This is a genomic window from Archangium violaceum Cb vi76 (assembly GCF_000733295.1).
GTDB classification, from domain to species: Bacteria; Myxococcota; Myxococcia; order Myxococcales; family Myxococcaceae; genus Archangium; species Archangium violaceum.
Genome location: NZ_JPMI01000129.1, coordinates 56472 through 114142, shown reverse-complemented (window position 1 = coordinate 114142; position 57671 = coordinate 56472). Strand labels below are relative to the sequence as shown.

The following is a 57671-nucleotide window of genomic DNA, read 5'->3' as shown; positions in this document are numbered from 1 at the left end:
CGGACGCACAGCACGGAGACACCGAGGTCCTCAATATCCCCTCGCCCTCCGGGAGAGGGACGGGGTGAGGGTGCCACGGGTCCCGGGTTGCACCCCTTACGAGCGGGACGAGGGCCGGGAAGAGCGGGCCTCGGGGGCGCGGATGACCTTGGCCTGGGTGGTGAGCTCGCGGGAGCGCTGAAACGGGAGGAGGAGGGCGGCGAGCTGGGCGAGGACGAGGCCCAGGGACATGAGGGCGGTGTTCCCGGGGCTCCATCGCTGAACGAGGACGGCGCAGATGGCCATGAGAATGGCGACCACGACCGCGAGCCACAGCACCTTGGTACCGACCTTCATGGCGCCCACCTCCGGGGAATGACAGAGGAGGCCATTGCGACGGGTGTGCCACCGGTGCTCGCCTCGGGAGACTGGGGTCACACAAGCCACACCGAGGCGATCCGCCACAGGAGCGGGTGCGGCAATCCGGGAGACTGGGGCGTTCCGCCACAGCTCCCGCTCCCAGGGGGAGAGGGGAAATCCGTCACGCGGTGCGGAAGGGCCCGGTGACCTCGAAGGTGATGCCGTTGCTGGAGGAGCCGGTGGTGCCGCGCTGGGAGCTGAAGTACAGCCGCTTGCCATCCGGGCTGAATGCGGGGCCACAAATCTCCGAGCTGTTGTGGCCCACGAGCTGGAGGAACGGGGCCACCACCCGGCCCGGGGTGATGATGCAGATCTGCAGGTCTCCCCCGTCCTCGGCGACGTAGATATCCCCGGCGGAGGACACGGTGACGTTGTCCACGCCGGTGAGGGGCGAGTTCGGGTAGAGGTTGTCGTCGTAGATGATCTCCAGGCGCGAGGTCGCGGGGGTATAGGCCCAGACGCGGTTGTCGCCCTTGGTGGTGAAGTAGACGACGCCGCGGTCGTACCAGCAGCCCTCGCCGCCGTTGAAGACGGAGGTCTGCGAGGCATTGCTCTGTTGGGAGGCGGGCTTGGTCGAGGACACGGCCACCCACGTCACGGTGGCACCGGTCAGGGGGTCTCCGGACACGCGGGCGGCCTCGAGCGTCCCCGAGCCGAGCGAGGGATAGGCGGAGGGGGTGAAGCGGTAGAAGCGGCCGCTGGTGCTGTCCTCGGTGAGGTAGAGGCGGAAGTCATCGGAGTCCACGGCGACGGCCTCATGGGCGAAGGTGCCGAGGGCGGAGCGCACCACCCCCTGCGAGGACCTCGTCACATCGCACTCCCAGACGCGGCCGCCGGAGTACTCCTCGCAGGAGAGCCAGGAGCCCCAGGGGGTGGGACCGCCGGCGCAGTTGGAGGTGGTGTTGGAGAGGATGCGGTACGCGCCGACGATGGCGCCACCGGCATCGAACTTGAGGGCCGAGGCGCCGCCGGTGCCCGAGCCCTTCTCGGAGTTGGAGGTGTAGATCCACCCGCCGCCGGAGACGGGGAAGCAGGCGCCGCCGTCGGGAGCGCCGTGCCAGGTGTAACCGGTGCTGGCCACCCTGGAGCCGGAGCGGGCGACGATGCGCGAGGAGAAGCCCGCGGGCAGCCGGACGCCGTTGACGTCGGCCGAGCCGGACATGGCGCCATAGGGGCTGGGACCGGGCTGGGCGGGGGCGGCATAGGCGTTGCGCCAGAAGGCCGGGCCCAGGGCGAGCGCGGAGCCACTGAGCGCGGACAAACGCAGGAAGTTGCGGCGATTGAGCTGCATGAAGCTCCTCGGGATGGGCGTGGAAGAGCAACCTCTCACGGCTTCATGGGGAGCCCGGGTCAACTCGGCGTCAGGAGTGTCTCACGGCCCTGTCACGGCCGTGCCGAGCCCTGGGTGCACGGGGGCCTGTATGCGGAACACCTGCTGGTGGAGGAGCACCACACGGTGACAGGGGTGCGCGGACGCGCGGGTGGGCTGGGACGCCCTGCGCCAAGGCGCCGCCCGCTGAGGCGGACGGCGCCGGGAGCTCAACTGCTCTTGCGCTGATTCTCGAGCAGGTAGTTGCCGTAGTCCTCGCGCAGCTTCGTCTTGAGGAACTTGCCGGTGGAGGTGCGCGGAATCTGCGGAATGAAGACGTAGTCATCCGGCAGCCACCACTTCACGAAGCGCTTCTCCAGGTGGGCGGCGAGCTCGTCCTTGGAGGCGGACTGGCCCGGCTTGAACACCACGGCGGCGAGGGGGCGCTCGTCCCACTTGGGGTCCTTGGCGGCGAACACGGCGGCCTCGAGCACGGCCGGGTGGGCCATGAGGGCGTTCTCCAGGTCCACGGAGCTGATCCACTCGCCGCCGGACTTGATGACGTCCTTGGAGCGATCGGTGATGCGCACGTAGCCGTCCGTATCGAGCGTGACGACATCCCCCGTCTTGAACCAGCCATCCGGGGTGAAGCGGTCCGGGCCCTCGCCGCCGTAGTACGAGGAGGCGACCCAGGGTCCGCGCACCTCCAACTCCCCCATGGTGGAGCCGTCCCAGGGGAGCACCTTGCCGTCGTCGCTCACGTGGCGCACCTCGACGAGCGGGAGGGCGAAGCCCTGAGTGGCGCGGATGGCGAGCCGGTCCTCCTGCGGCAGATGCTCGTGGTGGCGGCGCGGGCGCGCGATGGTGCCCACGGGGTTGAGCTCGGTCATGCCCCAGGCGTGGGTGACGACGAGCCCGTGGCGGTGGAGGAAGCCGGCGATCATCGCGGGAGGCGCGGCCGAGCCGCCGATGGCCATGGTGCGCACGGAGCGCAAATCCCAGCGCTTCGGCTCCTGGTCGAGCAGGGCGAGGATGCCGAGCCAGATGGTGGGCACGCCGGCGGCGAGGGTGACGTGCTCGCCAGCCATGAGGTCCAACAGCGAGGTGGGATCGAGGTGGGGCCCGGGGAAGACGAGCCGGGCGCCGGTGAAGACGGCGGCATGGGGCATGCCCCAGGCGGCGGCGTGGAACATGGGCACCACGGGGAGGATGGCGTCCGGCTCGCCGATGCCGAAGGTATCGGTCATGCACAGGGCGAGCGCATGCAGCACACAGGAGCGGTGGGAGTAGAGGACGCCCTTGGGGTTGCCGGTGGTGCCGGAGGTGTAGCAGAGCATCGCCGAGGTGCGCTCGTCGAGCTCGGGCCAGGAGAAGGAGTCCTCCTCGGGGGCGAGCAGCTTCTCGTAGTCGAGGCGGCCGTCGGGGGTGGGGCCGTCATCGGGGATGACGATGACGTGTTGAACGGAGGGGACGGCGGCGATGAACTTCTCGAGGAGCGGCAGCAGCGAGCGGTCCACGACGATGACGCGGTCCTCGGCGTGGCGGGCGATATAGCCGAGATCGTTGGGGTGGAGCCGGAGGTTGAGGGTGTGGATGACGGCGCCCATGGAGGGCACGGCGAAGTAGAGCTCCAGGTGGCGGTGGTGGTTCCAGCTGAGCGAGGCCACGCGGTCGCCCGGCTTCACGCCGAGCCGGGTGAGGGCATGGGCGAGCTTGCAGGTGCGCCGGTAGAAGTCGGCGTAGGTATAGCGGTGGAGCGTCTTGTCCGGCTGGCGGCTGACAATCTCCGAGCGGCCGAAGTAGGTGCGGGCACGCTCGAGGAAGTGGGTGAGCGTGAGCGGGAAGTCCATCATGCGTCCGGTGAGCATCGGTGCATCCCCCATGGGTAGAGGGCACCGATGCTACCTCCAAACGCGCGGCTCACCCCTCCTTGAGACGCAGCACCACCTTGCCGGTGGCCTGGCGGGACTCCAGCTCGCGCAGGGCGTCGGCGGCCTGCTCCAGGGGGAACACCTTGCTCACCACCGGCTCCACGAAGCCCTTGTCCGCGAGCCCCGCCAGCGCCTTGCCGGCCTCCGCCGCGTACTGGGGCTTCTGCATCACGAAGGCACCCCACGCCACGCCCACCACGTCGATGTTGTTGAGCAGCAGCCGGTTCACCTTCACCTCGGGAATCCGTCCGCTCGCGAAGCCCACCACCAGCAGCCGGCCCTCGGGCGCGAGGCACTTGATGCTCTGGTCGAACATGTCCCCGCCCACCGAGTCGAACACCATGCCCACGCCCTTGCCCTTCGTCGCGTCCATCACCCGCGACACCCAGTCGCCCGAGGACAGGAAGGCCCGGTCCGCGCCCGCGCTGCGTGCCACCTCGGCCTTCTCCTCGGTGCTCACCACCGCGAACACCCGGGCCCCCGAGCCGCGCGCCACCTGGATGGCCGCCGTCCCCAACCCGCCGGCCCCGCCGTGGATCATCACCGTCTCGCCGGTGCGCAGCCGGCCCCGCCGGTGCAGCGCGAAGTAGGCCGTGTGGTAGTTCATCACCGTGCCCGCGGCGGCCTCGAAGCTCCAGCCCTCGGGGATGCGGAACGTCATGCCCGGCGCCACCGCCACCACGTCCGCCCAGCCCCCGAGCATGGTGAAGGCCATCACCTTGTCTCCGGCCTTCACGCCCGCGCCCGCCGGTGCGCTGCGCACCACGCCGGCCACGTCCACGCCCGGCACGAAGGGCAGCGGCGGCTTCATCTGGTACTTGCCCTGGGTCAGCAGCAAGTCCGGAAAGCTCACCCCGGCCGCCACCACGTCGATGAGCACCTGGTCACCCGCCTCGGGCTCCGGCACGTCCACCAGCTTCAAACCCTCGGGACCGTCCAACCGCTCGAGCTGCAGCGCGCGCATGATGTTGCTCCCCCGGCCATACGTGTAAGGCCGCTCGAAATGTAGGGGGAGCAGACTACTCCGTCCAACCCACGCGCGTCGCTGCCAATACCCGTATCACTCCCAGGAGGCCGGGGAAGCGGCTCGATACGAGATTTCCAAGCAATTCCAGACCAGGAATTCAGAGGGCCACGCGCTTCTTGCCGCGCACGAGCACATCCCACCACTTGAAGGTCATGGCGAGGAGGGAGTCCAGCTCGCGTGTGTCATTCGAGGGCGCGAGGGACTTGTAGCCTGGGAGGCAATAGGCGGCGATGGGCGAGGCGGAGAGGATGTGGAGGATGCCCTGCGAGAAGCCATCGCCCGCGTAGGCGACGCAGACGGGGAGGCGCATGCTCGCCAGGTCCTGGAGGGCGAAGGGAATCTTCTCGTCCACGGTGCCCACGCTGCCCTGGTACTTGCACTCGATGGCGAGCGCGGTGCGCGTGGTGGGCTCGAGCACGAAGATGTCCACGCGCCGTCCGCGGCCGGTGAGTGTCTTGCCGAGCTGCACCTCGCGGTACACCTTCACGCCGCGCGAAGCGAAGTTCTTCACGATGTATCTGGCCACCAGGTCCGCGTATTCGTGTCCAGTCATCCGGGCCCCTCCCGTCTGGCCTCTCACCCGCTCCGGGCGAGGCGCATCCCGTGCGCGTCCGCTGCCTCCTCGGGCACCGCCCCCTCGGCGCGCAGCCGCATGTGGGAGATGTCGAGCGCCTCGTCACAGATGTCGGTGCCCAGGAAGTCACGCCCGAGCCGTGCCGCCGCCACGCCCACGGAGCCCGAGCCCATGAAGGGATCCACCACCACGTCACCGGGCGAGCTGCTCTGGCGGATGAGCACCTCGCTGAGCGCGGGAGGCTTCTCCGCCGGGTAGCCGCGGTGGATGCGGGGCACGGGCAGCACGTCCGCCACGCCCAGGTCGCTCAACCGCCGCCGGCCCTTCTCGAAGAAGAGGATGAGCTCGTAGCGGGAGCGGTAGTGGTAACCCATGCCAATGTGCTGCTTGTCCCAGACGATGGGCTTCCAGAACCGGAATCCCGCGGCCTCGGCGAGCGGCCTGGCGACGAACATCGTCTCGGGATCGCAGAAGAGATAGAAGTGCGAGTCCCGCTTGAGCACGCGCCAGACCTCGGTGAACAGCTCGGGGAAGCGCTCGTTGGGGAAGATCCGGAACCAGTGGTTGCTGGACGCCTTGCTGCGCTTGAGACGCGTGGTGGTGCCGATGGCGCGGTGCTTCTCGAGGGACTCGTAGGGGGGGTCGGTGATGACGAGGTCCACCGAGGACTCCGGCAGGGTGCGGAGCCACTCGACGGCATCTCTGTGCGACAAGCGGTAGCGGGGCATGGGGATGTGCACCGGGGACGACCGGCGCGGGGCCAGCGTACCCGGGGAGTATGACATCCCCCGGCGCCCACCCTCCCCCAGGGGTCGGACGGGAGTATCCAGGAACGAGCAGATCAAACACCCTGGCCCGGAACACCCCCCCACGCCCCCACCGGCCTGATGCCCCGCGTGGACGAGGCCAGGCGCCATCGGCGGCGCTCCTCGGCCGGGTGGATGGCCCAGGCCGCGTTCACCAGGCCGATGTGGCTGAAGGCCTGGGGGAAGTTGCCCAGCAGCTCACCCCAGCAGCTCACCCATGAGGTTCGTGCCGATCGCCTCCCTGTCCACGCCCAGCGAGTCTCAGCACGTAGGCCTCGAGGTACACGCTGGGCGTGTCGAGGTCCGCCGAGGGCTCACGGGTGAAGCCCCGGCGCTGGTACATGCGCGCCACGCCGGCCGCGCCCCGGCGCACGTGCAGGCAGATGGCGGGCACGCCCCACTCGCGCGCCACCCGCTCGGCCGCCTCCATCAGCGGAATGGACAGGCCCTGCCCGTGGAGCTCCACCGAGGTGGCCAGGTGCCGCAGGTCCGCCGCGCCCGGCAGCCACGCCTCCGAGCCGGGCGCCCCCGGCGGCCACAACGCCACCGTCCCCACCACACGCCCATCCAGCTCCGCCACCAGCACCTTCGCCACCGCGCGTTTGCTCGCCGTGTCCCGGAGGCTCTGCTTGCGCGCCTCCGTGTACACCACCTCGGGTAGTTTCTTGGCGTACTGGGTCACGAACGCCTCCACCAGCAACTCGCCAATGGCCGCGTCGTCCTCGGTCCGCGCCTCGCGGATGACCACCCGCTTCAACAATTCCGTGTTCATGCGAGCGCCCCTCTACCACGGCCCCCTCCGCTCGGACTCCAGGGCCGCCTCGCGACGGTCCCGTGACATTTCCCTCGTGGATTTCCACATCTTGGGTGCCACGTGACCCAGGAGTCTCCCGCCACCCTGCCCCCTGGCCACGATTCGAGCGGCTTTGCACCCAGACACATACCCAGCCCTACCAACGAAGCGCGCTGGAATCCCATGCTTTCGACCCTGGCGATGTCGGCCAATGTGTTGCATTCGTCTCTGGCCTGGCATCTGCATATCAAACCAAGACAACGGTGCGATTCAGGCACACTCCGCCAGACGGGTAATCGCTGGTGGATGTGAGGAGGGAACCCCCATGGCGAGCGCGGCCCGGAAGCTTCAACTCAATCCTGTGGATCCGGAGAACCTGCTCGACCCCGTTCCCTTCTACAAGGAATTGAGGGAGCAGGATCCGGTGCACTGGTCGGACGTGGTGCACGGGTGGTTCCTCACGCGGCACGACGACGTGATGAACGGGCTGAGGGACTCGCGGCTGAGCGCGGACCGGGCCAAGGTGCTGGAGCACCAGTTCCAGCTCATGGGCCTGAGCCCCGAGTCCATCCGCGAGGTCACCGACACCTTCAAGCGGCAGATGGCCTGCAAGGACGGAGCGGCCCACCTGAAGCCGCGCCGGCAGACGGCGGCGGCCTTCGCCCCGCATGTGCTCGACAGCTGGCGGCCGCTCATCCACCGCACCCTGGTGAAGCACCTGGACAAGCTGCGCCACCGGCGCGAGGCGGACCTGGTTCCCGAGCTCTTCTACCAGATGCCCCCGCTCGTCATCGCGGAGCTGCTCGGCATTTCGGCCGAGGACCGCGAGCGCCTCCAGCAGTGGGGCGAGGCGGTGACGCAGCTGACCAGCACGGGGGCGGCCCGGAACATCGCGGAGGCCGCCCGCCAGGCCAACGAGGGGCAGGCGAAGATCAACCAGTTCCTCACCGCTCTCGTCGAGGAGCGCCACCGCGAGCCGGGAGACGACCTCGTCAGCTACATGCTGCGCTCGCAGGAGCAGGGCGGGATGACGACGGAGGAGGTGGTGGCCAACACCGGCCTGCTGCTCGCGGCCGGACACCTCACCACCACGGATCAGCTCGGCAACGGCCTGTACGAGCTGCTCACGAACCCGGACCAGCTCGCGCTGCTGCGCAAGGATCCCACGCTGCTCAAGCCGGCCATCGAGGAGATGATGCGGTTCGCCCCGCCGGTGCCCTTCGTGCACCGCATCGCCGTGGACAACATCGAGCTGCGCGGCCGGACCATCCGCAAGGGAGACGTGGTGTTCCTGGGGCTGGCGGCGGCCAACCATGATCCGGCGGCCTACAAGGACGCGGACCGCTTCGACATCACGAGAGATCCCCACCAGCAGAAGTCCATGAGCTTCGGCTTCGGGCCGCACCACTGCCTGGGGGCCGGCCTGGCCCGGCGCGAGCTGGAGATCGCCTTCGAGGAGCTGCTGCACCGCATGCCGGAGCTGCGGCTGGACGAGACGCGGATGCCGCGCATCAAGGCGGGCGGGCTGCTCTTCCGCGGCTTCGAGTCGCTGCCCGTGCGGTGGTGATACACCGCGAGACAGGTCAGCGGCGTGTTCTACACCGGGAAGGAGTGAGGAGGAGCAGTCGCTCCCCCATCACCGAATCAGTGACCGTTGCCCGACATGACCGCTCGGGCATGGAGCGTCTTGAGTACCTCGTTGCGGTCCTTGGACAGCACCAACTCCTCGAGGTCATTCGGGCCCACGGGGACGACCAGCACGTCATCCTTGCGGAAGGTCGCCGAGCGCGTGAGGAAGCCCTCCGTGAAGCCCCCCACGGCGACGAAGAAGCCGAGGCGGCAGCGGCCTCCCCGGTTCACGATCTTGTCGCGAAAGACGACGAGCTCACTCGGACCCACGGGCTTCGACCAGTTCTTGCACTCGACGATGACGTACTGGGACTGCTCGCCCACCCAGAAAGTCTCGGAGGACTCGTTACGGATGAAGATGTCGATCTCTTCGTCCCTGCTCTTGCGCCGGGTCTCGACATGCGTGAAGCCGTGCACGGTCTTGAAGAGGAGGACCATCAAGTCCTCCAGCAGCTTGCCCTTCCTGTGGTGGTCCGCCTCGGTCCGCACGGCATTCCACAAGTCGCGAATCTCCTTCTCGCGATCCTCGGCGCTGAGCGCGGCGAGCCGACGCTCCCGGATCGCCTCCGCGGCATTGCGGACCTTGATGCGCAGCAGCGCGGGTAGGGTGGGTACCTTCTCCAGGTAGTCATAGGCCCCATCGCGGAAGGCCCGGTCGATCATCGCTGGATCCGCGTAGCCCGTGGCCACGATGACCTTGGCCCCCGTGGGGACGATCTCCGACACGAGGTCGATGCCCGAGTCTCCACCCGCCTCGCCACTCAGCCGTTGGTCGAGTACCACCACGTCCCAGGTCGAGCCATGCAGCTTCGACAGGGCATTCGCCCGGTCGGCGGCCCACTCGACCTTGTACCCCTCGGGGGTGAGGACGTCGCGATACATCTCGAAGGACGCCTGCTCGTCATCGACCACCAGTACGTTTCCCAGGGGAATCACCGGCCACTCCTTTCCGCCAGCGGCACGCGCATCCGGAATCGGGCGCCACCACCGGGCCTCTCCACGCAGGCGATCTTCCCGCGCAGCTCGAACTCGATAACCTCCTTGACCAGGGCGAGCCCCTCTCCCGTCCCTCCAGGGCGCAAAGACACGCCTCTCTGGAAGATGCGCTCGCGGTGCTCCTCTGGCACACCCGGGCCATCATCGTCCACCGTCACCAGGATGTTTTGTCCGTCCTCCTCCAGCTTCAGTTCGATCTCGACATGCCGGGCGCTCGCCTGCTCGGCGTTGCGCAGCAGGTTGACGAGCGCGAGCACGAAGCGCTCCCGGTAGCCGAGCACCGGGGGAAGCTCGGTAGGACCGATGACCTGGATCTCCAAAGAGGTCGTGAGTGCCACCTGTGCATCCAGCACCGCACGCACGAAGTTGAAGGACTCCGGCGGCCGGGTCGCGAGCTCGGAAGTCTTGAGGAGATCCGTCACGAACTTGAAGACGCGAGAGATGCCCGGGTCGATTCGTGGCCGGAAGCGAGTCACCTCCGCCTCCGCGGTGCTGCCCACGAGGCTCTCGTAGAGCGAGTTCAAGGCGAACTGCGCTGGAATGAGCGCATTGCGGATTTCATGAGCCACCAGCCGCGCCTGGCGAGCAGCCGCCTGTGCGGAGCTGTGCAGGCTGGCCTCTGGCAGGGTCTTGCCTGTCGTACTGTCGAGCGCGGCCAGTGCCTCGTCCTGGCTGAGCGTCGTCGCCAGTACCGAGAACGGTGTCCCCGTAGACGAGTCCAGGGCCTGGAGAGCGTTGAGGCCAGAATCCGTCAACTCGTAGCCCACAATGAAGTCATCCTCTGGGAGACGGAGCAGTCCCATGGCGTTCAGACGGCGCATCGTGGCCCACGCATGAGGAAATTCGCTGTCACTCCAGACATCGATGGGCACGTGCATCACCGGCTGCGTGAGCAGGGCGGCCACTGTCTCCGTGCTGAGACGCCATTCGTCCAATGGTCCCGTTGATTGCGCGACCTCGATACTCAGGAGCCATTGAACCGCATCGCGTCCGGACAAGGAGACGAAGACATTGCCTATGGGGGTCAGAACAAGCCGGTCCATGACCCGCCGTACCGCGCGGATCTCGAGGGCGTAATCCGGAAGAGACATCCATGTGTCCGCGCCCGAGAAACTTTCCGTACGCGCCCAGGCGAGGTCGGCGAGCCGCTCGAGTTCGAACATGCGCGCCTTCGAAGGAACCGGTGGGGACAAACCAAGCCTCAACCCCATGGCGAACCCAACGTACTGCTCCACGTCCTCGCGCGTTCCTCCACGCAAGAAGCTCGTCTGCAGGGATACCGCGAGCACATCCGCGAAGCGCACTCCCCGGTCATGCGCCGTCCACATCCGGAACATCTGCGCGAGTTCCCGGTTGGGAAGCGACGCCGCGCGCTCCCGCTCCCACTTCTCGAACAGCTGGATGAACATGGAACGAACCCACGCCGGGTCCAGTGAGACGGGCTCCGGTTGCAACGGGCTCTCCGTGACATGCCGCAGTCGCAGAAGGTAACTCTTCAGATCCTCGACGAAGCTCATGGCGTATGGGCCATCTAGCAGAATGGCGCTGCCGATGCTCGGCTCCACCCGCCGCCCTCGAAGACCCTCACCCCGTCCCTCTCCCAGAGGGAGAGGGAGCATCCACGGATTCAACCCGGGACACGTGGCACCCTCACCCCGTCCCTCTCCCGGAGGGCGAGGGGAAATTGACGGCGTGGAGAGGAACTCACGGGCCCGCGCCGTGCAGTTCCGGTTCGGGCGAGACCGGGGGTTTCTGGATGGGAAACTCCCGCGTCTCGCAACACTGGAGCTGGTAGCGCTGGCCCCGGAGCGCGAACTCGAGCGGCCCGGGCGCGGGCCACCGGCTGTTGAGCACCAGCTTGTCCTGGGTGATCTCCACCTCCACCATGTGCTTGCGGTAGCGCAGCAGGAACTTCAGCCGCGTCAGCCCCTCGGGCAGGTTCGGATTGAAGTGCAGCAGGTCCCCGCGCACCTCGATGCCCGTGTAGGCCCGCTGCATCAGGTCCACCGTGCCGGCCATGGCGCCCAGGTGGATGCCCTCCGGCGTCGTCCCTCCCTGCACGTCCGAGATGTCGCTCCTCAGCGCCTCGGTGAACAGCTTCCACGAGCGCGGACGATCGCTTCTCGCCAGCACCCACGAGTGCACCACCCCGCTCAGCGTCGAGCCATGGGAGGCCCGCTGCAGGTAGTAGTCCACCGTCCTCGGAATCATCCCGTGGTCGAACGGGTACCCCAGCCGCTCGAAGAGCTGCTCCAGCTCCTCCGCCGAGAACAGGTAGAACAGCATCAGCACGTCCGCCTGCTTCGACAGCTTGTAGCGGTTGGGCGAGTCGCCCTCGGCCTCGAGAATCCGATCCAGCCGCTGGATGTCGCTGTAGCGCGCCCGGTACGACTCCCAGTCGAACTCCTCGAGCTGCTCGTAGCCCTCGAACTGGCTCAGCACGCCGTCCTCGTGGAACACCAGCCGCATCTTCCGGCTCACGTCCTCCCAGTGCGCCAGCTCCTCGGGGCCCAACTGCAGCGTCTCGAGCAGCTCATCCCGGCGCTCACCGGGCAGCAGCGCGAGCACCTCCAATCCCTTGCACAGCACCCACACCGCCATGAGGTTCGTGTAGGAATTGTTGTCCAGCCCCGGCTCGGGCCGATCCGGGTAGCCGGTGTGGTACTCGTCCGGCCCCATCACGCCGAGAATCTCATAGCGCTGCAGCTCGGGGTTCCACCGGGCCATGCTCGCCCAGAAGCGCGCGAACTCCAGCAGCATCTCCGCGCCGTAGAAGTACAGGAACTCGGTGTCCGCAGTGGCCTGGTAGTACTGCCAGACGTTGTAGGCGATGGCCGCGTTGATGTGCCGCTGCAGCCACGTCACGTCCGGCACCCACCGCCCCGAGCGGGGATTGAGGTGCACCCGCTGGCTCTCCTCGCGCCCGTCGCTGCCGCTCTGCCAGGGATACATCGCCCCGCGGAAGCCCGCCTCGCGCGCCGCCTCGCGCGCCCGCCGCAGCCTCCGGTGGCGATAGCGCAGCAGCGCCCGCGTCAGCGCCGGCAGCCGCAGGTTGAGGAAGGGGAAGATGAACAGCTCGTCCCAGAAGATGTGGCCCCGGTACGACTCGCCGTGCCACCCGCGCGCCGGCACCCCCACGTCCTGATCGATGGTGTGCGGAGACACCGTCTGCAGCAGGTGGAAGATGTGCAATCGCAACGTGGTGTGGATGTGGTCCGGCTCGTCCAGCGTCAGGTCCAGGTCGCTGCGGCGCCACAGGTGCGACCACTCCCGCACGTGCGTCTCCACCAGCTCGTCGAAGCGCGCGGGCGCCTGCTCCACCGCGTTCAGGGCCGCCGTCGCCGCCTCCGACACCGCGAGATCCCTCGACGAGTACAGCGCCACCACCTTCTCCACCGCCAGCCGCTGGCCCTCGCGCAGCTCCAGCGTGAAGTCGTGCGCGAGGTAGCCCTCCTCCACGGCGAGCCCCCGCCGGGCCTTCGCCGGCTGCCCGTCCACGTACAGCCGCGTCCGCGCCGCCTCGGCCACCTCCAGGCGGGACTGCACCGTCTCCACCTCGAGCAGCAGCGTCTCCGCGCCCACCTCCTCCGTCACCAGCGTCCGCAGGTGCTTGCAGTTGAGCTGCCGGTAGCGCGGCACGCCGCCATTCACCACCCGCCCGTCCAGCGCCGAGCGCAGGTGCACCCGGCCGCTCCAGTTCTCCGGCACCAGCACCAGCTCCTGCCCCGCCAGGTGCTTGTCGCGCATGTGCACGAAGCGCCGCTGCTCCACCCGCGTGCGCCGTCCCCGTTTGTCCTCGAAGCGAAGCGTGCGCAGCAGGAGCCCCCGCGCCAGGTCCAGCACCTGCCGGTACTCCAGCAGCCGCACCGCCTGCGCGTTGAACCAGTCGCCGCCCTCCAACCGGAAGGTGAGCGGCAACCAGTTGGGCATGTTCACCAGGTCCTCGTTCTCCACCATCCGTCCGGCCAGGTCCGTCTTCAGCCGGTTGTACCCGCCCGCCAGGTACGTCCCCGGGTAGTGCGTCTCGTCCGCCTCGGCCTCCGGCGCCGCCCCGCGCGTGGCGAAGTAGCCATTGCCCAGCGTGCACAGCGCCTCGCGCAGCCCTTCCCTGCCTGGCTCGAGGCCCTCGTAGGTGAACAGCCAGTGCGGCCCGTTCATCGCGTCACTCCTCCCGCCCGGGTGATGAGCCGCTCCAGGAACTGACGTACCTCCTCCACGTCCTCCAGCGCGTAGTCCGCCGCCGTGGGCCGCTCCATCTCGCCCCGCACCACCACCCCGAGTCCCCGCCCCTCCAGCACCTGGAAGGCGTCCTCGTCCGTGAGGTCATCACCCATGAACACCGGCAGCACGTCCCGGCTCTCCAGGCCCAGGGCGCGCAGCAGCCACTGCACCGCCCGGCCCTTGTGCCAGTCGATGTCCGGCTGCACCTCGAACACCATCTTCCCGCCGCCCTTGCGCAGCCGCGGATGGCGCGCGAGCACCGCGTCCACCACCCGCTCCACCTCCGCGTACCGGGCCTCCTCCACGTGCCGCCAGTGCACCGCCACGCTGAAGCGCTTGCGCTCCAGCTTCGCGCCCGGAATGTCCGCCAATCCCGACGTCAGCTCCCGCTCCGCCGCGTCCAGCTCCGGCCACAGCGCCCGGCCCTCCTCCAACTGGAAGGCCTGCCCGCCCGGCCCCTTGATGTCGAAGCCGTGGCTGCCCGCGTAGTACACGCCCGTCAGCCCCACGAAGTCCTCGAGTACCGGCAAGTCGCGCCCGCTCACGATGGCCACCGGGTAGTGCCGGGCAAGCGCCACCAGCGTGGACACCATGTCCTCCGACAGCCGCGCGTCCTCCGGGTTGGGCACGATGGGAGTGAGCGTGCCGTCATAGTCGAGGAAGAAGGCCACCCGCCGCCCCTCCAGCCGCCGCGACACCTCGTCCCACCGCCTCAGCGCCGAGGGCACTTCCCGTATGGGCCGCATCACTCAGGGATCTCCTTCTCCACCTTCACGGTGGCCAGATGCGCCACCTCCACGTTGGCACCGGCCCGCACCAGCGACCCCTCCGGCCCCGCGCGGCGCACGCCGATGACGAACCCGAAGTGACCTCGCCTTCCCGCCTGCACACCGGCCTGCGCGTCCTCCAATACCACCGCACGCTCTGGAGACACGCGCAAACGTCGTGCTGCTTCCAGGAACGTGTCCGGCGCTGGCTTGCCGGGCAACCCGAGCCTGCCCGCCTCCACGCCGTCCACCCGGGCGTCGAAGAGGTGCTCCAACCCCGCCGCCCGCACCACCGCCTCGCAATTGCGGCTGGCCGATACCACCGCCGTGCGGAAGCCCGCGGCGCGCAGCCGCTCCAGCAGCCCCACCGCTCCGGCGAACACCTCCACCCCCCGCCGCGCCAGCGCCTCGAGGAAGTAGCCATTCTTGCGCTTGCCCAGCCCCTGCACCGTCTCCGCCTCGGAGCCCTCCTCCGGCGAGCCCTCGGGCAGCGTGAGGCCCCGGCTCTCCAGGAAACAGCGGATGCCGTCCAGGCGCGGCCGGCCATCCACGTAGCGCTGGTAGTCCTCCGCCGTGAAGGGCCGGAAGGGACCGCCACTCCGCCGCGCATGCGTCTCCAGGTATGCATCGAACAGGCGCGTCCACGCCTCGGCATGAACCTGGGCCGTGCGCGTCACCACGCCATCGAGGTCGAACAAGGCCGCGTCCAGGTCACGGCGCGACAGCACGACGGCGGGGGGAACGGACGGCTCGGAGGTGGACATGGGATGACTCCCGTGGAGGAAGACGGGTGGGCCTCAGACCGGACCGCACGGCTCGGGGAAGCCAGCGCTGCGCACAGTGGCCCCGGGGCCAGGCCCGCCTCCTTTCTACCTCAGCGCCAGGCCTGATTCGTGTCCGCGGGTGGCTGCGGGCCCGTCATGCGCGCGTGACGAACGGCCCTGGCCCCCAGACCCGTACCACTCCGTTCACATCTGGTCACCCCGCATCCCGTCCGGATGAGACCTCAGCGCCCCCGTCCCGCGGCGGGTTCCACATGGCATCGAACGCCTGGGAAACACCCGGCTCGGCTTTGATCCACCGGCCGCTGTCATCGGGTAGTTCCGGCTCGATGGGGCGCTCGGGCTGACCATCCAGCAGGCGCCGCAGAATGCGTCCCTCGGTGCTGATGGCGTACTTCACGCCCGAGTCCAATGCCGGATACTTGCGTCCACAGTACTCCGGATCCTCGGAGATATAGACGAAGATGATGTCTCCCCGCCGAATCACCCGATATCGGTGTGCCTCCCTTCTTCGAGGACATGGGAGTTCCCTGGCCTCTGGAGGAAGGAAGTCATTGGAAGCCACCATCAAGGCGCGGAGCATTTCCCCGTCCATCTCATACGGCTCATCCGAAGCACCCACCTGGACGGGAGCACGTTCGAAGAATTCGGGGAATGCGATGGACCTGTCTTCCTCCCGCGGTGCTGATTGGGAAAACAGGCTTCTCCAGTACCCGCACCCGACGAGGAGGGAGACGGCGAGCAGGAGAAGGAGCTTGCGCGTTTTCATTCGGCGTCCCTGGAAGCGCTCCGGCGAGGAGGGGCCCTACTCCCTTGTAATGGTGAATTCCGTCGCATTGAGCCATGCGACCGTACCGGCCTTCCTGCTCGCCCAGTCGCCACCCATGTTGACCCATTTCCGCAACTCGTTGGTCGCCGGGATGTACTGGTAGAAGCCATCACACGTCGGGCGCTGGCTGTCCTTCGAGCTCGAGAAGAACGCGACAACGGACAGAGGCACCTTTCGACTTCCCACCTCTACGATCAGAGCATGCGCATTCGCCATGGCCATGGCGAATCCGATGTCCGGCTTGGAGAGCTCTCCGGCGAACGGATGATTGTGCAGCAGGAAGATGTACTTGATGCTACTCGGTGGGTATCGCGGGTCGTCCACATTCGGAGGAAGCAGGCAGCTCGCTGCGCCTTGAAGTGCGCTGCCTGGGAGTGGGACGTCCGTCAACATGCTCAGCTCATACTTACGCTCCGGGGTGTAATAGAGCCAGGCGCAGTATTCCGTGGAGACCCGCAGAGCCAGTTGCGGGTCCCGCTCCTGAAGGTGGACGACGCTTGCGTTCGGCTTCGACAGGATGAGTGGGCAGGCCGCCTTCAACGCATCCGAGAAGGACTCGAACGATCCGAAGTTCTCGAGGGGACCCGGGATGCTCTCCGCTTTCTCACCAGGCCGGGGCCGCCAGACGTGTGGATCGGCGAACCCCGGTGAAGAACAGGCCACGCACGCCAGCACTCTGGCCACGAGGAGAGGGGACAGGGGGAACAGCGGATTCATCTGATTCCTGTGTATAGGCGAGCCGCTCAGTCCCAGCAATTGCGCGTCTGGCCGTTGATGAGGGCCCAGAAGCGGTTGGAGTTGTGGGGATTGCCGTAGCGAGGGGGCGTGGAGAAGGGCGTGGTGGGTGGCGGACTACCAGCTCCCGGAAAAGCAGTAGCGCGAGCCGGGGCATGGAGGACCCAATACGTCCTTTTCATGACCTGCACATCCCAGGCCCCTACAAGTATGGCGCGTGTGCGCTCGGACTGTGGGGCGAATCCGTGTCCACTGGGAGCAACGCCCAAAATGTAAAAATCCAGGGAAGGTTGACGGATTTCCGGACAGCCTTCTACGCTGCGCACGGCGCGACGAAGGGGGTGTGTCGTCTTAACAGTTCGCGATCCCTGGCTTTTTCAGGGCGTCGCGGGCCCCTATCATGCGGTTCTGTTGGCGTTGAATCAGGGAAGGCTTCCATGCGACCCGCATCTCAAGTTGACGTGACTTCTAGCGAGCCGCCCTCGACCAGCGCACGCGCGGGTGCGGACACCCCACCCAATGGGTTGGCTCCCGCCGAGACGCCGCCGCCGGGGCTGGGACCCGCCGAGACGCCGCCGCCGGGCCTGGAGACGACGGAGAAGCAACTGGCGGTGGTGGGCCCCAAGCCCGAGTCACCGCCCTCGCGCTTCGCTCCGGGGTTCGCCGCCAAGCTGAACCTGGCGGTGGACGTGGCGCTGGTGGTGGCCGCGCTGCTCATCTCCACGACGATGATGGGGCACGATCTGCACCTGGAGCGCACGGATGTATGGGTGCTGCTCGGGGTGGGCGTGGTGTCGTGGCTGGTGGTGGGCACGGCGCTGTGCCTCTATGACGTGCGCTTCGCGGATCGCGAGCGGCTGGATGATCTGGCGCTCATCTCCATCCAGGTGATGGTGGTGACGGTGGTGCTCTTCGTCACGCGACTGGTGATGGGCACCGAGTCGTGGATCGTCGCGCTGAGCCTGTTCCCGCCGCTGTTGTGGCCGTCGGTGGCGCTGTTGCGCCTGAAGCTGTTCCGGAACCTGTCGGTGCAGGAGCAGCCGCTGGACGAGGTGCTCATCCTGGGCGTGGGGGCCATGGGCCGGCTCACGGGCGAGGATCTGAACAACAAGCACCGGCGCAAGGTGATCGGCTTCCTGGGCTTCAGCAACGAGTCGTCCACGACGGCGCCGCCGGCGCCGGTGCTGGGGACGGCGAAGGATCTGGAGCACATCCTGTGCACGGTGCCGGTGGACGAGGTGTACATCGCCGGCAACATGCTGAAGCACTCGGCGGAGATGCAGGCGGCGGTGAAGCTGTGCGAGAACTTCGGCATTCCGTTCGCGCTGCCGGCGTACCACTTCCGGTTCGATCGGGCGCGGCCGGTGGATGACCACGCGATCTCCGACGGCTACCTGCACTTCATGACGCATGCGTTCCAGCCGCACCAGATGGCGCTCAAGCGGCTGTTCGACATCGTCAGCTCGGCGGCGGCGCTGGCGGTGCTCTCGCCGCTGCTGATGGGTGTGGCGCTGGGGGTGAAGTTCACCAGCCGGGGGCCCATCTTCTTCAAGCAGAAGCGCGTGGGGCTGCACGGCAAGACGTTCCACATGCTCAAGTTCCGCTCCATGGTGGTCAACGCCGAGGAGCTGAAGGCGAAGCTGGAGGCGCTCAACGAGCAGACGGGTCCGGTCTTCAAGATGAAGAACGATCCGCGCATCACGCGGATTGGCCGGTTCATCCGCAAGTACTCCATCGACGAGCTGCCGCAGCTCATCAACGTGCTGCGCGGCGAGATGAGCGTGGTGGGGCCGCGGCCGCCGATTCCCAGCGAGGTGGAGAAGTACGCGGCGTGGCAGCGGCGCCGGCTGTCGGTGCGCCCGGGCCTGACGTGCATCTGGCAGGTCTCCGGCCGCAATCAGATTTCGTTCGAGGAGTGGATGTACCTGGACATGCAGTACATCGACCACTGGAGCCTGAAGAACGACATCAACCTGATCCTCAAGACGGTGCCGGTGGTGCTCACCGGCAGCGGCGCGAGCTAGTCAGGGGCGGTGGTGAAGCGCTGGGTCCCGGATACAGGGGACTCAGCGCACGGGCAGCTCGCGCAGGGAGAACTCCTCGAAACCGAGCCGGTTCAGGGTGTCCGCGAAGCGCTCGGTGATGACGATGACGTTGGTGAAGTTGCGCAGCCGGAATGCGTCCAGATGCTCCGGCAGCGAGGCCCCGTCGAGCAGAGGCTGCTTGGGCAGGGCGAAGCGATAGCAGCCACATGTGCCGCAAGGGTCGACCTTGCCGGGTGGCAGGCAGTCCGGGTGGAAAAGGCCGTGCATCTCCACCTCCGGCTCCAGTAACTCCGGCGCGTTCCTCTGCCTGAAGCGCAGACCGGTGCGGACCCCCTTCAGTCCCCGTAGACCCTCTGCCTGGAGTAGCTCCAACGCCTCGCGGCGGATGAGCACCGTGTCGCCGTCCAGCGTGTAGAGCTGCGCGAAGCGGCCGTGCGCCGAGCCGGTGAGTGGACCGAAACGCGCCCCAGGCGCCAGACGAGCCCAGGCCGGAGCCAGAGGCTTCACCCATTGCCTCAAGCGTTCGAACTTCTCGACGTCCGTTTCCTGCCAGGCCTCTTCGAGCTGCTTCGCCACTGGCAATCCTGAGAGGTCGACGCTTGGGTAGAACTCCAAGCCAACGCAGTCCCCGCCACAGGTGGGGCAATGCAGCCCGGGCAGGCCCCATCTCCGCTCGGCCCTGAACTCACCCGTGTAGCGCAAGCTCTCGTATGGAACGCAGTCCAGCCAGTAGAACCTCATCTTCTCCTCAGAACGGAATGGGGGGAGGCAGCTGCGTCTTGCCATAATACGGCTGGAGGGGAGCCATCAGACCGAAGCGCACGCACAGCTCCCAGGCGTGCTTCCAGATTTCTTCCTTCGTCGCGGTATATTCATTCGCCCGCTTGAACCGCCGCCACGCCGCATTCCAGGGACCACCGCCTGGCCCCCGGTGAATTCGCTGGTGCTGCTCTGTCTCGATCCACATCGTCCATTGATGGATGTTGATACCTTTGCTCTTGAACCAGTCCTTGAACTCCTGCGGGAAGATGTGGTGCTTCTCATGGGGCCGGTTCAGCTTCCTGTTGGCCTCCTCGATGAGCTGCTTCTGGCTCGGCAGCAGCTTGCGGAGGTGGTGGTTCCGCCAGGGGATGATGAAGACGGCCCCCTGCTCCCGTTGCAGAGGCAGCGGCCGGCCCCAGTACCTCATGGGTGAACCGCTGTAACCGGGCGGGTACATACCCAGCCCCTGCATGTCGAGCACCTTCACCACGCCGCCGGGCGCAACCTCCGCGCCTTCGCTCACGGCCACGTCCTCGCAGCGGAAGAAGCCGCACACCTCCTCGTCACAGAGGACGGTCAGGCACGTATCGGCCGCTTCCCGCTCCACCTCCTGCTCGCGAAGCACCGGCTCCGAGGCCGCGCACCCAGCCAGCAACACACCAAGCAACAACCCCCACAGGCTCTTTTCCCTCATACGAGGCCCCACGTACCACGAGCCCTCACCCACCGAGCGGGCAGCCAGCCTCCCCTGCCGTACACGGCCGAGGGCCCTCCCGGGGGGTGAGAGGCCCGCCCGTCCGCCCTACAGACATGTAGCCGTGTATTTGACGGGGGGTACCTGTGTCGTTCACTGCGCTCGGCCATTCCAGCTGAGGTACCCGTCATCGAAACGCCCCAGACGAGCGAGGCGGCCACCCCGCGGGCCGTCCCCGCACCGGTGGACACCCACACGCCCCTGCGCAACGCCCTGAAGCTGGGCGGGTCGCTGCTGGTGACGTACGTCATCGGGTTCGGTCTGCAGGTGCTGGTTCCCCGGCTGCTGGGTCCCGAGAGCTTCGGGCAGTACAACTGGGCCACCAATACCGCCACCGCCTTCTTCATCCTCAGCGCGCTGGGCCTGGACGTCTACATCCGCAAGGAGGTGGCCGTCCGCAAGGAGCACGCCAACGAGTTCTTCGGTGGCACCCTGCTGTTGCAGACCGTGCTCGCGGTGCTGCTGCTGGGCGCCCTGGCGCTGGTGATGCACCTGCGCGGCGCGCCTCCCGAGGTGCGGACCCTGGCGCTGTCGCTCTGCGTCTACCAGTTCTTCTTCCGCCTCAACGCCATCCTCGCCGCGGTGCTGCACGCGCACGAGAAGGTGGATGGGCTGTCCGTGGCCCACATCCTGATGAAGTGCATCTGGGGCTTCGGTCTGGCCGCGCTGCTGCTGCTGCGCGTTCCCCTGCCGTGGCTGGCCGCGCCCTTCATCGCCGCGGAAATCTTCAAGACGGTCTTCCTCTTCCGCCTCACGCGCCAGCATGCCGGGCTGCGGCTGCGGCTGGACCTGCGCGCCACCGGCGTGGCGCTGCTGGCGGCCCTGCCCTTCTTCCTCAACGACGCGGCGCTGGCCAGCAATGGCCCGCTGGACATCTTCGTCCTGGGCACCCTCGCGAACATCACCGAGGTCGGCTACTACGGCGCCGTCTGGGGCATCGCGGGCATGACGATGCTGCTCTCGCCCATCCTCGGCTGGGTGCTGCTGCCGATGATGTCCCGCGCGGCGGCCAGCTCCCAGGAGGAGTTCACCCGCATCCTCCGCCGGGGGCTCGAGGGCATCGTCTCCCTGTCCGTGCCGGTGACGCTGGCGCTGGCGCTGGGCGCCGAGACGTGGGTGCGGCTGCTGATCGGCGAGGCCTACCTGCCCGCCGCCCCGGTGCTGCGGCTGCTGGCCCCCATCTTCGTCTTCACCTACGTGGCCACCGTGTGTGGCAGCTGGCTGATGGCGGCCAACCGCCCGTGGACGGTGACGCGCACCACCGTGCTGGCCGTGGGCCTCAAGCTGGTGCTCAACCTGGTGCTCATCGGCCCCTTCGTGCAGTGGCGGGGCCTCACCGGAGGCGCGAGCGCCACCGCCACCTCCCTGGCCCTCTACGAAGTCATCGTCACCGCCGTGCTCGTGTACGCCATCGGCTCGCGGGCCTGGGACGCGCGCAGCCTCGCCGTGCTGGGCAAGACGGTGGGGGTGTGCGCCGCCGTCACCGCCGCCCACCTGCTGATGGGCGAGCTGGGGCTGGACTCGCGAGACCTGGCACGCGGCCTGGCCCGGCTCGCCGTGGACGGCCTGCTCTACGTGTCCCTCATCCTCCTCACCGGCGCGGTGCGCAAGGACGAGGTGCTCGGCCTGGTGCGCATGGTGCGCAACCGCCGCAAGTCCCAGCCCGACGCCAGCCCGACTCCCTCCGGAGCTCCTTCCTCCGACGAGGTCCGCGCCGCATGAAGCCCTCCATGAGCCTGCCCTCCCGCAACTCCCTCCGCCGCTGGTCCCTGCTGGCCACGCTCCTGCTGCTGCCGGCCTGCTACAAGCCGGGCCGCTTCGTCTGGGTGGATGACTACCGCGAGCCCCAGACCCAGCAGCAGGACGACAGCTACCTCATCCGCAGGGGTGACGTGCTCAACGTCAACGTGTGGAACCAGCGCGACATCTCCTCGCGCCTGCGCGTGCGCGACGATGGCCGCATCAGCCTGCCGCTGCTCAATGACGTGGAGGCCGCCGGCATGACGCCCGCCGCGCTCGCCCGCGCCACGGAGCAGAAGCTCAAGGACCTGGTGGCCAACCCCGTCGTCACCGTCATCGTGGACGAGGCCCAGCCCATCAAGATCGCCGTGCTCGGCGAGGTGCGCAACCCGGGCAAGAAGCTGCTCGACTCCGGCTCCGGCCCGCTGCAGGCGCTCTCCGAGGCCGGCGGCTTCACCGACTACGCGCGCGACGACGCCATCTACGTGCTGCGCAAGGAGCCCGGCTACGCCACCCCCGTGCGCATCCGCTTCACCTACGAGGCCCTCACCCGCAGCGAGGGCTCCGCACCCACCTTCCGCCTGAAGACGGGCGACGTGATGGTGGTGGAGTAAGCCCATGGCGCTGCCCGCACTGGCCCTCGGCTGGCTGCTGGTGGCCTCCGCCCCGGCCGTCAAATACAAGGCCTCGGCCCGCGTCGAGTCCGTCACCCGCACGCCGCTGCTCACCGAGACGTCCAACACCCCGGTGGTGACGGACCTGATGGTCGTGCCGCGGCTGGAGGGCGTGCTCTACACCAACCTCCTCGAGGTGAAGTTCTCCTACGAGCCGCAGTTCCTCATCCGTCAGTTGCTCTCCGGAAAGCCGTCGCTGGAGATCCTCCAGTCCGTCTACACGCGCGCTGACTACAAGATTCGCCGCGACTTCGCGCTGATTGGCGTCCACACCACCACCTTCGGCGCCTTCCCCCTCGAGAACTACGCGGGCGTCGGCACCATCGGCCTGCCGGTCACTCCCGTGGGCACCACCCGCACGGACAGTGCCTACGTCTACACGGAGACCGCGGCCGGCTTCTGGACGTCGCTCGGCATCAAACGCCTGTCGGTGGCCGGCACAATCGGTTGGGTCGTCAACGGTCTGCTGGAGGGTCCCATACGCCCGCTGCAGCGCGGCAGCGCGGCCTACCCGCAGCAGCGCTACCCCGAGCTGCGCCTCCAGTCCTTCTATGGCGCCACGCGCCGCGACTACTTCACGCTGTCGCTGTACGGCCGGGACGTGGAGTTCTCCACCGGCAACCACAACTCGCTGCTCCAGTTCGCCCCCGGCATCCAACACCAGTTCACCCCCCTGGTGGACCTGAGCGTCGAGGCCGGTGTCGCGATGGGTCGGGTGTACCACCGCGCACCCGAAGAGTTGCCGACCCACCTGGCGATGCCCACCTTGGAGGCTACCCTCAAGACTCCCGTTCCCCTTGGCAACCATTGGCCCGTGCAGGCCAAGGTGCGCGCGCGGTACCTGCCCTACATGGATCCCCTTACCACCAAGCTCATCCCCCGAGCCGATGTGGGCCTGGACCTGGAGTGGAAGGGCCGGCGCGAGGCCAAGGTGCTGGGAAAACTCCGCTATGCCCACCCCCTCACCGCGGGCGTCCATCGCGGCGATGCCGAGCTGCGCGCCGAGGCCGAGGCGCTGTGGCCCCTGCCGTTCTCACGGTACGTCTACGCCCAGGGCAAGGGCGTGTACACCTGGACGAAACACGTGGTCATCGGCAGCCAACCAGCCGCCCAGTGGTACACCAGTGTTGGATTGGTGGTCCGTTATGATCGTGGTAGGCTTTAGGCGCACCAGGCCATGAAGAAGTTCATCCTGATGTCGGTGCTATACGCCGTCCTCATCCTGCCGAGCCTGGCGGCTCGCGAGCGCAACGCGGCGCGTGGCGTAAAACGGGCGGTGGCGTTGTTCGTGGCGTACAACTTCCTCTATGCCTTCCTCGTCCTGTCGGTCTGGACGCAGCTGGAAGACTGAGAAAAGGCCAGAGAGACTCTATGCAGCAGCAGCAGGGAACAACCGTCCTCGTCGTGGAGGACTCGCCCATGTTCCGCAGGATGCTCAGCGACATGCTGCAGGGCCTCGGCTACACGCGTGTCCTCGAGGCCTTCAGCGGACAGGCGGCCCTGGAGCTCCTGGCCGAGCAGAAGCCGGACCTGGTGTGCCTGGACCTGACGTTGCCGGACATCTCCGGCTACGAGGTATGCGAGTTCATCCGCTCCACGCCGGTCCTCCAGGACGTGCCGGTGCTGATGATTTCCGCGCGGACGCAGACGATGGACCGGGCGCAGGCGGAGGAGGCCGGAGCGAGCGGCTACCTCATCAAGCCCTTCACTCCCGAGGAGTTGCGCCAGCAGGTGGAGCGGGTGATGGCGGCGCGCCCGCGGAAGGAGGCGTAGAGGCGTCATGTCCCAGTCTCGTGACGAGCTTCCCGAGGTGGAGCGCGCACAGGCCCAGATCTTCGACTGGGAGGCGCTGCGCGACTACGCGGGCTTCGTGAAGAACGCGGTGCTGCGCCACAAGCTGCTGGCCCTGGCCACCTTCGTGGTGGTGGCGGCGTTGGGGCTGGCGCTCGCCAAGTTCCTGCCGCGCAGCTACTACGCCCAGGCCTCGCTGCTGCCCAAGCGCGCGCAGACGATCGCCGCGCTGGTGAACCCGGACCGCATTCCGGCGTTGGATCCGGATCCGCCCAACCCGCTGCACCCGGCGGGCGAGGTGGACTCGGTGACGCTGGCCGCCTCCAAGGCGGTGATGCGGCGCGAGAACCTGGTGGCCCTCATCAAGCGGGTGAACCTGCTGGACCGCTGGGACGCCACGCGCGCCCCGCTGCTGCGCTTCAAGGATCAGGTGATGAACCTGCTGTCCGGCCGCCCCAGCGAGGACATCAAGCTGGACGCCATGGTGGGCATGCTGGAGAAGGCCCTCTCGGTGAGCACCGATGATGGCAAGGTCGTCATCGGCATCACCTGGCCGGATCCCCAGCTCGCCTACGAGCTGGTGGACGCCGCCCAGCAGAGCTTCCTCGAGGCCCGCCAGCGCGAGGACAACGCCAGCATCACCGACGCGCTCGCCATCCTGGAGGAGCACGAGAAGCTGGCCACGGAGAACTACAAGAAGGCCTTCCTCGAGTTCGAGAAGGTCTTCTCCGCCATCATGATCGAGCGCCGGCGCGCGGTGGGAGACCCGCGCGTGGGCGGCTTCAACACGGATCAGCACCTGGCGGAGCTGCGCTTCCTCATCCGCGCCAAGCGGCGGGCCATCTCGGACTCCGAGGAGCAGCACAACCGGCGCCTGGAAGGGCTCAACGCCGAGCTGGTGGCGCAGCGCAAGCTGTATGGGGAGAACCACCCCAACATCGTGGAGATGCAGCAGCGCATCAACGGTCTGCGGGCCCAGGGCTCGCCGAACACGGCGGTGCTGCGGGGCGAGGAGGACGAGCTGACGAAGGAGTACGCGCGCTTCGGCGGCGGCTCGGTGCCCTTCCCCGACGAGCCGGTGCCGGACCCGTACGGCCTGGAGCGCGTGCTGATGGGCATCCTCCCGGCGGTGTCGGAGAACCCGAAGGCGGCGGTGTCCCTGGACGAGGTGCGCGCGCGCACCATCATCATGCAGCAGCTGCGCAAGCGCATCGACGGGGCGAAGCTGGAGCGCGACATCTCCCAGGCGTCCTTCAAGTACCGCTACACCGTGCTCACCCCGGCCGAGTTCCCCCGCACGCCGGTGAAGCCCAACGCGAAGGTGATCGCCCTGGGCGGCATCTTCGCGGGCCTCCTCCTGGGCATCTTCGCGGCGCTCGCGCGGGACGTGCTCAGCGGCCAGCTGCTGCAGGCCTGGCAGGTCCGGCGTGGGCTGGGGCTGCCCGTCCTCGCGGAGCTGGAAGCGCCCCAGTTCGAGACCCAGTCCTCTTCCCGCTAGCCCCCCCAGTCCGCATCCATCGGCCGCCTCCATGATTCTCGACTTGCTGCTCGTCCTCCTGGCCCTGCCGGTGTTCGCCGCCGCGGGGTACCTGCTGCTGCTCACGCTCCTGTCGGGGGAGAAGGAGGCACCGCCCCAGGTGGCGCCGCGGCTCAAGTTCGACATCATCATCCCCGCGCACAACGAGGAGGCGGGCATCGCCCGCACGGTGTCCAACCTGTCGCGGGTGGACTGGCCGGTGGAGCTGCGGCGCATCCTCGTGGTGGCGGACAACTGCTCGGACGCCACGGCGGACCGGGCGCGCGAGGCCGGTGCCACGGTGCTGGTGCGCCACAACCAGGAGCTGCGCGGCAAGGGGTACGCCCTGCAGCACGCCTTCGAGCGGAGCCTCGCGGAGGGCTTCGCCGACGCGGTGGTGGTGGTGGACGCGGACACCGAGGTGACGTCCAACCTGCTGCACGCCTTCGCGCTGCGGCTGGAGGCGGGCGCCCACGCGGTGCAGGCGCACTACGGCGTGCTCAACCCGCACGCCTCCTGGCGCACCCGGTTGATGGCGGTGGCCATGGCGCTCTTCCACAAGGTGCGCTCGCTGGGCCGTGAGCGGCTGGGCGTCTCCTGCGGCCTGCGCGGCAACGGCATGTGCTTCACCCACGCCATCATCCGCCAGGTGCCCCACGAGGCCTTCTCCATCGTGGAGGACCTGGAGTACGGCATCCGCCTGGGCAAGGCCGGCCAGCGCGTGCACTACGCCTGGGAGGCCGAGGCGCTGGGCGAGATGGTGACGAGCGAGAAGGCCGCGCGCTCGCAGCGCCGCCGCTGGGACGGTGGGCGCATGGCCATGACGCGCAAGTTCGGCCTGCCGCTGCTCGCCGAGGGCCTGCGCAAGGGCGACAAGGTGCTGGTGGACCTGGCCGTGGATCTGCTGGTGCCGCCGCTGAGCTGGGTGGTGCTGGGCGCGGGCGCGGTGACGGTGGCCTCCGGAGCGCTGTCGCTGTGGCTGGGGCACCCGGCGCTGTCCTCGTACCTGTCGGCGGCGAGCGTGCTGTCGCTGGTGCTCTACGTGATGCGCGGCTGGTGGGTGTCCGGCATGGGCCTGGCGGGCCTGTCCGCCCTGGCGTGGGCGCCCTTCTACGTGGCCTGGAAGGTGTGGCTGATGCTCAGCCGCCCCGAGGAGAAGAAGGGCGAGTGGGTGCGCACCACCCGCGAGGCCCCCAAGCCCTGAGCCGGCGGCGGAGCCGTTTCGGACGATGATCCAGGACTTCCTCTCCCGTCCCCTCGTCTTCTACGCGTCGCTGGCCGTCCTGGTGCTGGCGACACTGGGGCTGCTCGTCATGGCGCCGGCCGCCGCGCTGATGCCGGTGGCGGGCGTCGTGGGCGGGTGGTGGTTGTGCCAGCAGAAGATCCGCACGCTGGCGCTCGCCATCTTCGCCGCGGCCGTCACGGTGGACCTCGTCACCGAGGTGCCCTACGAGGGCCACTGGCAGTCCCCGCTGTACTTCCCCGGCCTGCTGCTCTTCACCAAGCCGGGCATGTCCCTGCCCCTCATCGACGTGGCCACCGTCGGGCTGCTCGGGCTCAACGCCTACCGGCGCGCCATGGGCATCACCATCGACGGCCCGCCCACGCCGCCGCTGCCCAAGCCGCTCGTCCTCGGGCTGCTCGCCGTGCCCGTCACCATCCTCTGGCTGCAGGTGTGGGGCATCTACATCAACGGCGGCAACTCGGTGGTGGCCAAGTGGCAGTGGCACCAGATGCTGTCGCTGTCCCTGCTGGTGGCGCTCTTCAACGTCGCGCTGCGCGGGCCCGAGGACTTCCGCACCCTGGGCCGCATCGTCGTCGTGGGCTGCTGCACCAAGGCCTTCCTGGGCGCCTTCTTCATCCTCACCATCGCCCGGCCCCGCGGCCTGTACCACGAGTACGCCACCACGCACTCGGACACGGTGCTCTACGTCACCGGCCTCGTCACCGTCGTCACGGCGTGGATGGAGCAGCCCATCCGCAAGCACTTCTGGCGCATGGTCTGGGTGTGCGCCGTCATCTTCATGGGCATGCACTACAACGACCGGCGCCTGGCGTACGTGAGCTTCACGTTCTCCCTCATCGCCATCTACGCCGTCAGCCCCTGGCACTGGGTGAAGCGCTACGCCACCCGCGCCGGCCTGATGCTCGCCCCCCTCTTCCCCTTCTACCTCGCCATCGGTTGGTCCAACCCCACCGGCATCTTCGGCATCGTCGGCGTCTTCAAGTCCCTGGTGGAGGGCGAGAACCTCCAGAAGGGGCAGATGGACTACCGCGACATCGAGAACCTCGACGTCGTCTACACCTGGGAGCAGAACCCCCTCATGGGCACGGGCTGGGGGCACCCCTTCCTCGAGAAGATCAAACTGCCCGACATCTCCCACGCCTTCGCCGACTACCTGTACCACCCCCACAACTCCGTCCTCGGGATGCTCGCGTATGGCGGGATTCTCGGCTTTTCGGGCTTGTGGGCCTGGGTCTCCGTCACCATGTTCCTCGCCGTCCGCGCCTACCACCGGGCGCATGAGCCGGAGGCCCGTGCAGGTGGATTGGTGGCGATGTCGGTGATTGTGGCCTATACCAACCAGTGTTTCGGAGACATGGGGAGCATCAGCTGGCTGGGCACCGTCCTCGCGGCGATGGCGGCGACGTGCGCCGGGAAGCTCGCGACGGTGACGAATGCGTGGCCGGCACCTCAGCGTCCGAGAAACGCAGTCTCGGCGCCCGAGAACTCAGCCAGCCCGGCAGGAAATCTGGTATGATACCGCACCGCAAACCGAAGAGGCCACGGAAATACGACACTCGGTTCCAGGGACCTGTCGCTTCCGAGATGCCAAACGCCCGGCAACGCGGTAACATGGCATTGCCCATGTTCGAGCCTCACGACAAGAAGACCAAGGGTGGCTCTCGGGGCGGAGGTCCGAATCCCCCGGATCAGCGGCGCGTGGTGCAGCCGCTGTCGGTGATTCGAGGCAACCGCCCTCAGCCCACTCCTGCGTCTCCGTCCGCCCCCGCACTCAACGGGGAAGGCACGGCCGAGGTCGTCGAGCAGCAGCAGCAGCAGCCCGTTGCGCCGCAGAAGCCCACCAGCTCCGCCCCCTCCAGCACCCTGCTGCACCTGTGGGCGATGCTCAACCAGCGCGGCCGGTGGTCGTCGCTGGTGGTGGTGCCCTCGCACGAGGGCGGCTCCGGACTGCAGGTGGCGCAGGCCATCCTCGAGGTGGCCAACAAGCAGGGCAGCACGCCGGTGCACTTCCTGGATGCCGAGGGCCTGGAGATCGGCGCCGCCCAGCACGTGGTGGCCGAGATGATGGCCTACGTGGAGCAGGGAGACCGGGTGGTGGTGCTGCTGGACTCCGTGGTCGCCAACCCCGTGGGCCTGGAAGTCGCCCTGGCGGCCGAGCGGGCGCTGTTGTGCGTCTCACTCGGCACTTCGGATTACACCTCCGCTCGCCGTACGCTGGACCTGATTGGGAAGGAGCGCTTCCTCGGAAGCGTTACCCTCCAGCCCACGTCCGGAGCTCCGAAGAAATGAGCGCAGCCAACGGCGCCTCTGGCGCCGCCGTTCCACCTCGGCCCGTGGCCTCGCGCCCGCGGCTGAGTGTCGTCGTTGCCACCTACAACCGCGTGGACCTCATCCAACGCCTGCTGGGCCAGTTCGCCCGGCAGACGCTGCCCGCCTCGGACTTCGAGGTGGTGGTGGTGGATGACGGCTCGCGCGAGCCGGCGGCGCCCCACCTGGAGAAGCTGACGCTCCCCTTCAGCCTTCGCGTGGAGACGCAGGCCAACGCCGGCGCGGCGGCGGCCCGTCACCGCGGCGTGCTCGCGGCGCGCGGCGAGGTGGTGCTCATCACCGACGACGACATGCAGGTGGCCGAGGACTTCCTCGCGAAGCACCTGGCGCGTCACCCGCGTGGCTCGCGCAACGTCGTCATCGGCGGCATCCGCCCGGATCCCGCCATCTCCGACATGCCGCTCTTCGAGCGGTGGTACGCGTGGCTCAACAACCGCATCGCCGCGAGCATGAGCGGCCCCAAGCGGCGCGCCCACGGCTGGCAGCTCTTCACCGGCAACGTGTCGTTCCGCCGCGAGGACTACGTGGAGGCCGGCGGCTTCGACAAGAGCCTGGGCCAGTCCGAGGACATAGAGCTGGGCGTGCGCCTGGAGAAGGCGGGCTGCCGCTTCGAGTTCTGCACCGAGGCGTACGTGCTGCACGGCTCGGATCACACCAGCTTCGAGAAGTGGCTGAAGCGGGCGCACCGCTACGGCATCTTCGACTCGCGCGTGGCGGCGAAGCACGGGGACGTGCCGCAGGTGGACCCGTGGCGCTACCTCTTCGAGATGAATCCGCTGGCCCGGCCGCTGCTGGCCGCCGCGGTGGTGGCGCCCGAGGCCACCCGTCCGGTGACGCAGGCGGTGATGGCCGCGGCCCGGCTCGCGGACAAGGCGGGCCTGAAGAAGGCGGCCTTCATGGGCACCTCGGTGACGTACGCCATGGAGTACCTGCGCGGCGCGCGCACCGAGGCGGGCTCGCTCCCGAAGGCGGCGAAGCACGTGGCGCGCTATGCGCTCACCGCCGGCCGGCCCGGCCAGGTGCTGAAGCTGGCGAAAGCCCTCAAGGAGGATGCGCTGCAGGTGGCGCGCTCCGAGTATGGCCAGCCCGGCCTGAAGTCCGTGGCCGCCATGGTGCTCACCTCGGACGGCTACCGGGTGCTGGCGCTGCAACGGCTGCGCGAGGCCGCGCGCGGACTGGGCATTCCGCTGGGCAACCACGCGCTGCGCGTGGCGCAGACGGCGGTGCTCGGCGTGGAGATCGGCAAGGACGTGGAGCTGGGCAGCGGCGTGTACTTCGTCCACAGCCTGGGCACCGTGGTGGGCGGCGACGCGAAGGTGGGCAACCGCGTGCGCTTCTACGGCAACAACACCGTGGGCACCGCCAAGGACGACGGCTACCCCGTCATCGAGGATGACGTGTGGGTGGGTGCTGGCGCGCGCATCCTCGGCCCCATCACCGTGGGCGCCCGCTCGCGCATCGGCGCCAACGCGGTGGTGCTCCAGGACGTGCCCCCGGACAGCGTGGCCGTGGGCATTCCCGCCCGCATCATTCCCCGCAAGGACGTGGACGGCGAGTGATGCGGCGGTCCGGCCGGAGCGGCGCTTTCACGCATGGCAGGAGGGCCCGGGCGGCCCTGCTGGCCGGCGTGTACCTGTGCGTGCCCGTGCTGCAGTCCTGCAAGCAGAACACCTCCGAGGCGGCCACTTCCAACACCGCGCCGTCCGCGCCCTCGGGCGTCTACAACATCCCCCCGCTCACCGAGCCCGCCTGGGCCGGTGGCCTGCAGGAAGGTTGGAAGGACGAGGGCTGGTCCGAGAGGGACCCGAAGCACCAGGGCAGCGCGAAGATGCGCATGGCCAACCTGGGCGGCTTCATGCTGCGGAAGAAGGGCATCCAGGGCGACTTCGGCGGACTGGCGCTGCGCTACAAGGCGCCCTCCAGCTTCGGCGACTTCCTGGAGGTGCGGCTGGACTCGGAGGGCGAGACGCTCTTCCCCCGCGTGCGCGTGGACGGCAGCCACGTGGCGCGCCGCGAGGGCGAGTGGGTGCAGCTCTTCGTCCCCTTCGAGAAGCTCAACCCGGAGAAGGTGCCCTTCAGCCGCATCGTCATCCGCGCCTACAAGAAGGTGGGCAACGACTGGGTGGAGATGGACCAGGTGGGCCTCACCGCGCCCGGCGGCATGACGCCCGCGGACGGCAGCAGCGCCCTGGCGATGACCCCCCAGCAGCCGGGCGAGGCGCCGCGAGCCGTCGTCGAGCCCGTGGAGCTGGCCTATGACAACGGCCTGCAACCGGGCTGGGATGATCGCGGCTGGTCCGAGCGCGAGCTGAAGGGAACCACCCCGGCGAAGCTGCGCATGGCCAACCTGGGCGGCTGGATTCTCTACAAGAAGGGCCTGGGCGGCGAGTACGGCGGCGTGGCGCTGCGCTACCGGGCCCCCTCGGGCTTCGGAGACTTCCTCGAGCTGCGGCTGGACACCGAGGGCGAGACGCTCTTCCCCCGCGTGAAGCTGTCGGACGCGTACGTCACCGCGCGCGACGGCGACTGGACGCAGGTGTTCGTCCCCATGGAGGAGCTCAACCCGGACAAGCAGGCCTTCACGCAGATCGTCGTGCGCGCGCACAAGAAGGTGACCGGGGAGTGGGTGGAGCTGAACCAGGTGGGCTTCGCCCGGCTCGTCACCAGCGCCAACGTCGGCACCTTCCCCGTCGCCGTCGCCGGTGGACAGCCCGGGCCCAAGGATGCGTCCGCGGTGGGCGGTGGCCGCGTGGCGCTCGGCGACGCGAAGACGTCCAAGGTGGTGGTGGACTGCACCCAGCCCGGCCACCCCATCAGCCCGCTCATCTACGGCATCGCCTTCAACAACCTGCGCGAGCTCAAGGACAGCCACCAGTGGGAGCTCGGCGCCACCGCGCGCCGCTGGGGCGGCAACCCCACCTCCCGTTACAACTGGAAGCTGGGCAACGTCTGGAACACGGCCAACGACTACTTCTTCCGCAACATCATCCTCGGCACCAGCCCCCAGTACACCTACGAGAGCTTCCTCCAGGCCAACCAGCAGCGCGGCCTCCAGTCCGCCCTCACCGTGCCCATGCTCGGCTGGGTGGCCAAGGACTCCACCTCCGTCGGCTTCCCCAAGTCCCTCTTCGGCGCGCAGCAGAAGATGGACCCGGACGTGACGGAGGCCGGCAACGGCATCTCCCTCTCCGGTGAGGGCCTCACGCCGCTGCCCCCCGCTCAAACGAGTGTCGAGGCGCCTCCCGCCTTCATCCACGCGTGGGTGCGCTCCATCCGCGAGAAGGACAAGACGCGCGGGCGCGGCGTGAGCCAGTACATCCTCGACAACGAGCCGATGCTCTGGAACACCACGCACCGCGACGTGCACCCGGAGCCCGTCACCTACGACGAGCTGCTCGAGCGCACCATCGCCTACGGCACCGCCGTGCGCCAGGCGGACCCCGAGGGCCTCATCGCCGGCCCCGCCGAGTGGGGCTGGACGAACTACTTCAACTCGGCCGCGGACGTGGCCCCCGGCGGCAACAAGAAGGACCGCAAGGCCCACGGCAACACGCCGCTCATCGCCTGGTACCTCAAGAAGCTCGCCGAGCACGAGAAGCAGACCGGGGTGCGCATCCTCGACGTGCTGGACCTGCACTTCTACCCGCAGGGCGACGGCATCGGCTTCGAGGAGCGCGGGGCGACGGACCCGGACACGTCCGCGCGGCGCATCCGCTCCACGCGCGCGCTGTGGGACCCGAAGTACAAGGACGAGTCGTGGATCGACGACACGGTGGAGCTCATTCCGCGCATGAAGCGCTGGGTGGCGGAGAACTACCCGGGCCGTGGCCTCTCCATCGGCGAGTACAACTTCGGCGCCACGGGGCACATGAGCGGAGGCCTCGCGCAGGCCGAGGCCCTGGGCCGCTTCGCCGAGCACAACCTCACCTCGGCCTTCCTCTTCACCTACCCGCCCAACCGCAGCCCCACCTTCTGGGCGTTCCGCGCCTTCCGCAACTTCGACGGCAAGGGCGGGCGCTTCCAGGACCACTACGTGCCCTCGCGGTTCGAGAAGGCCGCGGACTCGCAGGGCATGTCGCTGTTCGCCTCGCGCAGCCCCGACGGCAAGCGCGTGGTGGCCATCGCGCTCAACCTGGAGCCGGACTCCGCCCGCAGCACCCAGGTGGAGTTCAAGGGCTGCGGCAACGTCTCCAACGCGCGGGTGCTCGGCTACGCCGGCGAGCCCTCGGGCTTCGCCGAGCGCAAGTCCTTCTTCCAGGCGGGCAGCAGCATGCAGGTGCTCCTGCCGCCCTGGTCCATCACCGTGCTGGACCTCACCGTCGCGCAGTAGGCCGCGCCCCTCCCCCCCCCACGCAGACCCGCCCACCCGCGCGCACGGTGCGTGCGGACAGGCCCCCCTCTTGTCTTCAGACGAGCACTCATGGCATACGCCGCGAGCCATGAAAAACCATATCTACCAGATCAACAGGCAATCAGAATCCAGGAATGGAAGCCGGGCGCGCCGGGTGGTGGCGGTGGCGTCGGCGGTGTCGGCGCTGGGCCTGGGCTGTGGCGAGGCCCCGCCGGTAGTGCCTCCCGCGAGCGAGCCGCAGCTGGGCTCCCAGGAGCAGCGGCTGGAGCACGTGGTGGTGCCGGTGAGCATCAGCACCGAGGCGGTGCTGGGCCAGGGCCGCAACAGCATCACCCACGAGTTCCGCGGCATGTGCGTGTCCGCGCCCACGGTGAACATCCCCACCCAGGAGGCCACCATCCGCTTCGACAGCTCGTTCTCCCGGGACGAGACGAGCGAGATGCTGGGCTTCAGCGTGGAGGCCAAAGCCAAGTTCGCCAAGTGGGGCGCTAGCGCCCGCGCCAAGTTCTCGCGCTCGCTGGAGAGCAAGACGTACTCCATGACGAAGGTGTACGGCGCCGACTACCGGTTGGAAACGCGCAAGCTGGACGAGTCCCAGCTCAACTGGCTCGTCTCGCCCACGGCCTCCGACTGGCTCACGCGCTGCGGTGACGAGTTCGTCATGCAGAAGCAGGTGGGCGGCCAGCTCTTCCTGCTCTACCGCATCGACTTCGACTCGGTGGAGACCAAGAGCGAGTTCCAGGCGGCGGTGGGCGCCAACTGGGGCGCGGGCGAGGTCAACGCCGAGGTGCAGAAGATGGCCCAGCAGTTCCGCGGCCGCGCCTCGGTGCACGTGGAGGCCTTCCAGTCCGGCGGTGACGTCACCCAGCTGGGCAACATCTTCTCGGGCATCGGCGGCACCGTGGAGCCGGGCCGGGCCGCCGTGGACTGCAACATCGACAACCTGACGGCCTGCGGCGAGTTCATGCGGCTGGGCCTGGCCTACGCCACCGCGCAGACGCCGGACGCCTTCCAGCCCACCCTGCGCGCCAACCCCGCCGACCGCGCCTACCTGCTCAAGGACTGGAGCGTGCTCGGCGTCCCCATGCCCCCGCGCATCGTCACCACCCAGATTCAGTACGCCCGCCGTCACCTCGAGGAGCTGTTCGACCAGCAGTTGGAGATCCAGGACCGCATCCAGACGCTGCGCCGCAGTCAGTTCCCGCTGCGCACCGAGGTGCAGGCGCTGATGCAGCAGTACGACTCCGAGTCCCAGTACAACATCAGCCTCATCCTGGCGGCGTCGCAGAAGTGCTACGATCTGCTGACGGACATGAACAACGCGGCACAGGTGGCCGCGTGCGTCAACGGCGCCCAGGAGAGCAACATGCCGGGCTTCAAGGCGCTGGACATCCGCAAGCTGGACCTGCGGCTGCCCTACACCTTCGGCGGCATGTACCAGGTGGATGACTCCCAGACGCCCCGGGTCATTTCGATTCCGTTCGGCGGCAGCATCACCATCCCGCCGGCCAACGTGGCCAACCCGGCCACGGGCGGCCTGAGCTGCCCCGCCGGCTTCCAGCCCTATCGCTACGGGCGCATCCTCACCCCGGGCACCGGGCGCGGTGGCAACCAGTACCTCTGCCTGGGCACCACCACCGACACCTCGCTCACCTGGCACTTCGCCGGCGCCTACCAGAAGGACACCGACGGCAACTACCCGACGGGCAACCCCTACTTCCCCATCACCATCTCGTTCCCCACCAAGAAGACCATCTACCTCACGTCCTGCCCCAGCAGCTCGGCGCTCAAGATGGGCTCCGCCCAGGTGCCCACCACCGATGGCAGCACCATCGCCGTGGAGAAGTTCCTGTGCAGCACCATGACGTGGACCACCGGCTCGATGAAGTTCGCCGGCATGTACCAGCTGGACCCGTGCGGCTCCGACAGCGTGCCCAATCACTTCACCGGCAACATGGGCTGCCCCGCCGGCTTCATCGCCATGAAGTTCGGGCAGGTCATCACCCCCACCTCACGCTGCACGGCCACGCAGTACCTCTGCAAGTCGCAGTACTGAGCGCCTCGCGGTAGCGGACGCTCCTCCAAGAGCCCTCCCGGCCCGCTCCGGGAGGGCTCTTTTCCTGTCAGGTGCGCGCGGGCCGAGCCTGGGCCAGCGCCTCCACCTGCTCGTCCGTCAGCTCCAGCTTCTCCTCCGAGCCACTCCACACGAAGGGAATGCCCGGCTGGCGGTAGTGCGCGGCGGGAATGTCCTTCGCCATCTGCGCGTGCAACTGCGGCAGCTTCGACCAGTGCAGCGCCTGCTTCGCGTGGTGCGCGGCGTGGTAGCCGAGGTTGCCCGTCATCAGGTTGTAGCCCCGGTGAAGGATGTTGTACGAGGCCTCCGCGTGCTCCCGCGTCTCCAGCCCCACGTGGTGGAAGTACGTGGCCCAGGCCGTCACGTACAGCGACGTGACCATGGGCAGCAGGAAGACGAACAGCGCGTTGAACCAGTTGTGCCAGAACAGCACGCCCAGCAACGCGAGCTGCAGCACGCCCATGACCAGGAAGACGCGCAGCGCCTTGGGATAGCGGAGCCCCACCTGCCAGGCCCGCGGATAGGCCGTCAGCGTCGTGGTGAGCGAGTACTCCACCTCACCCATGGTGCTGCCGTCGTCGCGCTTCCAGCGTGACTCGTCCTTCTCCTGGTCCAGGTAGTTCACGTGGTGGCCCACCACGTGGTGAAGGAACCACGTATGGGACGTCACGCCCGTCTGGAAACCGAAGATGAGCTCCAGCAGCCGGTTGAGCGGCGCATGGCGGAACATGTTCAGGTGCTGGTGGTGGTGGTTCCACGCGCTGATCCACCCTTTGGGGATGATGCCAATGCCAAACCACAGAATGGGCAGCCACCAGCTGCTCGCCATGAAATACACCGTCAGGTCGAGCGCGAACACGCACGCGAACAGCAGGACGGGGATTCGATCCTCGGGGTGCCGGAACAAGGTCATGATGGGGCGCGCAGGATACACAGCGCCCGGCTGGATTCCCAAATGAGGAGATTCCGGTAAAGGAGCGTACAGCGGCCCCTCAGGCCGGCCGCTGGGGCGCGGAAGCCGGAGGTGGGGCCTTCCGAGGCAGCGTCACCACGAACTCGGTGAACCGGCCCTCCTCTGACTCGAATGTCAACGTGCCCCCGTTCGCCTGCACGATGATGTTGTGGCTCAGCGACAGCCCCAGCCCCGTCCCCTTCCCCGGCGCCTTCGTCGTGAAGAACGGGCTGAAGATGCGCTCCCTCGCCGCCGCGGGTATCCCCGTCCCGTTGTCCCTCACCCTCAGCTCCATCCTGTCGCCCACCAACCGCGTCGAGACCGCAATCACCGGCGTGTACCCCGCCCCCTCCCGGGCCTTGCGCGCCTGCACCGCGTGCAACGCGTTCTCCAGCAGGTTGATGAGCACCCGGCCAATCTCGTCCGCCACCAACTCCGCCTGCCCCAATGACTCGTCGTAGTGCGTCTCCAGCTTCACCCCGCTGGCCGCGCCCATGCCCCTCCCTTGCAGCGCCAGCGCCGTGTACTGCCGCACCAGGCCATTCACGTCCACCGGCTGCCGCTGCCCCGTCCCCGGCCTCGAGGAGTGCTGCAGCATCGCCTTCACGATTCCGTCCGCCCGCCTGCCGTGCTCGTGGATCTTCACCGCGTTCTGCCGCAGGTCCTGCACCAGCTCCCTCAGGTACTCGTAGCTGGACGGAGACAGCCGCTCCTTCTGCTCGGTGAATTCCCGCCCCAGCTCCTCGCCCAGCTTCACCGACAGGTCCGCGAAGTTGTTCACGAAGTTGAGCGGATTCTTCAGCTCGTGCGCGATGCCCGAGGTGAGCATCCCCAGCGAGGCCAGCTTCTCCTGCACCACCAGCTGCCGCTGCGTCTCCTTCAGCCGCTCCAACGCGTCGGAGAGCTCCCGCGTGCGCGCCTTCACCCGGCTGTCCAGCGTCTCGTACAGCTTCGCGTTCTCGATGGAGATGGCCGCCTGCGCCGACAGCAGCTCCAACACCTGGCGCAGCTGCGGAGAGAAGGCGTTGGAGACCAGCTCGTTCTCCAGGTACAGGATTCCCACCAGCTTCTTCTGGTGGAGGATGGGCTGGCAGAGCACCGACTTCGGCCGGTGCCTCGCCACGTACGCGTCCGAGATGAACGCCCCGCTGTTCGCCGCGTCTCCCAGCACCACCGCCTGGTGCGTCCTGCGCACGTACCGCACGATGGCCTGTGACACGTCCTCGCGTTGCTCCACCGGCTCGTGCACCAGCTCGATTCCACCCGGGCCCGCCACCACGCCCAACGCGGACTCGCCCTCCACCATCAACAGGCCCCGGCGCGCTCCCGCGTTCTCCAGGACAATCTCCATCAGCTTCTTCAGCAGCCCGTCCAGGTGCACCTCGCCCGAGAGCGCCTGCGAGGCCTTCAGCACCGACAACAGGTCCAGCGCCGAGCCCACGCTCTCCAGCTCCTTCACCGTGTCCGTCTGCCGCGTGTCCATCCGCCGCGCGTTGTGCCTCGCCATCACCACCATGGCGAGCTCCGGGTGCCGGCGCTCCAACTCCTGCACCTTCGCCTTCGCGCCCCACAGCTCGTACAGGAGGTGCGCCTTCTCCAGGAACAGGCCCGCCAGGTCCAGCTCCCCTCGGCTGGCCGCGAACTCGGAGAAGAGCTCCGCCGCGAGCGCCTCCTCGTTCCGGTACTCGTTCTCGTGGGCCAGGGACATCGCCTGGTAGTACAGCTCCCGCGCCTTCTCCGGCTCGCCCAGCACACGCGCCCGCTCCGCCCTCACCAGGCTCTCCTTGTGCGCGTGGTTCATCGGCGCGTGCGCGGCGAAGACCTTCAGCCGCTCCAGGTTTCCCTCCACCCGCTCCAACAGGAGCCCCCGCGTCCCGGGCGAGGCCTCCGCGTAGTTGGCCAGCACGGCCAGCGAGTCGAATAGCAGCGCGGCGGGCACCTGGAACTGGCCCACCAGTCCGTTGAGCTGCGTCCTCAATGCGTCCGCGTGCTTCAACGCCTCGGCGCGGCGGCCGAACAGCAGGCACAGCTGCAGCTTCCACAGGTACGCACTGCCCAGGCCATACGAGTCCCTCGCCTCCTGGTGGAAGGCGAGCATCTCCTCCTCGTCATACGCCTCGCCCACCAGACGGCAGGGGTCCTCCGCGCGGCCCATCAGGTTGAGGACGACCTGGTGCACCGCCTTCGTGTAGTTCAGCGCGGGCTCGTGCCGCAGCTGGGCGAGCGCCGGGATGCTGCCCGCCGTCACCAGCTCCACCTGTGCCAGCTCCACTCCCCCCAGGTAGAGCTGCGTGGCCTGGGACACGAGCGAGTAGCTCGCGAAGTCCAGGTCTCCCGTCTCCAGCGCCGTGCGGTAGATGTCCTTGAAGGCCCGCACGCTCCTGCGCACGTGCTCCTTGTGGTGCGCGATGTAGCAGGAGACGATGTACTCGGTCCGGGCCTCGTAGTTCCTGGCGTCGTAGCGCGCGAGCACCCCCGAGGCGAGCTTGCCGAACTCGTACCCGTCGTCGATGCGCCCCAGCGCTCCACACAGGATGATGGCCCAGGAGGCATAGCCACTCGCCGACGGGCCCGCGTTGCCGTGCTCCACCGAGTACGCCACCTGCCGCACCGCCAGCAGCGGGAAGAGCCCCGGGTCATACAGGTACGACGTCGGAATCGTCTTGGCCAGGATGCGCAGCACCGCCACCTTCACTGGATCCGTCAGCGCCGGCAGCTCCAGCAACGCGCTGATGGGCCTGCCCGCCAGCACCGCGTCCAGCTCGCCCACCGCCGCCAGGAGCTCCGCCTCGGTGGGCGTGTCCGGGAAGCGCACGCCGAGCACCTCGAGAATCCCCAGCGCGGTGCGCACCGCGTCCCCCAGCCTGTTCTGCGCGTTGAACGCCTGGATGCGGATCTCCGCCACCCTCACCCGCAGCAGCACGTCCTCGTCGTGCGCCAGCACCTCGTGCGCGTAGAGGTCGATGCGGTTGAACTCCTTGTTGAGGTAGCTCACCTCGGCCGCCTGCAGGTGGAGCTCTATCGCCAACGCGTGCCGCCGCTGGAAGCCGTCCTCCCCCAACAGCGCGATGCCCTTCTGGAGATAGCTCATCGCCGCCGCGTACGCGGTGGAGGCCTTCGCCTTGCGCGCGGCCGCGAGGTTCAACTCCGCGAGCTCGTCCCGCTCCTCCCGTGACTCGATGAGCGAGGACCCCACGTCGAGGTGCCCCACCAGCGAGAAGAGCCGCTCCTCGCGCTCCTCCTCGCTGGCCCCTCGCAGCAGTTGCCGGCCCACCTGCAGGTGCAGCGCGCCCCGCAGCGGCGGAGGAATGAGCGAGTAGGCCGCCTGCTGTACGCGGTCATGCAGGAAACGGTAGGAGACCTCTTCACCACCGAACCGGTACGCGCCATCCAGCGGCAGGACGAGCCCCTCCTTCAGCGCCGGCCAGAGCGCCGTGGCGGCCTCGGAGGCGGGCACGCCCAGGCCCACCGCGAGCGTCTGGAGCTCGAACACGTTGCCGATGCACGCCGCCACCCTCAGCGTGTGCTGCACCGGCTCGGCCAGACCGCGGAGACGTCCCGCCATCAGGTCCACCACGTTGTCCGTCATCTCCATGCGGGAGATGCGCGCGGCATCCCACTCCCACCGGCCCGCTCGCGTGTCGTAACGCAGCTCGCCCCGCTCGTGCAGCGACAGCAGGAACTGCCCCAGGAAGAACGGATTGCCCCCCGTCTTCTTCAGGCACAGCTCCGCCAGCGTCACCACCTCGTCGCGCCCGCACTGCAGCGTGTCCACGAGGTACCCGATGACGTGCTCCCGCCCGAGCGGCCCCAGCGATATCTCCCCCACCGTCGCGCCCTGCTCGCGCATCCCCTCCACGGTGACGAGCAGCGGATGGCCCGCGTCCACCTCGTTGTCGCGATAGGCGCCCATGAGCAGCAGGTGCCGCGTCTCCTCGTCCGTCATCAGCCGCTCCAGCAGCCTCAGCGACGGCAGATCCGCCCACTGCAGGTCATCCAGGAAGATGGCCAGCGGGTGCGCCGCGTCCGCGAACGCCCGGAAGAAGCGCTCGAAGGTGAGATTGAACCGGTTCTGCGCCTCCGTCGGCGACAGCTCGGGCACCGGCGGCTGCTCGCCAATGACGAGCGCCACCTCGTGGATGACGTCGATGATGAGCTGCCCGTTGGCGCCCACCGCCTCCAGCAGCCGCTCCTTCCACCGGAGCAGCTCCTCCGCGGGCTCGGTGAGCAGCTGCCTCACCAGCTCCTGCACCGCCTGGATGAGCGAGGCGTAGGGGATGTTGCGGTTGAACTGGTCGAACTTGCCCGAGATGAAATAGCCCCGCCGCTCGACGATGGGCCTGTGCAGCTCGTGCACCAGCGCGCTCTTGCCGATGCCCGAGTAGCCCGCCACCAGCAGCAATTCCCTGCCCCCGCTCGCCACGCGCTCGAAGGCCTCGAGCAGCCGCTGGGACTCGCGCTCGCGGCCGTGCAGCCGCTGCGGCAGCCGCAGCACGTCCGGCACGTCGTTGCCACCAATGGGGAACGCGGCGATGGCCCCCCCGGGGCCCAGGCGCTCCAGGCACCGCTCCAGGTCCGCCCGGAGCGTGAAGGCACTCTGGTAGCGATCCTCGGCGTGTTTGGCCAACAGCCGCAGGATGATGTCCGACACCACCGCCGGCACCGAGGGGACCAGCTCGTGCGGCGGCACCGGCACCTGGGCGATGTGCGCATGCACCAGCCCCATCGGGTCCGCCGCCATGAAGGGCAGCCGCCCCGTCGCCAGCTGGTACAGCGTGACGCCCAGTGAATACAGGTCCGTCCGATAGTCGATGGCCCGGTTCATCCGCCCCGTCTGCTCGGGCGAGATGTACGCCAGCGTCCCCTCCAGCACCCGCGGCCCCACCTGCGCCGGCACCTCGCGCGACAGCTCGGTGGAGATGCCGAAATCAATCAGCTTCAGCGTGTCCGAGTCCGGGTTGTAGAGGATGTTCGAGGGGTTGATGTCCTTGTGGATGATGCGCCGCTGATGCACGCCCCCGAGCGCCTCCGCCAGCCGCGCGGCCAGGTCCAGGAAGCGCCTCGGCCCCAGCGGCCCGGCGGCGAGCAACTCCGACAGGGGCCGGCCACCGAAGTCCTCCAGCACGAGCGCCACGCCCTGCCGGAACTCCTCCAGCCCGAGCGCCTCGATGACCCCCTCGCCGCGCGCCTGGCGCGTCATCCGGAACTCATACCGGAAGCGCGCGAGCTGCTCGCTCGTCGGATACTCCGCGTGGACCAGCTTGAGCACCACCGGGTGGCCGTCCGCCTCGCGCACGGCCCGGTAGATGAGGGAGTGCCGACTCTCGAAGAGCTTCTCCCGCAGGCCGTATCCCGCAATCACATGGCTCTTCATGGTCCACCGTCCCCGCGTACCGCCGGGCATCTGAAATCGAGTCGGTATCCGAAGCAACGACCCGGCTCCATGGCTGCTCCTCATGCCTGCCCGGGCACCTGGCTTGCGTGAAACTGTTCTCCTTCCTACAGTCCACCACCGGCTGGTTTACACGGCAAAGAAATCATTGACATGACCAATGTTTTGAAGAGGGCGCAGCTCTGGCTGTTCTCGTACGCATGGGCCTGGGCGCTGTGCCTGGTGTTCTCCCTGAAGCGCGAGCGGATGTCCCACAACAGTGGCATCACCGCGCGGGGGCGCATCCGCATCACGACGACACCCGCCTTCCCCGCGCACGACTTCTTCCAGCCCGGCCGCGAGTTCAAATGCCGCGTCCGGCACGCCTCGGCCTCCTACGAGGACGACACCATCATCCAGGTACGCGCCGCGTCATTGAAGTTCGCGGACAGTGACTACGACAGCCCCCTGGACCTCGAGCTGAACACCGGCACCATCTCGCTGTTCTGGACGGCGCGGAACTTCGCCGAGTTCGCCCAGCAGCGCCGCCACCGCGTCAACGAGCTGGCGTACTGGAATTACTACGACAAGTACCCGCGCGGACTGCTCGCCGCCGAGGACGGCATCCGCAAGTACCCGGCCTCGTTCGCACGGATGTACTACCACTCGCAGACGGCCACGCGCTTCGTCGGCGAGGACGGCGTGCTGCGCTACGCCAAGTACCGCCTGGTTCCCGCGGACGGCGGCCCCGAGACGGGCCTCATGACGAAGGACGAGCTGCGCAACCGCTGGAAGGAGGCGCTGGAGCCCGGTGAGACCCGCGCCCCCGACTACCTCCGCCAGGAGCTCGTCGACCGGCTCGCTCGCGGCCCCATCACCTACTCGCTGCAGATTCAACTCCACACGCCCCAGCCGGACGACAGCCCGGAGATCCTCAACTGCAACGTCGCCTGGGACGAGGCCACCCATCCCTATATGGACCTCGCCACGGTGGAGCTCGAGTCCATCCTCCCGCGCGCGGAGGGGAACCAGATGCGCTTCTCGCTGCTCCACCACCCGCCCTCCCTCGGCCTCCTGCCCTCCGAGCACATGGACGACTACAACTCGCTCAACTACATGCGCGCCCGGTCGAACGTGGTGAAGGAGTTCCGGGTCTACCTCACCAAGGCCTGGGGCCCCCGGGAAGCGGAGCAGGGGGAGCGGCCGGAGACCGTGCGGGGCTGACCTGGCGCCTCCTCGCCTGCCCCACCCCTCCGGACGAGACCGCCGTTGAGCGGGGCACCCATGCCCCCTCGCGCTGCTCAACAGTGGGCGCCGTGCCCACCCGCTCCCTGTCCGTGTGTGATGGCGCCTCTACCTTCGGTGCCAGCGAGGCACGCAGGGGGATGGCATGGGCAGATGGCAGGACACCGTGGACACCGTCCAGAAGCTGGCCCGGAGCAAGGAGATCGAACAGTTCCGCATCGACGCCGCCGACTTCCTCTCCGCCCGGGAACGGGGTGAAGCGGCCGGCACCCGCATCGAGCAGATGAGCGCCGCGCTCGAGGACTCCGCGGAGATCGTCAACCGCAGCTTTCCCCAGCGCGACGCCCACTCGGGCCAGTACACCAACGTCATCTCCCCCGTCGTCATCCCCAAGGACCACCGCTCCTACCTCTGGGCCGCCCTCGTGCTGGGGCTGGTGGTGCTCGGACTGACGGGCGCGGGGCTGACCTCGGCGCTCGGGGGCCTGCCCGGCTTCGGCAACCTCTCCACGGTGCTCTTCGGGCCCCACTACTGGCTGGTGGTGCTCGGCTACGCGGCCTTCGGCCTGTGGCGCAACAGCTTCGTCAAGGTGCCCGACGGCTGCCAGGCCCTCATCACCCGCTTCGGCAAGCTGGAGGAGATCGCCGGACCGGGCCGTAAAACCCTGCTCAATCCGTGGAAGCGCGTCAGCTACATCATCAACACCACGCGCGAGTACCCCTACAACGCCCCCATCCGCGAGGCCCCCACCGCCGAGCGCGTCAACGCCTCGGTGGACCTGTTCCTCCAGTTCAAGATAGAGGACCCCGCCCAGTTCATCTTCGCCCTCGGCGGCGCCAACGGCTTCTCCGAGAAGCTCCAGAACGCCATCAGCGAGGTCACCCGCGCCCTCATCTACGAGCAGAAGGCCGAGGACATCTACGATCTCATCGGCGAGAGCACCCAGGCGATGCTGGAGAGCCTCAACCAGCAATTCCTCCCCGCCGTGCGCTTCGTCAACGCCAACATCACCCACGCCGAGCCCTCCAGCCAGGGCTACCGCATGGACCTCGCCGCGCCCGAGATGGTCCGCGTGGCCAAGGAGGCCTACACCTGGCAATACGAGCTCAAGCTGCGCAAGGAGCAGGACGAGGGTGACCTCAACCGCGAGCTCGCCTCGCTCCACGAGACGCTGTCCGCCATCCGCGCGGAGATCGCCACCTACCAGGCGCAGATCGACACCGCGCGGGAGAAGGAAGTCCACCGCGCCAACGCCTACGCGCGCCAGCTCCTGAGCGAGGCCGAGAGCGCCGCCAAGGCCAACGCCGCCCTGTTGGAAGCCCAGGCGCTCGACATCCGCGCCGTCAGCAGCGCCTCGTACCCGGAAATCCTCCAGTACCGCTTCCAGCAGGACGTGCTCGACCGGCTCGAGGCCGTCTCCGCGCACCTGCCGCAAATCATCGACATCGGCGTGGAGGAGGACCAGCGCATCGACTACCTGGAGACGGCGCGGCACATGCTCGGCATCTCCGACCAGGCGCTCTACAGCGAGGCGGACATCCAGAGCATCCGCGCTCGCACCCGGGACATCCAGGCGCGCATCCAGGCGCGTGAGCGGCAGTTGCGGGAAATGGCAGCGGGAGCCCCCTCGGGTGAGACGGCTCCGGGAGGTCCGGCATGAGCGCCCCGGTGAAGCGTCAGGAGTTCTCGAAAATCAAGGAGGCCGTCGCCACATGGGGCCGCATCCGCCAGTTGCTGCGCTCGGGCGAGGAGGGACAGGTCGTCCCCGTCGTCATCCCCAAGGACCGGCGCCGCTACGGTTGGCTGCTGTTCGCCGCGCTGGCCTTCTACCTCGCGGGCATCGCCCTCTTCGCGGACCTCGGGTTCGTCCGCGCGTTGGCGGGGCTGGGGGCCTTCGGCTCGCTCGTGCTCGCGCTGCTGTGGCTGTGGCGGGGCTCCATCGTGGAGATAGAGCAGGGCACCACGGGCATCCTGTCCCGCTACGGCGAAATCGTGGGCACGCTGACGCCCGGGCGGCACTACCTCTGGCGGCCGTGGGAGAAGGTCGAGGCCGTGGTCGATACCTCGACGGAGGTACCCTACACCGCGCCCGTGGTGGCCTGCCCCACCAAGGAGAACGTGCCGCTCAAGGCCATCGAGTTCTTCCTCAAGTTCCGCATCGAGGATCCCGTCGCCTTCGTGCGCCACATCGGCGCGAGCAACTTCGACATGGTGCTCAGCAGCGCCGTGCAGGACGCCATCCGCCAGCGCAGCCGGCAGGTGCAGACGGAGCGCGCCTACGACTTGCGCGGCAGCGACGTGGGCGACATGCAGGCCTACCTCAACCGGCAGATGTCCCGGTACGGCGTGCGCATCCTCGGCGCGAACATCCCCGACGTGCAGTTGCCCGACCAGTACCAGGAGCACCTGGCCACCCGGGAGAAGGTCGCCAAGGAGCTGGAGGCCTACGCCCGCGGCTGGGAGCTCATCCGCAAGCAGCGCGCCGACAGCCTGCTCATGGAGATAGAGCGCGCCAAGAAGGTGCGTGATGCGCGGCTCGTCGAGGTCAAGGCCGCCACCAACAAGGCCCGCGAGGACGTGGCCCGCATGCTCCAGGAGAAGGAGACCGAGGCGCAGCGCGTGCGCTGGGAAATCGAGGCGCGCGGCCGGGCCACCCTCAAGGAGGCCGAGAACGAGGCGCGCGGGCTGCAACACCTCGGCAGGTCGTATCAGGACAACCGGGCCGTGCTGCAGTACCAGCTCGCACTGCGGCGGCTGAAGGTCGCCGAGTCCCTCATGCGCCACGCCCCGCGCCCCGTCGTCGTGCGCAGCGGCGGCGGCGAGCAGTCCGCGCTCTCCACCCTCGTGCTGGCTCAGATGCTGCCCAAGATGATTGGCACGAGCACGCTCGGCCTGGGCAACGGGCACGCGGACGGGCAGGCCGACGGACACGCCAACGGCCATGCGGATGGGCAGGGCCTGGGCTCCGGGCATTGAGCCCCGCCCAAGAGGAGCGCGCCGGGCCCGGAGTCGAGCAACTGGTCCGACTGTTGGACCAGTTGGTCCGGCGCGCGCCCGGACCCGGTCTCTCCAAACTTGTCCAACAGTTGGACAAGTTCGTGCGGGGCGTGACCAGGGGGCTGACATGGCATCAGTCGCGGCACGGAGGCCGAGATGGCCACGTGCTACCGTCTGACACATGAGCCCACGGCACGCCCTGCCCTCGCTGCTGGCCCTCGGAGCCGTCACGCTTCCGTCGCTGGCGCGGGCCGAGGTGATGGACAAGGTGCCGCTCCCCTGGGAGTCCCATTTCATCCTCGCCACCGGCATCGTGGCCCTGGCCTGCACGCTCCTGGCGGGGCGGCCCCGGTGGGTCCCCGTCCTGCTCGCCGGGGTGCTCTCGTGTGCCTGGGCCAGCCTGCGCTTCCAGGATGATCTCTACGACCCCTTCGTCGGGCCGGCCATTCGCCATGAACTGCCCTCGGGGACGTACCTGGCCTACCAGTGGATGGTGCCCCTCCAGGCGCTGTTGCCAGCACTCATCACCGCCAGTTACATCCTCGCGCGCCTCCTCCGGCGGGCTCGGAGCATGAGCGCAGCCTGAGGGCCATGCGCACGGCCGCCGCCCCAAAAACAGAGGGGCCCGCGTCCTCCGCGAGCCCCTCCGGGTATCACTTCACGGCAGGTGTCCGGGCTCAGGAGCCCGCGGGCCGGACCCGGGCGAGCGCCGCCGCCACCTGCTCGTCATTCAGCTCCATCTTCTCCTCCGAGCCGCTCCACACGAAGGGAATGCCCGGCTGGCGGTAGAGCGTGGCGGGGATGTCCTTGGCCATCTGCGCATGCAGCTGCGGCAGCTTCGACCAGTGCAGCCCCTGCTTCGCATGGTGCGCCACGTGGTAGCCGAGGTTGCCCGTCATCAGGTTGTAGCCCCGGTGGAGGATGTTGTACGAGGCCTCGGCGTGCTCCTTCGTCTCCAGCCCCACGTGGTGGAAGTACGTGGCCCAGACGGTGAGGTAGAGCGACAGGCACATGGGCAGCAGGAAGACGAACAGCGCGTTGTACCAGTTGTGCCAGAACAGCACGCCCAGCAGCACGAGTTGCAGCACGCCCATGGCCAGGAAGACGCGCAGCGCCTTGGGATACCGGAGTCCTACCTTGTAGGCCCGCGGGTAGGCCGTCAGCGCCGTCTTGAGTGAGTACTCCACTTCACCCATGGTGGTGCCGTCATCGCGCTTCCAGCGTGACTCGTCCTTCTCCTGGTCCAGGTAGTTCAGGTGGTGGCCCACCACGTGGTGCAGGAACCATGCGTGCGAGATGATGCCCGTCTGGAAGCCGAACACGATCTCCAGCAGCCGGTTGGGCAGGGCCTGGCGGAACATGTTCAGGTGTTGGTGGTGGTGGTTCCACGCGCTGATCCACCCCTTCGGAATGGCCATCACACCGAGCCACAGCACGGGCAGCCACCAGCTGCTCGCCGTGAAGTACACGGTCAGGTCGAGCGCGAACACACACAGGAACAACAGGACGGGGATTCGGTCTTCGGGGTGTCGGAACAGGGTCATGCGCGGTGTAAAGAGGGGCAAGGCAGGGGGGGTTCTCCAGTATACAGAACGAACCCACTTGCCGGGATGCCCCCCTTCTAGACCGGATGCGCCAACTCCTCGAAGAGGGTGAAGACGTCGGCGGAGACCCCCCGGTCATCCCACTCTTGTTCCACCTCGAGCCCATAACGCCGCGCGAGGTACTCCGTATACGCACAGGCGAAGAACTCGTCCTCGTTCTGCTTCTGATACGCGGACCCCACGTAACCAGCGCGCTCGGCCCGCCGGAGCAACCGCTGCACCCGGAAGCGGAGCGTGTCGGGACCCGCGATGAGAACGAGGTGCGCGAACTCGTGGGCGAGCACCCACCCGTTCGCCCCGGGCGCCAGGCTCAACAGCCCCTCCACCTTCGCCATCGCCAGATTCCCGTGAGTGACTCCGTGGAGCGCCTCGAATGTCCGATGATCGCCCTCCCCGGCTCGTTCCTCGCGGAGAGAGGCGAGTTCGGGCACGTCCGAGACGCGCACGTCCAGGGGAAGGATCCGGAGGCGGAATCCCCTTGCCGCCAGGTTCGGGAGGAACTGGCGCAAGGGGAGCGCCGAGGCATGCACGACGCGGCGCTCCCGCTCACTGAGGGCTGGCCAGTCCGGGAACACGCGCTCGAGTCCCTCCAGTGGGCCCACGTCCGGCAGGTGCCTCAGGCCTCCGAGGACATCCTGCTGGTCGAGCTCGAGCGCCATGCCCTTGCCGAGGAGAGGCGCGAAGTCACCCGGAGACAGATCGTGCGCCCGCTCGAAGTGCTTCAGGGCGTCGCTGAACCGGCCCTCCCGGAGAGCCACCCCACCCCGCTGGACGAGCCCCACGACATCCGAGGCATCCTCGCGCAGCCGCTCGTCCGCCAGCGCGCGCATCCGCTCGATGGGGAGCAGCGTGAGGCTGGGGGCACGGCACGGAGCCCCCACCATCTGGTGCGCCGCGAGCAGCAGGAAGTTCACGCCCGCGTGCGCGTCCAGCTTGCGCCGTCGTGCCGCGTCCACGACCAACGCCTCGTGACCATGCAGGGAGGCGAGCACCTCCGAGTGGAGTGCCTCCAGTTCCAGGTACGCGTCCTCTCGCACTGCCTGCCCATAGGGGTCGCGACGAATCATCTCCTCGTACAGCGCCATCGCCTGGTCCAGCGGGGGCAGCGCCTCTTCCAGACGCTCCTGGGCGAAGCGGGCCTTGCCGAGCAGACACAGGAGACGAGGCTCCTGAAGCCCCTCCCAGTCCGCCAGGAGATGCTCCGCCTCGGAGGCGCGCTCCAGCGTGATGAGCTGATCGGCCAGCTCGGCCAGCACGTCGACACGGCGGGGGTAACGGAGCCGGAGCGCACGCAACCGCTCGACGGACTCGCGCACCCGGCCCGCCCGGGCTTCGCGCCGGGCCAGCAGCCACGAGATGTCATCGTCCCCGGGAGTGCGCACCAACGCCTGCTGGAGCAGCTCGCACGCGAGCTCAGGCTCGTCCTCGTCGCAGTCCTGGGCCAGTCCGACCAGGGCACTGGCCCGGAGTTGCCCGCCCACGCTGGCGACGAGCGCGAGCGCGTTCTTCCGTTCCCCGGCGACCAGCAGCCGGCGAACCTCACGCGAGAGCCGCCACGAGCGAAACGCATCACCCAGTCCCATGAGCGCTCCAATGCCCGAGTCGGCCCGTGCCCTCAAGTCCGGTTCCATGGACAGGACGCTCAACGCTCGTCGATTGCCGGACGTTGACCGATTCTGGCCCGCTGGGCATGTTCGGCGGGAATGCTGGAACGAATCGAAATCGAGAACCTCGGCTCCATCCAGAAGACGGGCCTGTCGCTCAGCCCCCTGACGGTGCTCCTCGGGTCCAACGCTTCCGGCAAAACGACCGTGATGCGCGGCATCGAGCTGTTCGCAACGCTGCGGAACCATCCCTTGCAGGACGTAAAATACGCAGGCTACTCACTGACGGGTACCCGGTGGCCCCAGATCATCCACGGAGGAGATACGGAGAAGTGCCTCACCCTCCGTGGATTCGTCCAGCCCGATTCCACTCAACCCGATTACGAAATGAGGCTCGGCATCGACTGGGAGCAGGTACGCAGCAGCATCGTTGCGCAACCGGGGTCAGAGCAAAAGGCCAAGCCGCAGATCCTGAATGAACAACTGAGGGATCAAAATGGACGTCGGCTCAGCACGGACACGGAAATTCAGGCGTTCAGGCTCCACGACCAGCCCCTCAGTCTGTCGCGGCCACGCCAATTTTCCATCACGTGGATGCTCTCTCAGCTCGGAAGGATTCCCCCGTTCAGCGAGGAGACGACGGGCCTTCTTGAGTACCTGGAGTCCTTCGGGACCGCCCGTTATTTCCGACCCAACAGCTCGTCGATGCTGGCCTTCAACCGCAAAAACGACGTATTGCCTAATGGCTCGGGGTTCGTTGCCGCTCTGGCGACTCTACAAAACCGTGAAAGCGAACGGTTCGAAGCCATCGAGCAGAATCTCCACAATCTCTTTCCCCACATCCGGCGTATCCGCTTCGACATTGGCTCCGAAGGGAAGATCCAATACCTGATTTTTGAAACCCAGCGCTCGACACGACCGATTCCCGCGAGCCTGGAAGCAGATGGTGTGCTGACAACCTTGTTCCTACTCTGGGCCGGAGCAACGACACCTCCGCACGGAACGCTCCTCATCGATGATCCAGAAGCAGCCCTCCATCCGCACCTGATGGGGAAGCGAGTCGAATTCCTTCGCTCGCTCGCAAACGGCGAATTCACCGGCCACCCGCTGAGGGTCGTGGTTGCGACCCAATCCGTCGACTTCGTGCGCTGGGTGGAGCCCTCGGAGATCCGCGTCGTCGAGTACAGCGGCGAGACGGGAACGCTCGTTCACTCCATCCCGGAGAATGAGGCGCTGCGCACGCTCATCGACAAGTTCCAGGCGAACGTGGGTGACCTCTGGTACTCGGGAGCGATCGGCGGAGTGCCAGGGTCTGGAGCATGAGAAAACCTCTTCGTGTCACCGTGCTCGGGGAGGGCAAGGACGAGCGAGGCAAGAACCGCACGCTGCCCCCGTTCGAGCCCGTCCCACATGAGCAGCAGGGGGCGATGGAAATCCTCGTGCGGCGTGCCCTCTATCCCCTCCTGAACGGCGGCCAGCCGTGGCATCGAGGACTCATCAAGCAAGGTGACGGGATACGCATCCTTCAGCCCCCGGCTCTCCGACTCCCACGACAGCCTTCGATGGTCGAAGTCCTCGCCGATCCAAATGCGCTCGCCCTGCTCGTGGCACCGCTGAAACCACTGCGAGGCCCAGCGCCTGTCGACCTGCTCGTCGCAACCCATGACGCTGACACAGCATCAACCGCCGTCACCAATGCCTTGGACAAGGTCAACTCAGAACTCGGCACTCATGTGCCGCTGCTTCAACCCGTGCCGGAGATCCAGGCATGGCTAACGAGCAAGCGGGCCATCGAACTCGCCTATGAACGCGAGCACTGCACCGTGCCAGTGCCGGACGAGGACGCTCTGAAGAGAGACGCCAAGGCCGAACTCCAGCGCTTGCTCTACACCTTCGGGGGCAGATTCGACGCGAAGAAGCAGGCAAGCCTCGCCGAGTGGATCTCCGCCGAGGATCTCGGCCGCTACGACTGGACCGGATGGAATCAGGCCACCGACATCCTGAAGGTGGCCTTGGCGGAAAACGGCCTCGAGACGCTGGAGCTGTAAAGCGCCCCTCTACCGGTCCAGCACCATCGTCCGGATGAAGCCCTTGGGGTGCCTCGCGTACGAGCGCAGGTGCATGGCCACGTCCACCATCCACGGCACCCAGTCCCCCGTGTCGATGACCGCGTCCACCGCCCGCTCCCGGTTGCGCGCGTACCACTCGCGCCACTGCTTCACCTCGTCCGGCTTCAGCCTCCCCGACAACCCCTGCGCCCTCAACAGCAGCTCGAAGATGCCCCGGTGGCAGTAGATGTACTGGCCCGCCCCCTTCCACCCCAACGCCTCCCGCGCCACCTCGCCCAACCGGTCCTCGTGCCCACACGCCGCCTCGTACACGAACAGCGGCAGCGGGCTCCCCCGGGCAATATCGAACCCCATCTGGCTGTAGAAGCGCGGGTTGAAGTCGATGAGCAACTGCTTCCCGCCCGCCCGGATGAACTCCACCTCGAACGTGCCGTGGTACCCCAGCTTCACGCACAGCGCCCGCACCTTCTCCGCGAGCTCCGGCTCCACCGGCACTTCCTCGAAGCACAGGCCAATGCCCAGCTTGCGCGGCCGCTGCAGCACCTTCAACGCCCCTCGCGCCACGAACAGCTCGCCCGTCCGGTCCACGAAGCCGCTCAGGCTGAAGATGTTCTGCGCCGCCTCCGTGTAGAAGGCCTGCACCATCGGCCGGTTCGCCTTCGCGTCGTAATCCAGCAGCTTCCGCCCGTACCGGTTGCGCTCCAGGAACTCCCGGTAGCGCGGCAACAGCTCGCTCGCGCGCTCCACCTGCGAGCCCTTCACGTGGCTCTCGAACAGAATCTGCGTCTGCGGCTTGAGCAGCACCGGGAAGCGCGCCTCGGCCGCCACCTTCTCCAGGTCCCCCTCGCCCTCCGGGAACCACGTGTCCGGCACGTCCAGCCCCACGTCCTCGCACAAATCGTGGAGCCGCTTCTTGTTCAGCAGCCCGTAGATGACGTCCACCCCCGGCTGGTACATCCGGAAGTGCTGGCCCAGCTCCTCGCGGTGCAGCGCGAACAGCCACGCCATGTCGTCGCTCGTCGGGTAGAGCACGTGCCCCGGCTCCGCCTCGCCGAAGCGCATCAGCCACTCCAGGAAGGCGTCCGAGTCCCCCACGTCCGGGCACTCCACCCGCCTCGTCACGTAGCGGCTCCAGCGCGCCGGCGCCAGCAGCTTGGACTCGGCCACGGTGACCGGTATCCCCAAACGGCCCAGGCTGCGCACCGCGGCCAGCGTGCCGTAGTAGTCGGCCATCGTCAGCAGGATGGGGGGACGGGACTGCGTCGTCATGGTGTCGGCTTCCTCGTGTCTCTCAGCCCGGATTCACCGGCGTGCTCACCACCGGCTGCGGCGCCTCGGCCACCGGCTTCTTCGAGCGCCAGTCGAAACGGTCCTTCAGCTTCAGGAACGGCTTCTCGAAGTAGCGGTAGCTCAGCGTCGCGAAGAAGATGCTCAGCGCCAGCGTCAGCACGTAGTACAGCGCCAGGTTGTGCGGCACCACCCGCCGCACGATGTTCAGCGAAATCATGTGCATCAGATAGATGCCGTACGTGATGGAGCCCACGTAGCGCAGCCACTTGTGGTCGATCAGCGGCGCCAGCACGTGGTGGGGCCGGATGCACATCGCGAGGACCATCAGCGTCAGCAGCAGCGAGGACAACCACAGCGGCGTGTCGTAGCGGTAGATGGCGAAGAACACCAGCACCACCATCACCGGCACGCTCCACACCTGCCCCAGCACCTTCCACGTCCACTCGAAGGGCCTGGGGAAGTGCACCAGGTACGCCGACAGACAGCCCATGCACACCGAGATGGAGATGCTCGCGAGAATCCGCACCCACAGGTGCCGCGTGTCCAGGAAGCCCGTCTTCGTCGCCCAGCCCATGAAGATGCCCACCGCCAGCATCCCCGACATGAACACCACCGGGCCCCACGTGCTCTTGAAGTAGCGCACCACGAAGGGCCACAGCAGGTAGAACTGCTCCTCGGTGGCCATGGACCACGCGAAGTAGAAGATGATGCGCCCCTCTTCCAGGTTGATGAACCAGTTCGACGTGTACGTGAGGTAGTACTTCACGTTGTCGAAGAAGGCCCCGCGCACCACCTGGTCCGTCTCGAAGAGCGAGACGAGCACGATGTAGAGCGCCGTCACCGCGTAGTAGAGCGGGAAGATGCGCAGCGAGCGCCTCGCGTAGAAACCCTTGAGCGAGATGGTCCCCGTCTGGGCCCGCTCGCGCAAGAGCAGCGTCGTGATCAGGAACCCGCTGATGGCGAAGAAGAGCGAGACGCTCAGGTAGAAGCGGCCCACCAGTCCCTCGCGCGCCTCCAGCACGTGGTAGAGCACCACCGCGAAGATGGCGAGGGCTCGCAGCCCGTCCAGGGCTCCGAAGGTCTTGGTGCGGAGAAAGGCTTGATGGGCGGTCTGGGCGGATTCCATGCGCGCCTTCAGCAACGCAGAATTCTCAGTCCGCGACAAGGGTGCGCAGAGCGCGCCCGGGCCTTGCCGCTAGCGCACCGCTCGCCCGCCCGGCGGCTCTCCCGTCTCCCCCGAGCGCCGCACCTCGGCCACGTGCGCGAAGTAGATGGGGATGCCCAGCACGTACCGGCTGAAGAGCCGCTTGGGCTCCACCGCCAGCCGGAACAGCCACTCCATCCCCACCTTGCGCATCACCACCGGCGCCCTCGGCACCTTGCCGCCGATGTAGTCCAGGATGGCGCCCCCATTCACGATGAGCACCGGGTGCGTGAGCGCCTCGCGCAGCTTCACCGACACCTCCTCCTGCTTGGGCATGCCCATCGCCATGAGGATGAGGTCCGGCTTCGTCTCCGCCGCCAGCCGCAGGTACGTCTCCGGCGGGTCGAACCCCTCCTGGCTCGCCACCACGTTCAGCCCCCACTCCTTGAGCGTGCGCCGCGCGTTGTCCAACCACGGCGAGCGCGTCCCGAAGAGCGCCACCTTCCGGCCCTTGAAGGTGCGCGCCACCTTGGGGATGAAGTCCGTGCCGTTCATGTTCAGCCCGACCGGCCGCTGGAAGGCCTTCAGCCCCAGCTTCACCCCGATGCCGTCGCGCAACACCATGTCCGAGCGCAGCAGCCCTTCCAACATGCCTGGTTGATTCCACCCCAGGTTCACCGCGTGCGCATTGAGGAAGGAGAGGATGAAGGGACGGGTGGGGCGGGAGAGCTCGTCGAGCAGCGCCTGCTCGGCCGCCTCGTCGTCGATGATGCGAAGTCGGTTCATCAGCGCCATGAAGTTGTGCGCGCGCTCGGACTTCGTGGGCTCCTGGCTCGCCATGCGTCCTCCTGAGGGGTCGGGAGGATAGTGGACCCGGGCGGGTACCGGAACGGCTTGACGGGGGGTGCGGTCCGGACCCGCGCCGGGTGACGGGTGACCTCACCCCAGGCCCCGAGTGTCCTCGGCCAACGGAGACACGCACGCCCACCGCCATGTGGTGAACGGCCGGGTCACACTTCCGGACAGTGCACGACGGTGCCCTCATGGCCCGTGTCTAGCTTTTGGAGTCCACGACGCAGCGCAATTGCGCGGAGGACGGCGCCTTATGCAGGAGCTCCACTTCCTTTCGGCCCACCGGCTCGCGGCCCTGGTCCGAGCCCGCGAGGTCTCGGCCCGGGAGTTGCTCGAAGTCCACCTCGGCCAGGTGAGCCGACACAACGCGCGCCTCAACGCCCTCATCACCCTGGATGAGGAACGGGCCCGCGAGCGCGCCCTCCAGGCCGACGAGGCCACCGCCCGCGGCGAGTCCTGGGGGCCCCTCCACGGCGTCCCCATCACCATCAAGGACTCGTTCATGACGGCCGGGGTGCGCACCACCAGCAGCTACAAGCGGCTGCGCCACCACATCCCCTCGCACGACGCCACCGTCGTCGCCCGCCTCAAGGCCGCCGGCGGCATCCTCCTGGGCAAGACGAACCTGCCCACCCTCACGTTGGACTTGCAGACCAGTGGGCATCTCTTCGGCCGCGCCAGCAATCCGTGGGATGAGTCGCGGACTCCTGGGGGAAGCACCGGCGGTGGCGCCGCCGCCGTGGCCGCGGGCATGTCTCCCTTCGAGGTGGGCAGCGACCTGGGGGGCTCCATCCGCGTCCCCTCGCACTACTGCGGCGTGTTCGGCTTCAAGCCCACCGAGCACCGCGTCCCCATCTCCGGGCATATTCCGCCGTTGCCTGGCCGCCCCCGGGGGGTGCGGTATGAGGGCGCCGCCGGGCCCCTTGCTCGCTGTGTGGAGGATTTGAGGCTCGGGCTCAAGCTGCTCGCCGGGCCGGATGATGAGGACTTCGATGTGCCTCCCCTGCCCGTGCGCGAGGTGCCTCCGCGTGAGCCTCGCCACTACCGCATCGCCTGGACCGATGAGCTGGGCGGCCTCCCCGTCACCCGGGAGACCCGTACGGCGTTGGAGAAACTCGCGCGCACCCTGGAAGGGCTCGGGTGCCGCGTGGAGCGTGCGGCGCCCAAGGACATCAATTATGACGAGCTGTGGGAGGTGTGGGGCCGCGTGCTCGGCGCGGAGATCGGCTCCGAGATGCCCTTCCTCTTCCGCTTCGCCATCAGCGTGCGATTCAACGCCATGCGCGGCGAGGCCACCCTCAACCGCGGCGTCATCCGTGGGATGCAGATTGAAATGCCCGAGTACATCGAGGCACTCGCCATCCGCGACCGGATTACCGGACAGGTCGAATCCTTTCTCTCCGACTGGGATGCGTGGCTGTGTCCCGTCTCCGTGGGACAGGCCTTCACCCACCGGCCCAGCGGCGAATGGATTGAAGTGGATGAACAGCGCGTGCCCTATATGGCCGGCACCGCGGGCTATACCTCCGTGTTCAACCTCACCGGCCACCCCGTGGTCGTCCTGCCTCTGACTCAGTTGGTGGATTCACCGCTGCCGCTGGGCATCCAGGTGGTGGGGCGCCGGTGGCTCGATGAGGAGTTGCTCGCCCTCTCCGAGTCACTGGCTCATGTCACTGGAGCTTTCCGCAAGCCTCCGGGGTTCTGAGCCGTGCATACGCGCGCGTCTCCTCCGCGCACCATCCCCTCTCCCCCCGGGAGAGGGACGGGGTGAGGGTATCGAGATCCCGGGTTGAATCCGCGTCAGTCCACGTGCGCGTCCGGGTCTCCCTCCCCGAGCGCCTCGAGCACCAGCTCCGCCGCCTTCTCCAATGCGTGCCCCGGCGCCAGGTCCTTCGCCACGTACAGCACCGAGTGCACCTTCTCCGCCAACTCCCTCGTCCCCACCGTCTCCCCCTTCACCGCCTCCTCACACAGGTGCAACGCCAGGTCCACCAGCAGCAGCCTCCTCCGGTCCACCCAGCCCTGTGACAACATCGGGCTCGCTCCCTCGGGTTGGGCCTCGTGGACTCGCTCGTGCACCTGCTTGAGCGCACCGAGGATGGACTCCCGGTGCTCCTGCTTCAGCCGGCTCTCTCTCGGCGTCCGGCGATCCTCCGGATCCGCTTCGTTGCTCATGGTCTTCTCTCGGGGACTCGGTGACGAACCCGGGGGGCTCGATACCCTCACCCCGTCCCTCCTCCCGGAGGGCGAGGGGTTCTTGAGCTCAGTGGAACTTGGGGGAACTGTCCTGGGGGCTCTGTCTTGGGGGGGACGGTGATGACTGTTGGGAGGAATTACGGTGCCGACGGCTTCGGCGCTCCCACGGGTGCGCCGCTCGGCGTCTTCGGTGCCTCGGCCGGCGGCGGAGCCTCGGGACGCGGCAACACCCCCGGCACCTCCGCCAACACGTAGCTCACCCACGCCA

General features: G+C 68.0%; 48 protein-coding genes (1 of these 48 only partly in view). 21 read left to right on the top strand and 27 right to left on the bottom strand.

Features of this window, described 5'->3' with window-relative positions:
- Positions 1-96 precede the first annotated feature (96 nt).
- The 8 genes from Q664_RS19335 to Q664_RS19300 all read right to left on the bottom strand — a co-directional run bounded on the left by Q664_RS19335 (position 97) and on the right by Q664_RS19300 (position 6818).
- On the bottom strand, positions 97-336 hold the full coding sequence (locus Q664_RS19335) for a hypothetical protein (RefSeq protein WP_043397383.1): 240 nt from the start codon (positions 334-336) through the stop codon (positions 97-99).
- 184 nt (positions 337-520) lie between these two features.
- Entirely contained in the window at positions 521-1690 is a 1170-nt protein-coding gene (locus Q664_RS19330; protein WP_043397381.1) for an alkaline phosphatase PhoX, read from the bottom strand.
- A 248-nt stretch (positions 1691-1938) separates the two neighbouring features.
- Positions 1939-3576, bottom strand: coding sequence for a long-chain fatty acid--CoA ligase (locus tag Q664_RS19325; protein ID WP_043397485.1), 1638 nt, complete (start codon positions 3574-3576; stop codon positions 1939-1941).
- A gap of 52 nt (positions 3577-3628) precedes the next feature.
- Complete coding sequence (locus Q664_RS19320; RefSeq protein ID WP_043397378.1) at positions 3629-4603, bottom strand: NADPH:quinone oxidoreductase family protein; 975 nt, start codon at positions 4601-4603, stop codon at positions 3629-3631.
- Between the two features lie 160 nt (positions 4604-4763).
- Positions 4764-5219 (bottom strand): PD-(D/E)XK nuclease superfamily protein, encoded by a 456-nt coding sequence (locus Q664_RS19315; protein WP_043397375.1) that lies wholly within the window; start codon positions 5217-5219, stop codon positions 4764-4766.
- A 23-nt stretch (positions 5220-5242) separates the two neighbouring features.
- Positions 5243-6025: a DNA-methyltransferase gene (locus Q664_RS19310; protein ID WP_235216775.1), complete on the bottom strand. Its 783-nt coding sequence runs from the start codon at positions 6023-6025 to the stop codon at positions 5243-5245.
- A 56-nt stretch (positions 6026-6081) separates the two neighbouring features.
- The gene (locus tag Q664_RS19305) at positions 6082-6261 is read right to left on the bottom strand and encodes a hypothetical protein (RefSeq protein ID WP_043397373.1); all 180 of its coding nucleotides are present in this window, start codon (positions 6259-6261) and stop codon (positions 6082-6084) included.
- Positions 6258-6818, bottom strand: coding sequence for a GNAT family N-acetyltransferase (locus Q664_RS19300; RefSeq protein WP_052518369.1), 561 nt, complete (start codon positions 6816-6818; stop codon positions 6258-6260). Before Q664_RS19300 ends, Q664_RS19305 begins: the two co-directional genes overlap by 4 nt.
- 346 nt (positions 6819-7164) lie before the next feature.
- Here Q664_RS19300 and Q664_RS19295 point away from each other — a divergent pair, with 346 nt between their 5' ends.
- Positions 7165-8406, top strand: a complete 1242-nt coding sequence (locus Q664_RS19295) for a cytochrome P450 (protein ID WP_043397370.1) — start codon at positions 7165-7167, stop codon at positions 8404-8406.
- A 77-nt stretch (positions 8407-8483) separates the two neighbouring features.
- Here the strand turns inward: Q664_RS19295 and Q664_RS19290 are convergent, their stop codons facing one another.
- From Q664_RS19290 to Q664_RS59180, 8 genes are all read right to left on the bottom strand, one after another.
- Positions 8484-9404, bottom strand: coding sequence for a response regulator (locus Q664_RS19290; RefSeq protein ID WP_043397367.1), 921 nt, complete (start codon positions 9402-9404; stop codon positions 8484-8486).
- Positions 9401-10981, bottom strand: coding sequence for a sensor histidine kinase (locus Q664_RS52340; protein ID WP_160174447.1), 1581 nt, complete (start codon positions 10979-10981; stop codon positions 9401-9403). The genes Q664_RS19290 and Q664_RS52340 overlap by 4 nt, the downstream gene beginning before the upstream one ends.
- Positions 10982-11168: 187 nt before the next feature.
- A complete protein-coding gene (locus Q664_RS19280) occupies positions 11169-13622 on the bottom strand; it encodes a glycoside hydrolase family 65 protein (protein ID WP_052518367.1) in 2454 nt (817 codons plus the stop codon).
- Positions 13619-14431: a trehalose-phosphatase gene (otsB, locus tag Q664_RS19275; protein WP_043397365.1), complete on the bottom strand. Its 813-nt coding sequence runs from the start codon at positions 14429-14431 to the stop codon at positions 13619-13621. Before otsB ends, Q664_RS19280 begins: the two co-directional genes overlap by 4 nt.
- Positions 14431-15216: an HAD family hydrolase gene (locus Q664_RS19270; protein WP_052518366.1), complete on the bottom strand. Its 786-nt coding sequence runs from the start codon at positions 15214-15216 to the stop codon at positions 14431-14433. Before Q664_RS19270 ends, otsB begins: the two co-directional genes overlap by 1 nt.
- A gap of 214 nt (positions 15217-15430) precedes the next feature.
- The gene (locus Q664_RS19265) at positions 15431-15721 is read right to left on the bottom strand and encodes a hypothetical protein (RefSeq protein ID WP_043397363.1); all 291 of its coding nucleotides are present in this window, start codon (positions 15719-15721) and stop codon (positions 15431-15433) included.
- A 318-nt stretch (positions 15722-16039) separates the two neighbouring features.
- Positions 16040-16780, bottom strand: coding sequence for a hypothetical protein (locus tag Q664_RS19260; RefSeq protein WP_052518365.1), 741 nt, complete (start codon positions 16778-16780; stop codon positions 16040-16042).
- Between the two features lie 26 nt (positions 16781-16806).
- Positions 16807-16980, bottom strand: coding sequence for a hypothetical protein (locus Q664_RS59180; RefSeq protein ID WP_160174446.1), 174 nt, complete (start codon positions 16978-16980; stop codon positions 16807-16809).
- Between the two features lie 402 nt (positions 16981-17382).
- Between Q664_RS59180 and epsZ the strand changes: the two genes are divergently transcribed.
- Positions 17383-18822: an exopolysaccharide biosynthesis polyisoprenyl-phosphate hexose-1-phosphate transferase EpsZ gene (gene epsZ / locus Q664_RS19255; protein WP_052518374.1), complete on the top strand. Its 1440-nt coding sequence runs from the start codon at positions 17383-17385 to the stop codon at positions 18820-18822.
- Between the two features lie 42 nt (positions 18823-18864).
- Here epsZ and sitI6 read toward each other — a convergent pair whose 3' ends face one another.
- Together sitI6 and sitA6 are read right to left on the bottom strand one after the other, a co-directional pair.
- Positions 18865-19584, bottom strand: coding sequence for a SitI6 family double-CXXCG motif immunity protein (gene sitI6 / locus Q664_RS19250; RefSeq protein WP_043397361.1), 720 nt, complete (start codon positions 19582-19584; stop codon positions 18865-18867).
- A gap of 7 nt (positions 19585-19591) precedes the next feature.
- On the bottom strand, positions 19592-20299 hold the full coding sequence (gene sitA6, locus Q664_RS52335) for a SitA6 family polymorphic toxin lipoprotein (protein WP_063934721.1): 708 nt from the start codon (positions 20297-20299) through the stop codon (positions 19592-19594).
- A 243-nt stretch (positions 20300-20542) separates the two neighbouring features.
- Here sitA6 and Q664_RS19240 point away from each other — a divergent pair, with 243 nt between their 5' ends.
- From Q664_RS19240 to Q664_RS19185, 12 genes are all read left to right on the top strand, one after another.
- Positions 20543-22081: a flippase gene (locus Q664_RS19240; protein ID WP_052518362.1), complete on the top strand. Its 1539-nt coding sequence runs from the start codon at positions 20543-20545 to the stop codon at positions 22079-22081.
- Between the two features lie 8 nt (positions 22082-22089).
- The gene (epsY, locus tag Q664_RS19235; RefSeq protein ID WP_043397456.1) at positions 22090-22713 is read left to right on the top strand and encodes an exopolysaccharide export protein EpsY; all 624 of its coding nucleotides are present in this window, start codon (positions 22090-22092) and stop codon (positions 22711-22713) included.
- Positions 22714-22717: 4 nt separating this feature from the next.
- On the top strand, positions 22718-23938 hold the full coding sequence (locus Q664_RS19230; RefSeq protein WP_043397359.1) for a hypothetical protein: 1221 nt from the start codon (positions 22718-22720) through the stop codon (positions 23936-23938).
- A gap of 12 nt (positions 23939-23950) precedes the next feature.
- Positions 23951-24124, top strand: a complete 174-nt coding sequence (locus Q664_RS60035) for a hypothetical protein (RefSeq protein WP_200883729.1) — start codon at positions 23951-23953, stop codon at positions 24122-24124.
- Between the two features lie 20 nt (positions 24125-24144).
- Complete coding sequence (locus tag Q664_RS19225) at positions 24145-24546, top strand: response regulator (RefSeq protein ID WP_043397357.1); 402 nt, start codon at positions 24145-24147, stop codon at positions 24544-24546.
- Between the two features lie 7 nt (positions 24547-24553).
- Entirely contained in the window at positions 24554-26062 is a 1509-nt protein-coding gene (locus tag Q664_RS19220; protein WP_043397354.1) for a GumC domain-containing protein, read from the top strand.
- Between the two features lie 31 nt (positions 26063-26093).
- Positions 26094-27284, top strand: a complete 1191-nt coding sequence (gene epsU / locus Q664_RS19215; RefSeq protein WP_043397351.1) for an exopolysaccharide biosynthesis GT2 family glycosyltransferase EpsU — start codon at positions 26094-26096, stop codon at positions 27282-27284.
- A 25-nt stretch (positions 27285-27309) separates the two neighbouring features.
- A complete protein-coding gene (gene wzy, locus Q664_RS19210) occupies positions 27310-28842 on the top strand; it encodes an exopolysaccharide repeat unit polymerase (protein WP_152622203.1) in 1533 nt (510 codons plus the stop codon).
- 95 nt (positions 28843-28937) lie between these two features.
- Positions 28938-29615, top strand: coding sequence for a hypothetical protein (locus tag Q664_RS19205; RefSeq protein ID WP_052518361.1), 678 nt, complete (start codon positions 28938-28940; stop codon positions 29613-29615).
- The gene (epsD, locus tag Q664_RS61030) at positions 29612-31213 is read left to right on the top strand and encodes an exopolysaccharide biosynthesis glycosyltransferase EpsD (protein ID WP_235216773.1); all 1602 of its coding nucleotides are present in this window, start codon (positions 29612-29614) and stop codon (positions 31211-31213) included. Before Q664_RS19205 ends, epsD begins: the two co-directional genes overlap by 4 nt.
- Positions 31213-33984: a glycoside hydrolase family 44 protein gene (locus Q664_RS19190; protein ID WP_052518360.1), complete on the top strand. Its 2772-nt coding sequence runs from the start codon at positions 31213-31215 to the stop codon at positions 33982-33984. The genes epsD and Q664_RS19190 overlap by 1 nt, the downstream gene beginning before the upstream one ends.
- Positions 33985-34093: 109 nt before the next feature.
- Positions 34094-36061, top strand: coding sequence for a hypothetical protein (locus Q664_RS19185; protein WP_152622202.1), 1968 nt, complete (start codon positions 34094-34096; stop codon positions 36059-36061).
- A gap of 67 nt (positions 36062-36128) precedes the next feature.
- Here the strand turns inward: Q664_RS19185 and Q664_RS19180 are convergent, their stop codons facing one another.
- Entirely contained in the window at positions 36129-36992 is an 864-nt protein-coding gene (locus Q664_RS19180; RefSeq protein ID WP_043397345.1) for a fatty acid desaturase family protein, read from the bottom strand.
- A gap of 79 nt (positions 36993-37071) precedes the next feature.
- On the bottom strand, positions 37072-42393 hold the full coding sequence (locus Q664_RS19175) for a trifunctional serine/threonine-protein kinase/ATP-binding protein/sensor histidine kinase (RefSeq protein ID WP_235216772.1): 5322 nt from the start codon (positions 42391-42393) through the stop codon (positions 37072-37074).
- A 183-nt stretch (positions 42394-42576) separates the two neighbouring features.
- Here Q664_RS19175 and Q664_RS19170 point away from each other — a divergent pair, with 183 nt between their 5' ends.
- The 4 genes from Q664_RS19170 (at position 42577) to Q664_RS19155 (ending at position 47230) form a co-directional block, all read left to right on the top strand.
- Positions 42577-43626 carry a catalase family protein gene (locus tag Q664_RS19170; RefSeq protein ID WP_043397342.1) on the top strand — a complete coding sequence of 350 codons (1050 nt, stop codon included), beginning with the start codon at positions 42577-42579 and terminating at the stop codon, positions 43624-43626.
- Between the two features lie 166 nt (positions 43627-43792).
- Positions 43793-45307, top strand: coding sequence for an SPFH domain-containing protein (locus Q664_RS19165; RefSeq protein WP_052518358.1), 1515 nt, complete (start codon positions 43793-43795; stop codon positions 45305-45307).
- Positions 45304-46623: an SPFH domain-containing protein gene (locus Q664_RS19160; RefSeq protein WP_084610108.1), complete on the top strand. Its 1320-nt coding sequence runs from the start codon at positions 45304-45306 to the stop codon at positions 46621-46623. The genes Q664_RS19165 and Q664_RS19160 overlap by 4 nt, the downstream gene beginning before the upstream one ends.
- Before the next feature lie 202 nt (positions 46624-46825).
- Complete coding sequence (locus tag Q664_RS19155) at positions 46826-47230, top strand: hypothetical protein (RefSeq protein ID WP_043397339.1); 405 nt, start codon at positions 46826-46828, stop codon at positions 47228-47230.
- Positions 47231-47321: 91 nt separating this feature from the next.
- Here the strand turns inward: Q664_RS19155 and Q664_RS19150 are convergent, their stop codons facing one another.
- Together Q664_RS19150 and Q664_RS19145 are read right to left on the bottom strand one after the other, a co-directional pair.
- The gene (locus Q664_RS19150; protein ID WP_043397335.1) at positions 47322-48188 is read right to left on the bottom strand and encodes a fatty acid desaturase; all 867 of its coding nucleotides are present in this window, start codon (positions 48186-48188) and stop codon (positions 47322-47324) included.
- Between the two features lie 77 nt (positions 48189-48265).
- Positions 48266-49879, bottom strand: a complete 1614-nt coding sequence (locus Q664_RS19145) for a tetratricopeptide repeat protein (protein ID WP_152622201.1) — start codon at positions 49877-49879, stop codon at positions 48266-48268.
- Positions 49880-49951: 72 nt separating this feature from the next.
- Between Q664_RS19145 and Q664_RS19140 the strand changes: the two genes are divergently transcribed.
- Positions 49952-51175 carry an AAA family ATPase gene (locus tag Q664_RS19140; RefSeq protein ID WP_043397330.1) on the top strand — a complete coding sequence of 408 codons (1224 nt, stop codon included), beginning with the start codon at positions 49952-49954 and terminating at the stop codon, positions 51173-51175.
- The gene (locus tag Q664_RS19135; protein WP_152622200.1) at positions 51172-51900 is read left to right on the top strand and encodes a hypothetical protein; all 729 of its coding nucleotides are present in this window, start codon (positions 51172-51174) and stop codon (positions 51898-51900) included. Before Q664_RS19140 ends, Q664_RS19135 begins: the two co-directional genes overlap by 4 nt.
- 9 nt (positions 51901-51909) lie before the next feature.
- Here Q664_RS19135 and Q664_RS19130 read toward each other — a convergent pair whose 3' ends face one another.
- From Q664_RS19130 to Q664_RS19120, 3 genes are all read right to left on the bottom strand, one after another.
- Positions 51910-53190, bottom strand: a complete 1281-nt coding sequence (locus tag Q664_RS19130; protein ID WP_043397324.1) for a carboxylate--amine ligase — start codon at positions 53188-53190, stop codon at positions 51910-51912.
- Between the two features lie 22 nt (positions 53191-53212).
- Positions 53213-54337: an acyltransferase family protein gene (locus Q664_RS19125; RefSeq protein WP_043397430.1), complete on the bottom strand. Its 1125-nt coding sequence runs from the start codon at positions 54335-54337 to the stop codon at positions 53213-53215.
- A gap of 69 nt (positions 54338-54406) precedes the next feature.
- Positions 54407-55195 carry a WecB/TagA/CpsF family glycosyltransferase gene (locus Q664_RS19120; RefSeq protein ID WP_052518357.1) on the bottom strand — a complete coding sequence of 263 codons (789 nt, stop codon included), beginning with the start codon at positions 55193-55195 and terminating at the stop codon, positions 54407-54409.
- Positions 55196-55460: 265 nt separating this feature from the next.
- On the opposite strand from Q664_RS19120, the gene Q664_RS19115 reads away from it, so the two are divergent.
- Positions 55461-56912: an amidase gene (locus Q664_RS19115; RefSeq protein ID WP_043397322.1), complete on the top strand. Its 1452-nt coding sequence runs from the start codon at positions 55461-55463 to the stop codon at positions 56910-56912.
- Positions 56913-57007: 95 nt separating this feature from the next.
- Here the strand turns inward: Q664_RS19115 and Q664_RS19110 are convergent, their stop codons facing one another.
- Entirely contained in the window at positions 57008-57382 is a 375-nt protein-coding gene (locus Q664_RS19110) for a hypothetical protein (RefSeq protein WP_043397321.1), read from the bottom strand.
- A gap of 158 nt (positions 57383-57540) precedes the next feature.
- Positions 57541-57671 carry the end of a M20/M25/M40 family metallo-hydrolase gene (locus tag Q664_RS19105; protein WP_043397318.1) on the bottom strand. 1333 nt of this gene lie beyond the right edge of the window, so 131 of the gene's 1464 nt are visible here — the last part of the coding sequence; its start codon lies off the right edge, out of view; the stop codon is at positions 57541-57543.

What these genes read in the sequence shown, in the direction of transcription:
- Q664_RS19320 (WP_043397378.1), bottom strand. Translation starts at nt 4,603, where the DNA reads ATGCGCGCGCTGCAGCTCGAGCGGTTGGACGGTCCCGAGGGTTTGAAG.
- Q664_RS19145 (WP_152622201.1), bottom strand. Translation starts at nt 49,879, where the DNA reads ATGGAACCGGACTTGAGGGCACGGGCCGACTCGGGCATTGGAGCGCTC.
- Q664_RS19185 (WP_152622202.1), top strand. Translation starts at nt 34,094, where the DNA reads ATGAAAAACCATATCTACCAGATCAACAGGCAATCAGAATCCAGGAAT.
- Q664_RS19155 (WP_043397339.1), top strand. Translation starts at nt 46,826, where the DNA reads ATGAGCCCACGGCACGCCCTGCCCTCGCTGCTGGCCCTCGGAGCCGTC.
- Q664_RS19120 (WP_052518357.1), bottom strand. Translation starts at nt 55,195, where the DNA reads ATGGCGAGCCAGGAGCCCACGAAGTCCGAGCGCGCGCACAACTTCATG.
- Q664_RS19160 (WP_084610108.1), top strand. Translation starts at nt 45,304, where the DNA reads ATGAGCGCCCCGGTGAAGCGTCAGGAGTTCTCGAAAATCAAGGAGGCC.
- sitI6 (WP_043397361.1), bottom strand. Translation starts at nt 19,584, where the DNA reads ATGAGGTTCTACTGGCTGGACTGCGTTCCATACGAGAGCTTGCGCTAC.
- Q664_RS19280 (WP_052518367.1), bottom strand. Translation starts at nt 13,622, where the DNA reads ATGAACGGGCCGCACTGGCTGTTCACCTACGAGGGCCTCGAGCCAGGC.
- epsD (WP_235216773.1), top strand. Translation starts at nt 29,612, where the DNA reads ATGAGCGCAGCCAACGGCGCCTCTGGCGCCGCCGTTCCACCTCGGCCC.
- wzy (WP_152622203.1), top strand. Translation starts at nt 27,310, where the DNA reads ATGATCCAGGACTTCCTCTCCCGTCCCCTCGTCTTCTACGCGTCGCTG.
- Q664_RS19315 (WP_043397375.1), bottom strand. Translation starts at nt 5,219, where the DNA reads ATGACTGGACACGAATACGCGGACCTGGTGGCCAGATACATCGTGAAG.
- Q664_RS19180 (WP_043397345.1), bottom strand. Translation starts at nt 36,992, where the DNA reads ATGACCTTGTTCCGGCACCCCGAGGATCGAATCCCCGTCCTGCTGTTC.
- Q664_RS19135 (WP_152622200.1), top strand. Translation starts at nt 51,172, where the DNA reads ATGAGAAAACCTCTTCGTGTCACCGTGCTCGGGGAGGGCAAGGACGAG.
- Q664_RS19140 (WP_043397330.1), top strand. Translation starts at nt 49,952, where the DNA reads ATGCTGGAACGAATCGAAATCGAGAACCTCGGCTCCATCCAGAAGACG.
- Q664_RS19150 (WP_043397335.1), bottom strand. Translation starts at nt 48,188, where the DNA reads ATGACCCTGTTCCGACACCCCGAAGACCGAATCCCCGTCCTGTTGTTC.
- Q664_RS19325 (WP_043397485.1), bottom strand. Translation starts at nt 3,576, where the DNA reads ATGCTCACCGGACGCATGATGGACTTCCCGCTCACGCTCACCCACTTC.
- Q664_RS19310 (WP_235216775.1), bottom strand. Translation starts at nt 6,025, where the DNA reads ATGTCATACTCCCCGGGTACGCTGGCCCCGCGCCGGTCGTCCCCGGTG.
- Q664_RS59180 (WP_160174446.1), bottom strand. Translation starts at nt 16,980, where the DNA reads ATGAAAAGGACGTATTGGGTCCTCCATGCCCCGGCTCGCGCTACTGCT.
- Q664_RS19260 (WP_052518365.1), bottom strand. Translation starts at nt 16,780, where the DNA reads ATGAATCCGCTGTTCCCCCTGTCCCCTCTCCTCGTGGCCAGAGTGCTG.
- Q664_RS52340 (WP_160174447.1), bottom strand. Translation starts at nt 10,981, where the DNA reads ATGAGCTTCGTCGAGGATCTGAAGAGTTACCTTCTGCGACTGCGGCAT.
- Q664_RS19330 (WP_043397381.1), bottom strand. Translation starts at nt 1,690, where the DNA reads ATGCAGCTCAATCGCCGCAACTTCCTGCGTTTGTCCGCGCTCAGTGGC.
- Q664_RS19165 (WP_052518358.1), top strand. Translation starts at nt 43,793, where the DNA reads ATGGGCAGATGGCAGGACACCGTGGACACCGTCCAGAAGCTGGCCCGG.
- epsY (WP_043397456.1), top strand. Translation starts at nt 22,090, where the DNA reads ATGAGCCTGCCCTCCCGCAACTCCCTCCGCCGCTGGTCCCTGCTGGCC.
- Q664_RS19115 (WP_043397322.1), top strand. Translation starts at nt 55,461, where the DNA reads ATGCAGGAGCTCCACTTCCTTTCGGCCCACCGGCTCGCGGCCCTGGTC.
- Q664_RS19205 (WP_052518361.1), top strand. Translation starts at nt 28,938, where the DNA reads ATGGCATTGCCCATGTTCGAGCCTCACGACAAGAAGACCAAGGGTGGC.
- Q664_RS19110 (WP_043397321.1), bottom strand. Translation starts at nt 57,382, where the DNA reads ATGAGCAACGAAGCGGATCCGGAGGATCGCCGGACGCCGAGAGAGAGC.
- sitA6 (WP_063934721.1), bottom strand. Translation starts at nt 20,299, where the DNA reads ATGAGGGAAAAGAGCCTGTGGGGGTTGTTGCTTGGTGTGTTGCTGGCT.
- epsU (WP_043397351.1), top strand. Translation starts at nt 26,094, where the DNA reads ATGATTCTCGACTTGCTGCTCGTCCTCCTGGCCCTGCCGGTGTTCGCC.
- Q664_RS19230 (WP_043397359.1), top strand. Translation starts at nt 22,718, where the DNA reads ATGGCGCTGCCCGCACTGGCCCTCGGCTGGCTGCTGGTGGCCTCCGCC.
- Q664_RS19295 (WP_043397370.1), top strand. Translation starts at nt 7,165, where the DNA reads ATGGCGAGCGCGGCCCGGAAGCTTCAACTCAATCCTGTGGATCCGGAG.
- Q664_RS60035 (WP_200883729.1), top strand. Translation starts at nt 23,951, where the DNA reads ATGAAGAAGTTCATCCTGATGTCGGTGCTATACGCCGTCCTCATCCTG.
- otsB (WP_043397365.1), bottom strand. Translation starts at nt 14,431, where the DNA reads ATGCGGCCCATACGGGAAGTGCCCTCGGCGCTGAGGCGGTGGGACGAG.
- Q664_RS19270 (WP_052518366.1), bottom strand. Translation starts at nt 15,216, where the DNA reads ATGTCCACCTCCGAGCCGTCCGTTCCCCCCGCCGTCGTGCTGTCGCGC.
- Q664_RS19190 (WP_052518360.1), top strand. Translation starts at nt 31,213, where the DNA reads ATGCGGCGGTCCGGCCGGAGCGGCGCTTTCACGCATGGCAGGAGGGCC.
- Q664_RS19335 (WP_043397383.1), bottom strand. Translation starts at nt 336, where the DNA reads ATGAAGGTCGGTACCAAGGTGCTGTGGCTCGCGGTCGTGGTCGCCATT.
- Q664_RS19225 (WP_043397357.1), top strand. Translation starts at nt 24,145, where the DNA reads ATGCAGCAGCAGCAGGGAACAACCGTCCTCGTCGTGGAGGACTCGCCC.
- Q664_RS19130 (WP_043397324.1), bottom strand. Translation starts at nt 53,190, where the DNA reads ATGACGACGCAGTCCCGTCCCCCCATCCTGCTGACGATGGCCGACTAC.
- Q664_RS19170 (WP_043397342.1), top strand. Translation starts at nt 42,577, where the DNA reads ATGACCAATGTTTTGAAGAGGGCGCAGCTCTGGCTGTTCTCGTACGCA.
- Q664_RS19125 (WP_043397430.1), bottom strand. Translation starts at nt 54,337, where the DNA reads ATGGAATCCGCCCAGACCGCCCATCAAGCCTTTCTCCGCACCAAGACC.
- Q664_RS19220 (WP_043397354.1), top strand. Translation starts at nt 24,554, where the DNA reads ATGTCCCAGTCTCGTGACGAGCTTCCCGAGGTGGAGCGCGCACAGGCC.
- Q664_RS19300 (WP_052518369.1), bottom strand. Translation starts at nt 6,818, where the DNA reads ATGAACACGGAATTGTTGAAGCGGGTGGTCATCCGCGAGGCGCGGACC.